The 56,901-nt window shown below is 56.1% G+C and carries 56 protein-coding genes and 1 tRNA gene (2 of these 57 cut by a window edge); 30 read left to right on the forward strand and 27 right to left on the reverse strand.

Going from position 1 to position 56,901, the window contains the following annotated elements; genetic code table 11:
* Positions 1 to 747 carry the end of a DNA polymerase III subunit alpha gene (dnaE, locus tag LB462_RS03485; RefSeq protein WP_224506041.1) on the forward strand. The gene continues 2,736 nt to the left of window position 1, outside the view, so only the last 747 of its 3,483 coding nucleotides appear in the window; its start codon lies off the left edge, out of view; its stop codon occupies positions 745 to 747.
* A gap of 84 nt (positions 748 to 831) precedes the next feature.
* Here the strand turns inward: dnaE and LB462_RS03490 are convergent, their stop codons facing one another.
* Complete coding sequence (locus LB462_RS03490) at positions 832 to 2,163, reverse strand: DNA polymerase IV (RefSeq protein WP_370637039.1); 1,332 nt, start codon at positions 2,161 to 2,163, stop codon at positions 832 to 834.
* A gap of 84 nt (positions 2,164 to 2,247) precedes the next feature.
* Positions 2,248 to 2,535 carry a DUF3572 domain-containing protein gene (locus LB462_RS03495; protein WP_224505958.1) on the reverse strand — a complete coding sequence of 96 codons (288 nt, stop codon included), beginning with the start codon at positions 2,533 to 2,535 and terminating at the stop codon, positions 2,248 to 2,250.
* A gap of 310 nt (positions 2,536 to 2,845) precedes the next feature.
* Here LB462_RS03495 and LB462_RS03500 point away from each other — a divergent pair, with 310 nt between their 5' ends.
* Positions 2,846 to 3,217, forward strand: coding sequence for a response regulator (locus LB462_RS03500; protein ID WP_008122893.1), 372 nt, complete (start codon positions 2,846 to 2,848; stop codon positions 3,215 to 3,217).
* 18 nt (positions 3,218 to 3,235) lie between these two features.
* Positions 3,236 to 4,615, forward strand: coding sequence for a PleD family two-component system response regulator (locus LB462_RS03505; RefSeq protein ID WP_224505959.1), 1,380 nt, complete (start codon positions 3,236 to 3,238; stop codon positions 4,613 to 4,615).
* Positions 4,616 to 4,710: 95 nt separating this feature from the next.
* Here LB462_RS03505 and rpmG read toward each other — a convergent pair whose 3' ends face one another.
* From rpmG to topA, 6 genes are all read right to left on the reverse strand, one after another.
* The gene (gene rpmG / locus LB462_RS03510) at positions 4,711 to 4,878 is read right to left on the reverse strand and encodes a 50S ribosomal protein L33 (RefSeq protein ID WP_008122896.1); all 168 of its coding nucleotides are present in this window, start codon (positions 4,876 to 4,878) and stop codon (positions 4,711 to 4,713) included.
* 552 nt (positions 4,879 to 5,430) lie between these two features.
* On the reverse strand, positions 5,431 to 6,606 hold the full coding sequence (locus tag LB462_RS03515; protein ID WP_224505960.1) for an MFS transporter: 1,176 nt from the start codon (positions 6,604 to 6,606) through the stop codon (positions 5,431 to 5,433).
* Between the two features lie 3 nt (positions 6,607 to 6,609).
* On the reverse strand, positions 6,610 to 7,347 hold the full coding sequence (locus tag LB462_RS03520) for an NUDIX hydrolase (protein ID WP_224505961.1): 738 nt from the start codon (positions 7,345 to 7,347) through the stop codon (positions 6,610 to 6,612).
* Positions 7,344 to 7,775: a DUF983 domain-containing protein gene (locus LB462_RS03525; RefSeq protein ID WP_224505962.1), complete on the reverse strand. Its 432-nt coding sequence runs from the start codon at positions 7,773 to 7,775 to the stop codon at positions 7,344 to 7,346. Before LB462_RS03525 ends, LB462_RS03520 begins: the two co-directional genes overlap by 4 nt.
* The gene (gene rnr / locus LB462_RS03530) at positions 7,775 to 10,096 is read right to left on the reverse strand and encodes a ribonuclease R (RefSeq protein ID WP_370637040.1); all 2,322 of its coding nucleotides are present in this window, start codon (positions 10,094 to 10,096) and stop codon (positions 7,775 to 7,777) included. Before rnr ends, LB462_RS03525 begins: the two co-directional genes overlap by 1 nt.
* Before the next feature lie 11 nt (positions 10,097 to 10,107).
* A complete protein-coding gene (gene topA, locus LB462_RS03535) occupies positions 10,108 to 12,720 on the reverse strand; it encodes a type I DNA topoisomerase (protein WP_224505963.1) in 2,613 nt (870 codons plus the stop codon).
* 327 nt (positions 12,721 to 13,047) lie between these two features.
* On the opposite strand from topA, the gene LB462_RS03540 reads away from it, so the two are divergent.
* Positions 13,048 to 13,248 (forward strand): hypothetical protein, encoded by a 201-nt coding sequence (locus tag LB462_RS03540; protein WP_224505964.1) that lies wholly within the window; start codon positions 13,048 to 13,050, stop codon positions 13,246 to 13,248.
* On the opposite strand, the gene dprA is transcribed toward LB462_RS03540, so the two are convergent.
* The 4 genes from dprA to LB462_RS03560 are packed head-to-tail and all read right to left on the reverse strand — an operon-like array spanning position 13,216 to position 17,229.
* Positions 13,216 to 14,349 carry a DNA-processing protein DprA gene (gene dprA / locus LB462_RS03545; protein ID WP_224505965.1) on the reverse strand — a complete coding sequence of 378 codons (1,134 nt, stop codon included), beginning with the start codon at positions 14,347 to 14,349 and terminating at the stop codon, positions 13,216 to 13,218. The genes LB462_RS03540 and dprA overlap by 33 nt on opposite strands.
* Entirely contained in the window at positions 14,346 to 14,960 is a 615-nt protein-coding gene (gene plsY, locus LB462_RS03550; protein ID WP_224505966.1) for a glycerol-3-phosphate 1-O-acyltransferase PlsY, read from the reverse strand. The genes dprA and plsY overlap by 4 nt, the downstream gene beginning before the upstream one ends.
* Positions 14,961 to 14,980: 20 nt before the next feature.
* A complete protein-coding gene (locus LB462_RS03555; protein ID WP_224505967.1) occupies positions 14,981 to 16,267 on the reverse strand; it encodes a dihydroorotase in 1,287 nt (428 codons plus the stop codon).
* Complete coding sequence (locus tag LB462_RS03560; protein ID WP_224505968.1) at positions 16,264 to 17,229, reverse strand: aspartate carbamoyltransferase catalytic subunit; 966 nt, start codon at positions 17,227 to 17,229, stop codon at positions 16,264 to 16,266. Before LB462_RS03560 ends, LB462_RS03555 begins: the two co-directional genes overlap by 4 nt.
* A 262-nt stretch (positions 17,230 to 17,491) precedes the next feature.
* Here LB462_RS03560 and LB462_RS03565 point away from each other — a divergent pair, with 262 nt between their 5' ends.
* Positions 17,492 to 19,123, forward strand: a complete 1,632-nt coding sequence (locus LB462_RS03565) for an acyl-CoA dehydrogenase family protein (RefSeq protein ID WP_224505969.1) — start codon at positions 17,492 to 17,494, stop codon at positions 19,121 to 19,123.
* A gap of 1 nt (position 19,124) precedes the next feature.
* Here the strand turns inward: LB462_RS03565 and LB462_RS03570 are convergent, their stop codons facing one another.
* Entirely contained in the window at positions 19,125 to 19,988 is an 864-nt protein-coding gene (locus LB462_RS03570) for an NmrA family NAD(P)-binding protein (protein ID WP_224505970.1), read from the reverse strand.
* A gap of 161 nt (positions 19,989 to 20,149) precedes the next feature.
* Between LB462_RS03570 and LB462_RS03575 the strand changes: the two genes are divergently transcribed.
* Together LB462_RS03575 and LB462_RS03580 are read left to right on the forward strand one after the other, a co-directional pair.
* On the forward strand, positions 20,150 to 21,058 hold the full coding sequence (locus LB462_RS03575) for a LysR family transcriptional regulator (RefSeq protein WP_224505971.1): 909 nt from the start codon (positions 20,150 to 20,152) through the stop codon (positions 21,056 to 21,058).
* Between the two features lie 249 nt (positions 21,059 to 21,307).
* Entirely contained in the window at positions 21,308 to 21,643 is a 336-nt protein-coding gene (locus tag LB462_RS03580) for a DUF6105 family protein (protein ID WP_112530923.1), read from the forward strand.
* Here the strand turns inward: LB462_RS03580 and ruvX are convergent.
* A complete protein-coding gene (ruvX, locus tag LB462_RS03585; RefSeq protein ID WP_224505972.1) occupies positions 21,607 to 22,107 on the reverse strand; it encodes a Holliday junction resolvase RuvX in 501 nt (166 codons plus the stop codon). The two genes, LB462_RS03580 and ruvX, sit on opposite strands and share 37 nt — an antisense overlap.
* Positions 22,108 to 22,204: 97 nt before the next feature.
* Between ruvX and LB462_RS03590 the strand changes: the two genes are divergently transcribed.
* From LB462_RS03590 to prfB, 12 genes are all read left to right on the forward strand, one after another.
* Entirely contained in the window at positions 22,205 to 22,909 is a 705-nt protein-coding gene (locus LB462_RS03590) for a metal-dependent hydrolase (RefSeq protein WP_224505973.1), read from the forward strand.
* A gap of 48 nt (positions 22,910 to 22,957) precedes the next feature.
* The gene (locus LB462_RS03595) at positions 22,958 to 24,550 is read left to right on the forward strand and encodes a hypothetical protein (RefSeq protein ID WP_224505974.1); all 1,593 of its coding nucleotides are present in this window, start codon (positions 22,958 to 22,960) and stop codon (positions 24,548 to 24,550) included.
* 90 nt (positions 24,551 to 24,640) lie between these two features.
* Positions 24,641 to 24,928 (forward strand): Asp-tRNA(Asn)/Glu-tRNA(Gln) amidotransferase subunit GatC, encoded by a 288-nt coding sequence (gene gatC / locus LB462_RS03600; RefSeq protein WP_224505975.1) that lies wholly within the window; start codon positions 24,641 to 24,643, stop codon positions 24,926 to 24,928.
* Positions 24,929 to 24,936: 8 nt separating this feature from the next.
* The gene (locus LB462_RS03605; RefSeq protein WP_224505976.1) at positions 24,937 to 25,419 is read left to right on the forward strand and encodes a GNAT family N-acetyltransferase; all 483 of its coding nucleotides are present in this window, start codon (positions 24,937 to 24,939) and stop codon (positions 25,417 to 25,419) included.
* A 15-nt stretch (positions 25,420 to 25,434) separates the two neighbouring features.
* Positions 25,435 to 26,916: an Asp-tRNA(Asn)/Glu-tRNA(Gln) amidotransferase subunit GatA gene (gene gatA, locus LB462_RS03610; RefSeq protein ID WP_224505977.1), complete on the forward strand. Its 1,482-nt coding sequence runs from the start codon at positions 25,435 to 25,437 to the stop codon at positions 26,914 to 26,916.
* Positions 26,907 to 27,386, forward strand: coding sequence for a GNAT family N-acetyltransferase (locus tag LB462_RS03615; RefSeq protein WP_224505978.1), 480 nt, complete (start codon positions 26,907 to 26,909; stop codon positions 27,384 to 27,386). Before gatA ends, LB462_RS03615 begins: the two co-directional genes overlap by 10 nt.
* Before the next feature lies 1 nt (position 27,387).
* Positions 27,388 to 28,182: a YdcF family protein gene (locus LB462_RS03620; protein ID WP_224505979.1), complete on the forward strand. Its 795-nt coding sequence runs from the start codon at positions 27,388 to 27,390 to the stop codon at positions 28,180 to 28,182.
* Positions 28,179 to 29,357, forward strand: a complete 1,179-nt coding sequence (locus tag LB462_RS03625; protein ID WP_224506043.1) for a BaiN/RdsA family NAD(P)/FAD-dependent oxidoreductase — start codon at positions 28,179 to 28,181, stop codon at positions 29,355 to 29,357. The genes LB462_RS03620 and LB462_RS03625 overlap by 4 nt, the downstream gene beginning before the upstream one ends.
* A gap of 76 nt (positions 29,358 to 29,433) precedes the next feature.
* Positions 29,434 to 29,799, forward strand: a complete 366-nt coding sequence (locus tag LB462_RS03630; protein ID WP_224505980.1) for a GFA family protein — start codon at positions 29,434 to 29,436, stop codon at positions 29,797 to 29,799.
* A 66-nt stretch (positions 29,800 to 29,865) separates the two neighbouring features.
* Positions 29,866 to 30,045, forward strand: a complete 180-nt coding sequence (locus LB462_RS03635) for a hypothetical protein (protein WP_112530935.1) — start codon at positions 29,866 to 29,868, stop codon at positions 30,043 to 30,045.
* 319 nt (positions 30,046 to 30,364) lie between these two features.
* Positions 30,365 to 32,824, forward strand: a complete 2,460-nt coding sequence (locus tag LB462_RS03640) for a penicillin-binding protein 1A (RefSeq protein WP_224505981.1) — start codon at positions 30,365 to 30,367, stop codon at positions 32,822 to 32,824.
* Positions 32,825 to 33,075: 251 nt separating this feature from the next.
* Positions 33,076 to 34,204 (forward strand): peptide chain release factor 2 gene (gene prfB / locus LB462_RS03645; protein WP_112530937.1). Its coding sequence is split into 2 segments (ribosomal slippage): positions 33,076 to 33,144 and positions 33,146 to 34,204, totalling 1,128 coding nucleotides; the frame shifts between segments, so codons are not numbered across the junction.
* Position 34,205: 1 nt separating this feature from the next.
* Here the strand turns inward: prfB and LB462_RS03650 are convergent.
* From LB462_RS03650 to LB462_RS03665, 4 genes are all read right to left on the reverse strand, one after another.
* The gene (locus tag LB462_RS03650) at positions 34,206 to 34,478 is read right to left on the reverse strand and encodes a helix-turn-helix domain-containing protein (RefSeq protein ID WP_224505982.1); all 273 of its coding nucleotides are present in this window, start codon (positions 34,476 to 34,478) and stop codon (positions 34,206 to 34,208) included.
* Entirely contained in the window at positions 34,465 to 34,875 is a 411-nt protein-coding gene (locus LB462_RS03655) for a type II toxin-antitoxin system RelE/ParE family toxin (RefSeq protein ID WP_370637041.1), read from the reverse strand. The genes LB462_RS03650 and LB462_RS03655 overlap by 14 nt, the downstream gene beginning before the upstream one ends.
* Before the next feature lie 46 nt (positions 34,876 to 34,921).
* A complete protein-coding gene (locus LB462_RS03660) occupies positions 34,922 to 36,205 on the reverse strand; it encodes a M23 family metallopeptidase (protein WP_224505983.1) in 1,284 nt (427 codons plus the stop codon).
* A gap of 117 nt (positions 36,206 to 36,322) precedes the next feature.
* Positions 36,323 to 36,796 carry a peroxiredoxin gene (locus LB462_RS03665; protein ID WP_224505984.1) on the reverse strand — a complete coding sequence of 158 codons (474 nt, stop codon included), beginning with the start codon at positions 36,794 to 36,796 and terminating at the stop codon, positions 36,323 to 36,325.
* Positions 36,797 to 37,066: 270 nt separating this feature from the next.
* On the opposite strand from LB462_RS03665, the gene LB462_RS03670 reads away from it, so the two are divergent.
* Positions 37,067 to 40,336, forward strand: coding sequence for a YhdP family protein (locus LB462_RS03670; protein ID WP_224505985.1), 3,270 nt, complete (start codon positions 37,067 to 37,069; stop codon positions 40,334 to 40,336).
* 209 nt (positions 40,337 to 40,545) lie between these two features.
* Here the strand turns inward: LB462_RS03670 and tyrS are convergent, their stop codons facing one another.
* Complete coding sequence (gene tyrS / locus LB462_RS03675; RefSeq protein WP_224505986.1) at positions 40,546 to 41,799, reverse strand: tyrosine--tRNA ligase; 1,254 nt, start codon at positions 41,797 to 41,799, stop codon at positions 40,546 to 40,548.
* 146 nt (positions 41,800 to 41,945) lie between these two features.
* Between tyrS and LB462_RS03680 the strand changes: the two genes are divergently transcribed.
* Complete coding sequence (locus LB462_RS03680; RefSeq protein ID WP_370637043.1) at positions 41,946 to 43,031, forward strand: anhydro-N-acetylmuramic acid kinase; 1,086 nt, start codon at positions 41,946 to 41,948, stop codon at positions 43,029 to 43,031.
* On the opposite strand, the gene LB462_RS03685 is transcribed toward LB462_RS03680, so the two are convergent.
* The gene (locus LB462_RS03685) at positions 43,028 to 43,702 is read right to left on the reverse strand and encodes an alpha/beta hydrolase (RefSeq protein WP_099999199.1); all 675 of its coding nucleotides are present in this window, start codon (positions 43,700 to 43,702) and stop codon (positions 43,028 to 43,030) included. The two genes, LB462_RS03680 and LB462_RS03685, sit on opposite strands and share 4 nt — an antisense overlap.
* 193 nt (positions 43,703 to 43,895) lie before the next feature.
* Here LB462_RS03685 and LB462_RS03690 point away from each other — a divergent pair, with 193 nt between their 5' ends.
* From LB462_RS03690 to LB462_RS03720, 7 genes are all read left to right on the forward strand, one after another.
* The gene (locus LB462_RS03690; RefSeq protein WP_224505988.1) at positions 43,896 to 45,071 is read left to right on the forward strand and encodes a cysteine desulfurase family protein; all 1,176 of its coding nucleotides are present in this window, start codon (positions 43,896 to 43,898) and stop codon (positions 45,069 to 45,071) included.
* 168 nt (positions 45,072 to 45,239) lie between these two features.
* Positions 45,240 to 46,766: a Fe-S cluster assembly protein SufB gene (sufB, locus tag LB462_RS03695; protein ID WP_224505989.1), complete on the forward strand. Its 1,527-nt coding sequence runs from the start codon at positions 45,240 to 45,242 to the stop codon at positions 46,764 to 46,766.
* Entirely contained in the window at positions 46,766 to 46,972 is a 207-nt protein-coding gene (locus LB462_RS03700) for a hypothetical protein (RefSeq protein ID WP_112530945.1), read from the forward strand. Before sufB ends, LB462_RS03700 begins: the two co-directional genes overlap by 1 nt.
* Before the next feature lie 89 nt (positions 46,973 to 47,061).
* Positions 47,062 to 47,817, forward strand: a complete 756-nt coding sequence (gene sufC, locus LB462_RS03705; protein WP_224505990.1) for a Fe-S cluster assembly ATPase SufC — start codon at positions 47,062 to 47,064, stop codon at positions 47,815 to 47,817.
* Between the two features lie 10 nt (positions 47,818 to 47,827).
* On the forward strand, positions 47,828 to 49,099 hold the full coding sequence (gene sufD / locus LB462_RS03710) for a Fe-S cluster assembly protein SufD (protein ID WP_224505991.1): 1,272 nt from the start codon (positions 47,828 to 47,830) through the stop codon (positions 49,097 to 49,099).
* Between the two features lie 32 nt (positions 49,100 to 49,131).
* A complete protein-coding gene (locus LB462_RS03715; RefSeq protein ID WP_224505992.1) occupies positions 49,132 to 50,373 on the forward strand; it encodes a cysteine desulfurase in 1,242 nt (413 codons plus the stop codon).
* Between the two features lie 5 nt (positions 50,374 to 50,378).
* Positions 50,379 to 50,795: an SUF system Fe-S cluster assembly protein gene (locus LB462_RS03720; protein ID WP_224505993.1), complete on the forward strand. Its 417-nt coding sequence runs from the start codon at positions 50,379 to 50,381 to the stop codon at positions 50,793 to 50,795.
* A gap of 151 nt (positions 50,796 to 50,946) precedes the next feature.
* Here the strand turns inward: LB462_RS03720 and LB462_RS03725 are convergent, their stop codons facing one another.
* Positions 50,947 to 51,519: a hypothetical protein gene (locus tag LB462_RS03725; protein WP_224505994.1), complete on the reverse strand. Its 573-nt coding sequence runs from the start codon at positions 51,517 to 51,519 to the stop codon at positions 50,947 to 50,949.
* A 127-nt stretch (positions 51,520 to 51,646) separates the two neighbouring features.
* Between LB462_RS03725 and sufA the strand changes: the two genes are divergently transcribed.
* Positions 51,647 to 52,021 carry a Fe-S cluster assembly scaffold SufA gene (gene sufA / locus LB462_RS03730; RefSeq protein WP_224505995.1) on the forward strand — a complete coding sequence of 125 codons (375 nt, stop codon included), beginning with the start codon at positions 51,647 to 51,649 and terminating at the stop codon, positions 52,019 to 52,021.
* Between the two features lie 10 nt (positions 52,022 to 52,031).
* On the forward strand, positions 52,032 to 52,352 hold the full coding sequence (locus LB462_RS03735) for a TfoX/Sxy family protein (protein WP_224505996.1): 321 nt from the start codon (positions 52,032 to 52,034) through the stop codon (positions 52,350 to 52,352).
* A gap of 14 nt (positions 52,353 to 52,366) precedes the next feature.
* On the opposite strand, the gene LB462_RS03740 is transcribed toward LB462_RS03735, so the two are convergent.
* The 6 genes from LB462_RS03740 to LB462_RS03765 all read right to left on the reverse strand — a co-directional run.
* The gene (locus LB462_RS03740; protein WP_224505997.1) at positions 52,367 to 53,878 is read right to left on the reverse strand and encodes a DEAD/DEAH box helicase; all 1,512 of its coding nucleotides are present in this window, start codon (positions 53,876 to 53,878) and stop codon (positions 52,367 to 52,369) included.
* A gap of 205 nt (positions 53,879 to 54,083) precedes the next feature.
* Positions 54,084 to 54,857, reverse strand: coding sequence for an NAD kinase (locus LB462_RS03745; protein ID WP_224505998.1), 774 nt, complete (start codon positions 54,855 to 54,857; stop codon positions 54,084 to 54,086).
* A 190-nt stretch (positions 54,858 to 55,047) separates the two neighbouring features.
* Positions 55,048 to 55,278 carry a hypothetical protein gene (locus LB462_RS03750; protein WP_112551342.1) on the reverse strand — a complete coding sequence of 77 codons (231 nt, stop codon included), beginning with the start codon at positions 55,276 to 55,278 and terminating at the stop codon, positions 55,048 to 55,050.
* A gap of 613 nt (positions 55,279 to 55,891) precedes the next feature.
* Positions 55,892 to 56,287, reverse strand: a complete 396-nt coding sequence (locus tag LB462_RS03755; RefSeq protein ID WP_224505999.1) for a hypothetical protein — start codon at positions 56,285 to 56,287, stop codon at positions 55,892 to 55,894.
* 166 nt (positions 56,288 to 56,453) lie between these two features.
* A tRNA-Thr gene (locus tag LB462_RS03760) sits at positions 56,454 to 56,529 on the reverse strand.
* 91 nt (positions 56,530 to 56,620) lie between these two features.
* Positions 56,621 to 56,901: the end of a YceI family protein gene (locus LB462_RS03765; protein ID WP_224506000.1), read on the reverse strand. It continues 313 nt past the right edge of the window; the window shows 281 of its 594 coding nt (coding positions 314-594); its start codon lies beyond the right edge, outside the window; the stop codon is at positions 56,621 to 56,623.

The following is a 56,901-nucleotide window of genomic DNA, read 5'->3' on the forward strand; positions in this document are numbered from 1 at the left end:
GACCGGATTATCGGTCATGCACAACGCACGCAGGAAGACAGCGTTAGCGGTCAGGCGGATATATTCGGGGGAATGGCCGCAAGTGCCCAAACCATCCAACTTCCCGCGGCTGCACCTTGGCTTTCGGCGGAGAAGTTGCGACGGGAATTCGAGGCGGCGGGGTTCTACCTCTCGGCGCATCCGCTCGACGAGTACCGGGCGGTGCTTGAAAAGATGCGCGTCCAGACTTGGTCGGAGTTTTCGGCGGCGGTCAAGCGCGGCGCCAATGCAGGGCGTCTAGCCGGGACAATTACGGCCAAACAAGAGCGCAAGACCAAAACCGGCAACAAGATGGGAATCATCCAATTCTCTGATTCTTCAGGACAATTCGAGGCGGTACTCTTTTCTGAAGCTCTGTCGCAGTACCGCGACCTGCTTGAGCCCGGTCGCTCGGTAGTGGTTACTGTTGGTGCCGAGGACCGCCCGGAGGGCATCAGTCTGCGCATCCAGACGGCCCAATCGCTCGAAGATGAGGCGACCCGCATGCAGAAGGCACTGCGCCTTTATATGCGTTCCAGCGAACCATTAAGCGCCATTACTCCCTATTTAACCCCGCAAAACGACGGCCAGGTGGTGAGCCTGATCCTGATCAAGGAAAATGGCGCAACCGAAGTGGAGATCGAACTGCCGAACCGCTATCGTGTCGGTCCGCAGGTCGCCAGTGCGATGAAAGCCATTCCGGGAATTGTGGAAGTCGAGATGGCCTGAGGGGCAAAGCCTCAACCGGCTGCAACTGAATTGCAATTCCGGGTGGAGGTTTTCGTTCCAGATTCGGAGAGTCTTGTCCCATATTTACCGATTTTCATTTGAATCCGTGTCATCTGGCAGAGCTTCGACTCGAGATTTGACCCTGCCGAACGTGTATCCGGTCTCGACAGCATGGTTGCCGAATTTCCCGCGAAGCTTGTCTATTGCCGTTTCGGCAACCGCACGTTTAGTGGCCTGAATATCGACAAGGTCGAGCGGGTCGGCGCGATCATCATTGCCAAGGTCGCTGACGCCGATCCCGAGCAGACGAAATCGCGTGCCGTCGATTTCTTTTTCAAGCAGCGAAAAGCCGGTGCGGAAAATCCGGTCGGCCAGTTGTGTCGGATCGGCCAACTGCCGGTTTCGGGTTCTGAGTTTGAAATCCCGGGACTTCAATTTGAGAATGACAGTCCTTCCAGCGATGTCAGCCGCTTTGAGGCGCCTCGACACCTTTTCCGATAAAGACCGCAAAATCGGTGTGAGCTCTTCAAGCGATGCGATATCTTCATTGAAGGTCGTTTCAGCGGATACACTTTTGCTCTCGCTGTCAGGTTCGACGCGGCGCGTATCAAGTCCCCGCGATAGACGGTAGAGGCGCTGTCCCATCGTTCCATAGGCGGCCATCAAGGGGCCGAGCTCCATTGTTTGAAGTTGGCCTATGGTGCGGATGCCGTCGCGCTCAAGCGTTGCATTGAACGCCTTGCCGACGCCCCATATCATGGTCACCGGTTTATCGGCGAGAAAAGCGGGGGCCTCTTGTTGTCCGATGATGGAAAAGCCGCGTGGCTTCTCGAAGTCCGAGGCGATCTTCGCCAGGAACTTGCAGTAGGAAATGCCGACCGAAACGGAAAGCCCCATTTCTCGTTCTACACGATTTGAAAAATGCGCCATCACCCGGGAAGGTGGATCGTGATGCAGACGCTCGGTCCCCGACAGATCCAAAAAAGCTTCATCGATCGACAACGGCTCGACCAAAGGAGTCAAATCGCGCATCATCTGCCGGATTTCGCGACCGACCCGCGCATATTTTTCCATGTTGGGACTGATGACGACAGCGTGCGGACAAGCCTCCAGGGCCTTGAACATCGGCATCGCCGACTTCACACCATGGATGCGGGCGACGTAGCAAGCTGTTGAAACGACGCCGCGTTTTCCGCCCCCAATAATGACGGGCTTGTTTCGCAATTCCGGATTGTCGCGCTTTTCAACCGAAGCGTAGAACGCATCGCAGTCCACATGAGCGATGCTGAGGCGATAAAGCTCTGGATGGCGCACGAGACGTGGGCTCCCGCAGACATGGCAGCGGCGTCCTTCCGACTTCTGGGCGGCCAGACAGTCACGGCAAAAACCAAATCTCGGATCGTTGAGGGTTGCCATCGGGGTCCGGAACATAAAAGGAACGAGCAGACCTTAGCGAAGGTGCCTTTACCTTGCAACGACCAGCCGAAGCCTATCAACCGTTCAATCGATATCTTGCCGGCCACCAGGAAGGAGCCGCAGTGCTTCCTGGAAAAGGGCAGGATCAGTTCCTGTTGCCTCGCAATAACGCATTAATGTCGGTTCGTGCCCAAGGTAGAACTGGAGAACGCCCGCCAGAAATCCCGGTTCTCCGGCTGCCGTCCGAATCTGATCGGCGGTGATCCCGGTCAACGCAAGGAACCTGGAAAGCAATTCACTGTCGTCGGCCAAAAATATCAAAGAATTGATTGCCAGGGATTCCGCATCGCCAACATTGATCTGCTTCCTCATTAATTCCGCCTGTTCATGGTTTTGCTGAGTTCTGTTGCCGAAGAATAGTTCAATTTGGCCACGTTAAACGTCATTTCATTGTCCCAAAATTCACTACCGCCGGTTGAATATGATCAAAAGAAGATGTTCAATAAATGCTTGGTTAAACATGATCAGCAGCATTTCGGGATTGGGCTGAAGAGTTTCCTTTTCATCAATCATCACAGGCTATCAAATGCATCCATACAGTTGGGGCTGTGATCTGATCTTTGTCCCATAGATCTTGACGGGCGGCATGCGTTCTTCAAGCATGATCAACAGGAAATTGCCAATGGTAAAGAAAGTGATGATCGTCGAGGACAATGAGCTTAATATGAAGCTCTTCCGCGATCTTATTGAAGCCAGCGGCTATGAAACCATCCGGACCCGCAATGGGCTGGAAGCGCTTGATCTGGCTCGCGAACATCGGCCGGATCTGATCCTCATGGATATTCAGCTGCCCGAGGTGTCGGGTCTGGAAGTTACGAAGTGGCTGAAGGCGGACGACGATCTGCATGTAATACCAATCATCGCCGTTACAGCTTTTGCCATGAAGGGTGATGAGGAACGTATCCGGCAAGGCGGCTGCGAGGCCTATATTTCAAAACCCATCTCGGTGCCGAAGTTCATCGAAACGATCAAATCTTATCTTGGCGACGCTTGACCGTCAGGGGAGTGAAATATGACGGCCCGCATACTAGTCGTTGACGATGTTCCCGCCAATGTGAAGCTGCTCGAAGCACGGCTGAGCGCGGAATATTATGAAGTCGTCACGGCATCGGACGGCTATCAGGCCTTGGAGATATGCGAGAACAGCAATGTTGACCTCATTCTGCTTGATATCATGATGCCAGGGTTGGACGGCTTCGAAGTTTGCCGCAGGCTGAAGTCGCAAGCCTCTACCGCACATATCCCTGTGGTGCTGGTCACAGCTCTGGATCAGGACACAGACCGCATTACCGGACTGAACTTTGGCGCTGATGATTTCCTGACCAAACCCGTAAACGACTTGCAACTTCTTGCACGCGTGAAGAGCTTGGTGCGGTTGAAGAACCTGACCGACGAGCTGCGGCTACGTGTTGCTACTACCCGCGATGTTGGATTGGAGTCGATCTTGCGGTTCCCGATTGGCAGCGAGGGCAGTGCCAAGAACGCCCGTGTTCTGCTAATCGATGAACGACCCGAAAGTGTCGAGCGGATTCAGCGCATATTGGCCGACGAAGGGGTCGTTGATGTTCAAATGGATCCGCAAACGGGATTCTTCGACGCTATCCAAGGCAACCATGATTGCCTGATCATCTCGTCAAGCTTCACAAATTTTGACCCGCTGCGCATCTGTGCGCAATTGCGGTCGCTCGACAACACGCGGTCGCTGCCTATCATCCTTGTGGCAGATCGGGGTGAAGAACCATTGATCCGACGCGCCCTGGAATTGGGTGTGAACGACTATCTGGTGCGACCGCTGAACCCGAATGAATTGTTGGCGCGGTTGCGCACACAGCTTCGACGAAAAGCCTATCATGATGGTTTGCGCGCCAGTGTCGTCAAGACCTACGAAATGGCGGTGACGGATAGCCTGACCGGTTTGCATAATCGTCTCTACCTTGAGACGCATCTGGCAACCTTGTTCAAGCGCGCTGTCGAACGCCGGCGGCCCTTGTCCATTCTCATGACCGATATCGACCGGTTCAAGCTTATAAACGATACGCATGGTCACGACGGCGGGGACGAAGTGTTGCGGGAATTCGCAAGACGCCTGCGGCGGAATGTGCGCGGGAGCGATCTCGCGAGCCGCTATGGCGGTGAGGAGTTTTTCATAGTGATGCCGGACACCGATTCGGCGCTCGCTGCCGTTGTGGCCGAGCGCATCAGGCGCGAGGTCGCAGCGACACCGTTTGTTGTCAACCAAAGCGGGACCGGCGCTCCCGTAACAATCAGCATCGGCATTGCCAGCGTTCTGCACAAGGAAGACACTGTGCAAAATCTGCTGAAGCGTGCTGATGACGCTCTGTATGGCGCCAAGGCTGCCGGACGCAATCGCGTTGTGTCGGCCGCGGCCTGACAAATAAAAATCAACAACTTATCGTTTTTACGTAATGGAAGTTGCAAACAAAAATGCCGCCCGGAGGCGGCATTTTTGTTTCCGGAAAAACAAGATTACTTGATCTTGGTTTCCTTGAATTCAACGTGCTTGCGTGCGACCGGGTCGTACTTGCGGAAAGACATCTTCTCCGTCTTGGTACGGCTGTTCTTGCTCGTAACGTAGAAGAAACCGGTGTCAGCGGTCGACAGAAGCTTGATCTTGATATTCGCAGCCTTGGCCATTTTCAGTTTACCTGTTCTGATTATTGAGGACCGCTATTCAAGTCCAGCAACGTGGCCATAAGCGGAAATTCGGCCGGACACTTAACCGAACGGCGCCAAAAGTCAAGCCTGCGTCGGTCACCGCGCCAATATAATCGATCAATCGGCGTGTCCTCACTGCAGGACAACCTTGTACCGCATTTCCCGAGATTCGATTCAACCCTGCGTTCGTTGCCGAGCACCTCAAAGCACGCGATGAGTCGACCTTCGAGTTTTGAAGGCAAAAGCAGCAACACCGAGCCAGCCGGTGCATTGGGGGGGGAGATAGGCTCCCCCGACTGCGGCAAGAGCCTTGCCTTCAACCTTGGAGTTGAATCTATGCGGTATTTGCCGTTTAGCATCAGCCTTACTATGAAAAGAACCCGGACGTGCTGGACAATAGCGATCCGGGTTCACTTTCAAAGATAAGGAAGAGAGAGGCGGGCGAAAGCTCGTCTCTCACTCCGGGGTCAATATAACACCGTGGCGAATAATTCCAAGCGCGCTGTAGTTGTACTCGCTTAGGGTCCCGACCTAACCCCTGCGGCTGATCAGGCGTGAGCCCACCAAAAGCGCGTAAGCAGCGAAAAATATCGCGAGGGCGACTGCAAAGCCCGCGGGGCCCATCAGATCCATGCCGATACCGACGGCTTGTGGACCGACGAGCATACCGACTGCGTAGCAGAAGACGAAGGCGGCATTGGCCGAGGCGAGCTCGCGCCCCGTAAGCTGCGAGCCCAGGTGGGCCAAGCCAACCGTATAAAGGCCGGCCACAACGCCGCCCCAGACGAACAGCAATCCCGCGACGAGATACCAGTTGGAATAGATGAATGGCAGGACGCACATGCCCGCCAAGCCGATCAATGCGCAGACAAGCAGGATCTTGCGGCGATCATTGACGTGATCGCTGAGGAGCCCAATTGGAATTTGCAGCAGCACGTTGCCTAGCCCGATGGTCGTGAGAAGGAGAGCCGCATTTGCTTCGCTATAGCCGATCCGGGAGCCGAAGACGGGAAACAGCGCGAAGCCACCGGTCTCGACGGCGCCAAAGACAAAGACGGCTGCCGTCGCAGTGGGCACAGCCCAAATGAACGGTGCGAAAGGAACATGCTCCTCCTCATGGAAATCCGGGCTTTCCTTCCACGCGAAAAGCACGGGCAACATGGCGAAGATGATGATGCAGAAGCCGACCGCAAACGGCATGATGCCAACGCTGCCGATGCGCGAGAACAGCCATGGTCCGAGCGCGAACCCCACGGAAAGGACGGTGGCATAAATACCAAGCACCAATCCGCGTTTTTCGGGAGGAGCGGCGGCATTGATCCAGTATTCGGAAAGGATGAACAGCATTGTCAGCGCGAAATGCAGGAAAACGCGCAATACGACCCACATCCAGAACTCGGTAAAGAAGTGAAACCCCACGAATGAGAAGCCGCCGATCAGCAACATTCCAAGCAGGGTCGGCACTACACCGAACCGAGCCGCGATTGGAGCAGCGAAAGGAGCGGCGACAATCGATGCGATGCCCGCGACCGCGGCGTTCAAGCCTATCATGGTGGCCGAATGGCCGCGGCTTTCCAGAATGACGCTCAGGAGTGGAATGCCAAGTCCGATGGCGACACCAACAGAGCTGATGGTGGCGATGGCCGCGACAAGCGCGCGCCAGGAAGACCGGACGGTTGTCTGGTCAGTGGTCGGCGTTGCATCCATAAATCAAAAAACCTCTCGGACGAATCGTCCATATTTCATGCGGTAACGAATGACAGCGTTGCCCGGGTCTAGGGTAGGATTTGCGGCAAGAATGGCCTCGGCCTCCATTATGATCGTCCGGGTGATCTCGGGAATATCCAGTTGGTTGGCCTCATGGAAGGAGAGCCAGCACAATTCTTCGAGTTCTTGTGACGGCCCGGTTGCTTCGGGAAGGGTATCGGCGACGGCATCGCGAAAAGCAAGGAAGAACCGTGTATCGAAACGGCGGGAGCGACCAGGCGGCGTGGTGGCTCTCGCAAAATAGCGCAGGACGGAAAGATCGGGAAGAATCTTGCGTTCGACAAAAGCGGCCCAGTCCGGGTGCGATATCGAAACGGTATCTGGATGCCGGCGTCCGAGAAGAAGCCCTGCCTCTTCATAGGTTTCGCGAACGGCGGAGAGTGCGATTGCCCGGCAGCGTTGAACGCTTGAGCGACTGCCCATGCCGGTCAGCAGTTTTGCTTGATCAACATCGGAGAGTTCAGCAATGGCGGATATGCGGCCGTCCGCTGGTTCCGTCCGCCCACCCGGAAAGACAAATTTCCCCGGCATAAACACGTGACGCATGTGCCGCTTGCCCATGAGGATGCGCAGATCCTTGCCGGAGCGGTCGATGAGCAACAAGGAAGCAGCATCGCGTGGCCGGATAGGAGCTATCGGCTTGTCTTTTTGGATCGGGATGGCATTGCCTTGATCATTCACTGTTCCCGTGGCTCCTGATCGTCAGTCTCGCCGCCAAAACCATGCATGTAATTTGCCCATTGCAACCCGATGATGGCGCCCTTGACCGGCTGCAGCAAACCTATCGACAGGAGGATCGTCAAGGGAACCCAGATGGCCAGATGCACCCAATTGGACAATATGAAGAGGGTTTCAACAGCCAGAAATCCGCCGAGGACGATGTGGCCAACGATCGTGATGGTGATATAGGCCGGAAAATCGTCGGCCCGCTGATGGGTGTAGTCCTCGCCGCATGCAGCGCAATGGTCGACAGGCTTGACGAAAGCGCGAAATAGCTTGCCTTCGCCGCAATGCGGGCAGCGACAGCGCAATCCGCGCCACATCGCCTGCCACACCGGCCGGCGCTCTCTCGCGGGCGCCGTATCGGCACCGAAAATCTGTTCTGCCATTACCTGCCTCTTCGTCCGCTCCGCGATACGGTAGACGGACGCTTCTGGTTTCCGCGTATAAAACGCTTTGCCTTGTGGTGCGAGCGCACGCCGCTCGGCACCGGGTGCGGTTCTGAAAGCATCTCGAACCGCAATGCGCCGGCAACCGGCAAGGCTTCGACCAAACGAACTTCGACGACGTCACCGAGGCGGAAACCCTTGCCACTGCGTTCGCCGGATAGAGCGTGGTTGGTTTCGTCGTAAAGATAGTAATCGTCACCCAAAGTTGAAATGGGGATAAACCCGTCCGCGCCATATGTCGCAAGCGAGACGAACAGGCCGGCTTTCGTAACGCCCTGGACGCGGCCTTCAAAACTGCTGCCCACCTTGTCCGCCAGATAGTGCGCGATCAGCCGGTCGACAGTGTCGCGCTCGGCGGCCATGGCGCGACGCTCGGACGTCGAGATCAGGGCGGCGATCTCCGGCAATGCCGCTTCCTCGTCCGGCGTCAGGCCATCGGGTCCAAGACCCAATGCCGAGATCAGCGCGCGGTGCACGATAAGGTCCGCATAGCGGCGGATGGGCGAAGTGAAATGCGCGTAGCGATGAAGATTGAGGCCGAAGTGCCCAATGTTTGCCGGGTTGTACTCCGCCTGCGATTGCGAGCGCAGCACGACCTGATTGACGAGATCCTGCTGCTCGCTGCCCTCGACGCGCTTCAGGATATGGTTGAACTGGTTCGGACGCAGTTCTGCGCCGCGGGCCAGCGATATATCCATTGTCCGCAAGAACTCACGCAGCGTTTCCTGCTTGGCCAGCGAAGGCGCGTCGTGGATGCGGAAGATCAGTGGCTGTTTCTTGCGCTCGAGTGTTTCGGCGGCAGCAACATTGGCCTGGATCATGAATTCTTCGATGAGCTTATGCGCATCGAGCCGCGGCGGGATCACGACCTTGTCGACCTTGCCTTCGGGTGTAAGCAAGATCTTCTTTTCGGGGAGGTCTAGTTCCAGTGGCTCTCGCGCATCGCGGCCGCGTTTCAGCACCACATAGGCAGCCCAGAGGGGCTTCAGGATCGTATCCAGCATCGGCGCTGTCTTCTCGTCCGTCGCGCCATCGATTGCTGCCTGCGCTTGCGGATAGGAGAGCCGGGCGTGCGAACGCATCATGACGCGGTGGAACGTGTGCGAGATCTTGCGGCCTTCGGCGTCAAAAATCATGCGGACTGCAAGGGCAGGGCGGTCGACCAACTCTTTCAGCGAACAAAGATCGTTGGAAATGCGCTCAGGCAGCATCGGCACGACGCGGTCGGGGAAATACACCGAATTGCCGCGCTTTAAAGCCTCGCGGTCGAGCTGAGAACGCGGGGTTACATAGGCTGCGACATCGGCGATGGCGACGGTCGCAATGAAGCCGCCCGGATTTTTCTCGTCCGGATCAGGTTCGGCATAGACCGCATCGTCGTGATCTTTTGCATCGGCTGGATCGATGGTCACCAATGGAACATGACGCCAGTCATCGCGATGCGCCATGGTTGCGGGTTTGGCCTTTTCGGCTTCCGCAGTGACGCTATCCGGAAAGACATGCGGGATCTCATGCTCGTGGATAGCGATCATCGACAGGGCTTTTTCACTCGCAACGGAACCCACGACCTGCGTGATCCGGCCCAGTGCAAGCCCGTAGCGGCTGACTTTTGAAACCTCGACTTCGACGAGGTCATTTGCCTTGGCATTGTTCAGTTGGGCAGGATCGATGGCGAGTTCGACTTGCCGCCGTTCGACGGGTTCAAGGCGCCACTCGCCATTGTCGAGTTTGCGCAACACGCCCAAAACAGCGTCCTTGCGATGCTCGATCTTCTTGATGACACGTCCCGTATAAGCGGGGCCGGTAGGGTCAGCACCATGAAAAATACGCGCCAGAACACGATCGCCCACGCCGGGAGTCGGGCCTTTCTGGTTGCGTGAGGCGCGAATGAATACGACAGGCGGCCGTTCCTGGTGATTGGCGTCCCATTCAGCAGGCTTGGCGATCAACCCGCCATCGCCGTCACGTCCGGTAATGTCGAGAACTGCCACGCTCGGTAGGCTGCCAGGTACGGCGAGCCGCTTGGCTCGCTTTTCGACCAAGCCGTCGCCAGCCAAATCCCTCAAGATATCCTTCAAGGCGATCCGTGCATCGCCTTTGATATTGAATGCCTTGGCGATGTCACGTTTGCCGGCAAGGTCAGGATTTTCCTTGATAAACTGGAGAATTGCGTCGCGGCCTGGCATATACTGTTCGCGACCGGAAGCCTCAGAATTGGCAGACCGCTTTTTTCCGTTGGGGGGAGAGATACGGCGTGCCAATCGATTTTTTCCTAACTTGCTTTTTTGGTGGCAGTCTTCTTCGCGGCCGGTTTTTTCGCGGTAGATTTTTTTGCTGCCGCTGCCTTTTTGGCCGGTGCTTTCTTGGTACCCTTGGAACCCGCCTTTTCAGCGATCATAGCAAGAGCTTCCTCAACGGTCACGCCCGCCGGGTCCTTGCCTTTGGGTAGCGTGGCATTGACCTTGCCCCAATTCACATAGGGGCCGTATTTGCCGTCGCGCACCGTGATGACGCCGCCATCGGGATGCTCGCCAAGGTCCTTGAGCGCTGCAGGCGTACCCCGACCGCGCCCCGGGCCCTTTGCCTGCTTGTCAGCAAGCACGGTAACCGCACGATTGAGGCCGATCGAGAACACGTCTTCCGCATTCTCCAGATTGGCATAGGTCCCATCATGCGTGATGTAGGGGCCGTAGCGTCCGATTCCGGCCGAGATCATCTTCGCCGTTTCGGGATGCTGGCCCACATCGCGAGGCAGGGAGAGCAGCGCCAGAGCCTTTTCGTGATCCAGCGCATCGAGCGTCCAGCCCTTTGGCAGGCTAGCGCGCTTGGCTTCCTTGCCATCGCCACGCTGCACATAGGGGCCAAACCGGCCATTGCGTGCGGTAATATCCTCGTCCGTATAGGGATCCTTGCCGAGCAGCTTTGGCTCGTCGCCGCCATTGCCGTTTTCGTTTGCCGCTTCGCTGCCGCCAAGCTGACGCGTGAATTTACATTCAGGATAGTTCGAACAGCCGATGAACGCACCATACTTGCCGAGCTTCAGCGACAGATTGCCCGTGCCGCAGACCTGACAGATACGCGGATCGCTGCCATCTTCACGCGGCGGAAACACGAGCGGGCCAAGCTGGTCATTCAATGCATCCAGCACATTGGTAACGCGGAGTTCCTTGATTCCATCGACAGACCCGAAGAAATCGGTCCAGAAAGCCCGCAGAACGTCCTTCCACTTCAGCTTTCCATCGGAAATCTCATCAAGTTTCTCTTCAAGATCAGCGGTGAAATCATATTCGACATAGCGCTTGAAGAAACTTTCCAGGAAGGCAATGACCAGCCGGCCCTTGGCTTCTGGAATGAGCTTGCGCTTGTCGATGGTTATATATTCGCGATCACGAAGGGTGGCGAGCGTCGATGCATAGGTGGAAGGACGACCGATGCCGAGTTCTTCCATCTTCTTGATGAGTGTTGCTTCCGAATAGCGCGGAGGCGGCTCAGTCGAGTGCTGTGTTGCGTTGATTTTCTCGCGGGCCAGAGCCTCTCCGGAGCGGATTTCCGGGAGACGTCCACCATCTTCATCGACGTCTTCTTCCTCGCGGTGATCCGTATAAGCACCGAGAAAGCCGTCAAACCTGATGACCGAGCCTGTCGCACGCAGTTGTGCGAAACGCGACCCGTTCTGCGCATCGATTTCGACCGTCGTTCGTTCGATATCCGCCGACTGCATCTGACTTGCGATCGCTCGCTTCCAGATCAGCTCGTACAACCGTGCCTGATCGGCATCAAGAAACTGGCGCATGTCCTTGGGATGCCGATTGAAATCGGTCGGGCGGATCGCTTCGTGCGCTTCCTGAGCATTTTTCGCCTTCGTGGCGTAAAAGCGCGGCTTCTCCGGCACATATTTTTCGCCGAAAACCTTACCGATCGTCTGGCGTGCCGCCTGAACGGCTTCGGGCGCCATCTGCACGCCATCAGTACGCATATAGGTGATCAAGCCAGCGGTTTCGGTACCAAGATCCATACCTTCGTACAGCTTCTGCGCAATCTGCATCGTGCGTGATGCGGAAAATCCGAGCTGACCGGAGGCCGCCTGCTGCAAACTCGATGTGGTGAAGGGCGGGCCAGGACTGCGCTTGATAGGCTTTGCTTCGACCGAGGCTGCCTTGAAGGACGCGCCTTCCAGCATGCCGCGGATCTCGCCGGCCTGTTCACCATTCTTGATATCGAGCTTGCCGAGTTTCTTGCCATCGACTGATACAAGCCGTGCTTCGAACCCGTCATTGCGCGGTGTTTTCAGGAGCGCGGCGATATTCCAGTATTCTTCGCGGATAAAGCGTTCGATTTCCGCTTCGCGATCCGCGACAAGCCGCAAGGCGACCGATTGGACACGGCCAGCGGAGCGTGCACCCGGAAGTTTGCGCCAAAGCACCGGGGAGAGGGTGAAGCCGAAAAGATAGTCCAAAGCCCGGCGTGCGAGATAGGCGTCAACGAGCGGCATATCGATGTCGCGCGGATTGGCCATGGCCTCCAGCACTGCACTCTTGGTGATCGCATTGAAGACGACGCGCTTGACGGCCTTTTTTCCAATAGCCTTTTTTTGCTGCAGTACTTCGAGCACATGCCAGGAAATCGCCTCGCCTTCACGATCCGGATCGGTTGCGAGAATGAGGCCGTCGCTCTCTTTCAAAGCTTTGACAATGTCGCTTAGTCTCTTGGCCGAGGCCGAGTCGACTTCCCACGACATCGAGAAATCATCGTCAGGGCGCACCGATCCATCCTTGGCCGGCAGATCGCGCACATGGCCGAACGAGGCCAGGACTGTATAACCCGAACCGAGATATTTGTTGATTGTTTTGGCCTTGGCAGGCGATTCGACGACGACAACATTCATTACAGATTTGAGCTTTCCTGCCCTTGTGAGATTGCAAAAGCACTAATTTAGCTTCGGAACAGGCCTGTGAAATGAACAGGCTTCGACACAACGTCAAGGTCTGTACATCAAAAATCGTGAATTACAACCTATGGTTGCTCGCACAACTTATGCAATTAATGGTATTTTCCCTATGGGTTCAAGCCTGTGGTGAATTCTCGTGTGAGTCATTTATGGTTTCGTATATAGAGTATAAAAAACAGCAGCTTATATAGGCATAAATTAAGATATTCTGAGTCAAAGTATAGCGCATATTTTCGATATAAATTTATATTTGAGGATCAAATTATGAGCGAAAGTCGAATTGATCAAATTGAAAACGCCAGATTTATTCAGCAAATGCTCGGTGAGTTACGAGCAATGGCCAAAACGAACCGGCTGGAGATGTTGGCGTATCTTATAGAAATTGCATATATCGAAAGCAGTGACCAGTTGCAGAAGGAACTGGGGGCAGCTTCACGCGTAAACAAGCGAAACATGTCCGCCTGAGTGACGCTGCAAACGTCCAGCTAGATCGAGTTCGAGCAGAATCAGCATTACCACCGACGGGTGTAGTTCGCTGGTACGGATCAGGTCGTCGATATCGACTGGAACGGGGCCGAGTAGATTGACGAACCGGTCCCGATCGGTTTCGTCGGGTGGATTGATTGGCGGGAAATCCATATCTGGTGCAAGAAACGCCGGATCGTCGAAAACAGGCCGTTCGACCAGTGGCGTCAATGCAGTTATTATGTCTTCGGTACTGGTTGTCACGATGGCTCCGTTTTTCAACAACCCGTTGGTGCCCTTGGCCCTCGGGTCGAGAGGAGAGCCAGGGACCGCGAAAACAAGCCTGCCAAGTTCTCCCGCCAGCCGGGCACTGATCAGTGAGCCGGAGCGTTCGGCGGCTTCAACCACGACCAGGCCCAGCGACAGGGCGGCGATAATACGGTTGCGCCTCGGAAAATCCCGGGCACGGGGATCCCAACCGAACGGCATTTCACTGATCGCGGCCCCATTGCGCGCGCTTATCGCCTTATAGAGATTGAGGTTTTCCGGGGGATAGGGGACGTCCAGCCCGCCTGCCATGACGGCCACTGTTCCGTAGTCCAGGCTGGCCTCATGAGCTGCCGTATCTATTCCACGTGCAAGACCGGAGATAATCGCGTAACCGGCTTCACCCAGCTCCCGTGCGATCATCCGCGCAAACTTGATCCCCACCAACGATGCGTTGCGTGCGCCCACGATGGCAACGGGCGGTAGCCTGAACACCTCGGGATTTCCTTTGATCGTGACCAATGGCGGGGGATTGTCGCATTGGCGAAGATAGCGGGGATAGTCGGGCTCACCGATGCCGACGAAAACGGCGCCCATCTTTGTCGCCGCCTGCATTTCGCGTTCAGCGTCCTGCAGACTGGCAATTCGAATTGGCCGGCCGCCGCCGCCGCGCCTGACAAGTTCGGGCAGCATTTCCAATGCATCGCTCGCAGAACCGCAATGAACGATCAGGTCGCGGAACGTCGCGGGACCGACATTTTCGCTGCGGATCAACCGAAGCCAGCTCAAGCGCTGGCTGTCAGAAAGGCGTATGCCCTTCTTTTCTTCATTCATCCTTTAGCGCCGATCTTGCCTTCGGTGCCTGAGACAAGACGCTGGATATTGGCCCTATGCTTGATGAAGACAATGATCGTCAGGACGAGGAAAAGCGCTGCGATCTGGTGCACCCCTAATATGTAGAGTGCAACCGGAACGATGACGGCTGCGACAAGGGCAGCGAGAGAAGAATAGCGAGACGTGTAGGCTACGATCAGCCAGACTGCGGCGAAGATCAGCGCACCCTGCCAGAACAGCCCGAGCAGAACGCCAAGATAGGTCGCGACACCTTTGCCCCCCTTGAATTTCAACCAGACCGGAAAGATATGGCCGAGGAAGGCACCGAAGCCTGCAATGATTGCGGCTTCAGGGCTGGCGATGCCGGCGATCAACACCGCCACGGTGCCTTTCAGCATGTCCAGCACCAATGTTGCGGCGGCGAGTTTCTTGTTGCCGGTGCGTAGCACATTGGTGGCGCCGATATTGCCGGAACCGATGCTGCGCACGTCGCCAAGCCCCGCCATGCGGGTCAGGATCAGACCAAAAGGGATGGATCCGAGCAGGTAGCCGAAAACGAGCGCAAAGAGGAGGAGCGGAACTCCTGCCTGCCCAGTGAAGAAATCCGACATGCATCGTCCCCTTAGGTGAATTAGATCGTGAAGACCGACTTCCCTGCAACAAATGTCTGTACAACCCGGCCTTGAAAACGTGCACCCTCGAAACAAGAGTTCTTGGAACGCGACCGTAAATCTTCTTCCTTCACTACCCACGGTTCGTCAAGATCGACTATGGTCATATCCGCCTTCGAACCCGGGCGCAGTGAACCGGCCTCCAGGCCGAAAATCCTGGCGGGGGCACTGGACATCGCTTCGACGATGCGCAGAAGCGGAACGTCGCCGTTGTGGTACAACCTCAGTGCTGCGCCAAGCAGCGTTTCAAGGCCGATCGCGCCAGCTGCCGCATCGGCAAATGGCAGTCGCTTGGTATCGACATCCTGAGGATCATGCGCGGAAACAATGATATCGATCGTGCCGTCGCGCAGGGCTTCCACCATGGCGAGGCGGTCTTCCTCCAGGCGCAACGGCGGCTGCAAGCGGAAGAACGTGCGGAATTCACCGATATCGTTTTCGTTCAGGGAGAGATGGTTGATCGATACGGCCGAGGTTACATTCAGGCCATTCTGCTTCGCACGGGAAATCACCTCTGCCGACATGGCAGTCGAAATCTGCGCGGCGTGGTAAGCGCCCTGCGTCAGCGCCGCCAAGCGCATGTCCCGCTCGAGCGGGATCACTTCGGCTTCGCGTGGCGTGCCGGAAAGCCCTAGCCAGCTCGCATAGAGACCTTCATTCATGACGCCGTTGCTACCAAGGTGCGGGTCCTGTGCTTCGTGCGCAAGGACCACACCGAAATCACGGGCATAGGTGAGGGCGCGGCGCATCAGCTGCGTATTGGCGATTGAATTGCGGCCTTCTGTGATAGCAACTGCGCCAGCTTCGCGCAGCAGGCCGATCTCGGTCATTTCCTCGCCATGCAAGCCCTTGGTGATTGCGGCTGCCGGATAGACATTGACGACCGCCGTATCGCGCGCCGTTCGCTTTATGAATTCGACCAGCGCGACATTATCGATGACCGGATCGGTATCCGGCATCATGATCATCGACGTGACACCGCCCGCTGCCGCGGCATGGCTGGCAGACGCAATGGTTTCACGATGTTCTGCGCCGGGTTCACCAATGAAGACGCGCGCATCGACTAAGCCGGGAAGCACCGCCTTGCCCTTGCAGTCAATGATTGTCGCGCCTTCTGGTGCGCCTTGATTGCGGGCATTGGCGCCGCTGGCGACGATCCTGTCATTCTCGATGATAATCGTGCCGGCTTCGTCGAGCCTGCGCGAGGGATCGATGATGCGGGCATTTTGCAGAACGGTGGCGCTCATCCGGCCACTCCTTCAGCATTCCGGCGCGGATCGAGCAGTGCTTCCATCACCGCCATGCGCACAGCAACACCCATCTCGACCTGTTCCTGAATGACGCTCTGCGAGCCATCGGCTACATCCGACGCGATTTCGACGCCGCGGTTCATCGGACCGGGGTGCATGACCAGCGCATCGGGCTTGGCGTATTTGAGTTTTTCGCGGTCGAGGCCGTGATAGCGGAAGTACTCGCGCACCGATGGTACGAATGAGCCTGTCATGCGCTCGCGCTGTAGGCGCAACATCATCACCACGTCGGCGTCTTTCAGGCCTTCTTCCATGGTGTGGAAGACTTCGGCGCCCATATGCGCAATGCCCGAAGGGAGCAGCGTTGAGGGAGCGACCACACGAACGCGCGCGCCGAGAGCATTGAGAAGGATCATGTTCGACCGCGCCACACGCGAGTGCAAAACGTCGCCGCAAATGGCAACGGTCAGCCGGGCGATCTTGCCCCTGGCGCGGCGGATCGTCAGCGCATCGAGCAGCGCCTGCGTCGGATGTTCATGCGCGCCGTCGCCAGCATTGACCACCGAACAGCCGACCTTTTGTGCGAGAAGCGCCGCAGCTCCGGCCGACCCATGGCGGATGATCAGGATATCGGGGCGCATGGCATTGAGCGTCATCGCCGTGTCGATCAGCGTTTCACCCTTCTTGACCGAGGAATTTCCGACCGCCATGTTCATGACGTCCGCGCCCAGCCGCTTTCCGGCAAGTTCGAACGATGACTGCGTGCGGGTCGACGCCTCGAAGAACAGATTGATCTGGGTGCGCCCGCGCAAGGTCGCCTTTTTTTTCTCGGACTGCCGTGAAACCGCGATCTCGCTCTCGGCAAGATCAAGCAGCTGGACGATGTCTTGAGGCGAAAGGCCCTTGATGCCAAGCAAGTGGCGGTGGGGAAACAGGAGAGGGGGCTCTTTTGATGTCATATCAAGTCCCCCCTATAGGCTCGATGCCCTGTTGTCGCAAGCGGTCTGGGCGCTAACATGCTTCGTTCCCCAATAATTTGATCGGAAAAGCTGAAAGTGCGAAAAGGTTTATGGCGATGAATATCGACTAAAGGCCGAGAGTCCATATATTGAGTGAGTTAACCGCTTGTCAGAGTCTTCATCCCATAAAGAGTTCGACGCGCAATCAAACGCATAGACAGAAACTTTGCGTGAACATTGAAATTTGAATCAGGACAGTTTCTTGAAAACCCACGACGTTCTCAACCAGACGCCACCGATGACCGGCCTCAACGCCTATCTCGGCGATCCACTGATGATGCAGATCACCAAGCGATTGCCGCAATCCGTGCGCACGGAGCTGGAACAGAACGGCAAATTCGTGCTCTCCGGCGACGCACAAGATCTGGCGAGGCTCGCCAATATCGAGGTGCCGAAGCTCAGGACGCATGACCGTCAGGGGCATCGAATCGATGTTGTCGACTATCATCCGGCATACCATGCGTTGATGCGCCGGTCGGTGAGCCAAGGGCTGCACTCATCCATATGGGAGGACGGCAAGCCGGAAGCCGGATCGCGACATCAGTCGCGCGCGGCGCGTTTTTACCTGACATCGCAGCTGGAATGCGGGCATCTGTGCCCCCTGACCATGACGAGTGCCTCGCTGGCGGCATTGATGGCGGCCCCGAATCTCTATCGCGAATGGTCGCCGCTGATCCTGCCGCGCAAATATGATTCCAGTAATAAATCGCCAGCAAAAAAGACGGGTCTCACCCTTGGCATGGGGATGACCGAGAAGCAGGGCGGCACCGACGTTCATACCAACACGACAAAGGCGGAACCGGCCGGAAGCGGGTTCTATCGCATCACCGGCCACAAATGGTTCATGTCGGCGCCGATGTCGGATGCGTTTCTGGTGCTGGCGCAGGCGCGTGAGGGGTTATCCTGCTTTCTCGTGCCACGTATTCTCCCGGACGGCTCTTCGAACGGCTTTCGTTTTCAACGTTTGAAGGACAAACTGGGCAATCGCTCCAATGCTTCTTCGGAAGTCGAATTCGACAACGCGCTTGGCCAGATGGTCGGGAACCCCGGCGACGGCGTCAAGACGATCATCGATATGGTAACGCTGACCCGGCTCGACTGCGCGATTGCTTCGGCCGGGCTGATGCGGGCGGGCTTGGCAGAGGCCGTACACCATGCGCGGCATCGCATCGTCTTCGAAGGGCCACTGATCGACAAGCCGCTAATGCTGCGGGTTCTGGCCGACATGGCACTCGACGTGGCTGGCGCGACTGCGCTTTCGCTGCGGCTGGCGCGGGCGTTCGACAATGCCGCAAAAGACCGCGGCGAAGCTGCATTTGCGCGCGTGATGACTCCGGTCGTCAAATACTGGGTGGCGAAGATCGCGCCTGCGATGCTCTACGAGGCGATGGAGTGTCTCGGCGGCAATGGCTATATCGAGGAAGGCAATCTTGCGCGCTATTACCGCGAGGCTCCGGTCAACGCGATCTGGGAAGGGTCCGGTAACGTCATGGCACTCGATGTGCTGCGTGTGCTGAAACGCGGTCCGCAGCTTTTCGACGAAGTGCTCAACTGGATCGGCGCACAACTCGGGCGTGGCGGGCAGGGGACGGTTGAAGTCCTGCGCGCAGCAATGCGCGTTGCCGAGAACGATGAAGGTGCAGCGCGCATATTGACCGAGCAACTGGCGCTCGCGGCCGCTGGTGCGGAGCTGCGGCATCTGCAGTCCGAAGATATCGCCGACGCCTTCATCGAAACCCGTCTGGGTGGACAGTGGCGCACGACCTACGGCATGCTCGATGCGCGGCACAACGCCAAGGATATTATCAGCTCGCTTTATCCGGCGGCGGGCTGAATTATGCGGCTTCGATCAACCCCTTGAGTACGGTTTCCAGGGTAACCTTGCCTTTCAGCGAGTTTTGCTCGCCGCCTTCGAAGTCGATCCAGCTTTCGTTGAAGCCGTCGAGCATTTGAATACGTGGCATAGGGTCCTTCATTCCCTGTGATTTGAACAGACTGGCCCATGCCTCGCGTGGGACAGCTTCGACCCGAACCGGCCGGTCAAAAATCTTGGAGAATGTGGCCGCGGCTTCGCCTGGGCTGATACGATGGTCAGCTTCGAGTTCGACAACCCGCCGTCCCTGCCATTCCTGCTGCAAAAGTTCAGCTGCCACGCGACCGACATCCGCCGTAGCGATCATTGGAAATGTTTTGTCTATTGGCTGCAGAAATGTCGAAATAACGCCGTTGTCGCGCGCAGACGGGATGTCCCAAGCGAAGTTTTCCATAAACCATCCCGGACGAAGGAAAGTCACGGGAATTTCCAGTGTACTAAGCTTTTGCTCCATCAGCGTTCTTTGTGTCAGCAGGTTCGGTTGCGTTGCCTGTGCTCCCACGGTCGAAAGAACGACTACCTTTCCCGGACGAGCTGCCTTGATCGCTGTGTAAACCGCATCGATGACAGCACGTGCTTCGGGAAAGCCGGGTGCCGGATCGAATTCCGAAGGTGGCAAGACGAATACGCCGCGAGCGTCCTTGAAGGCAGCGGTGAGGGCGGACGGATCTTCCATTTCCGCGACGGCAACTTCGCAGCCCTTCTGTGCCCACGACCGACCTTTCTCAGAATTCCGCACAACGGCCCGGACCAATCGGCCTGCGTCCAAGAGTGTCTGTGCCAGCGCTCCGCCGACCTGGCCGGTTATTCCTGTAATGGCGTACATCGAGATCTCCTGACATTGCTCAGCTTCCAGATACATCGAGACAAACGTTGCCTCATGAATATCTGCTACCAGATTTATAAGGGCTCTATCATTATTGCCGGAAGTGCGATTATGTCATATCATTCATGATGTTGGATCATGAATAGAGGACAGGCAGTGAGATGGCTTTCGACGGACGCTTGGTGGCCAATGTTGGTGTGTTGGCGGCAATCGTTGAAGCTGGCAGCTTTGCCCGCGCAGCTGATGCGCTGGGGTTGTCTCCGTCGGGCGTGAGCAGGGCCGTCACGCGGCTTGAACGGAGCGTTGGCGTCCGGTTACTCGATAGGACGACGCGATCCGTCACGCTGACCGACGAGGGACGGCGGCTCTATAGCGAGATTGGCCCTCTTCTGTCGGGCATTGAGGACGCCTTCACCCATACCGCGGGGTCTTCGGCTGTCGTGCGGGGCCGCCTGCGAGTCAACGTGGATGCGTTCTTTTCAAGGATGATGCTGGCTTCCCATATCGGGCGCTTTCTCGATCGCTATCCGGAAATTTCGTTGGAACTGATCACCCGAGAACAGCTAGGTGATCTAGTCGGTGAAGGCTTCGATATAGCGGTGCGCTTTGGCCAGCCGCCTGCATCCTCTCTCATCGTCCGCAAGCTGCTGGAAACGCGCACGATCACCGTGGCTTCGCCAGCATATCTGGCAAAATTCGGACGACCGATTCATCCGCTGGAACTCGCAAGTCATGAATGCATCCAAGTCCGCGATTCTCTGACCGGCGAAGCGCTCGGGGATTGGGACTACCGGCGAGCAGGAAAAATTGTGTCTGTCAAAACGGCGGGCCGATTGGTGGTCACCGAATTTGGAACAATGTTGGGTGCCTGCCTCGGCGGCGTCGGCATTGCTCGCGTCAAGTCGACAGGTGTTGAGGGTTTGCTCGACGAGGGAGTTCTTATCGAACTCTTTCCTGATTGGCAGGGCGAAACGTTTCCTCTGCACGCTTTATATCCCTCGCGTCATCTGCCGGCGGCGAAGGTTCGCGCATTTATCGACTTCGTCGCCGAGACAATCGCAACGAACTAAGTGCACGCGCTGCGTGTGCTGCCTCGTATTGTCAAAAAATCTGATGACTTACCAAAAAAATCGCATCGGCGGCGCACAAGGGGGCTCGCTAATGCCTTCAATTTGAATTAAATTTTTATAAATTAACCTTAACAAAAGGTTTACGTTGCGGTGTGTTTCTTAAACGATATCACTACAACCTGAAAATGCACTGCAAAAACGCAGGGTTAAGACAAAATGATTAGACCAGCCCACTCGAGGAGAAACTGAATGCGCAGCTTCCTGATTTTTTGGGCTGGGCCTCTGGGCTTCCTGTGGGGTTGGTATTTTCTCTCGCTCTATGACCTCAGCATGGGCATGTTTTTCTTCAGCCGCGAGATGCACGATCAGGTTTTCACAATTTACGGAAATATCCTGGGAATCCCGCCGGAAACGATTCCACCACTGGTTGCACGCGCCTGCATCGTTGATACCGGCCTCGTTCTGTGTCTGATAGCGTTCCGCCGCCGTCGTCAGATCATTGCCTGGGTGCAGGCCTGGCGTGCTGCACGTGCAGCAACCGCAGCAACCTATGTCGAGGAATTGCCATCCACGTCGGCTTCCTGACGCAGGGTTTGCAGACGGTCCAACGCGCCTTGGAGGATGAAGGCTGCTGCCGCTGAATCGATCCGCTCGGCGCGCTTCTGTCTCGATACATCCATTCCGATCAAGGCCCGTTCGGCCGCAACGGTCGACAGCCGCTCGTCCCAATAAACAAATGGCAACCCGGTCAGCCTTTCCATATTGCGGACAAAAGCGCGGGTAGCTTGCACCCGGGGACCTTCACTGCCGTCCATATTCACCGGCAGTCCAATGACGATTGCGCCGACATTGTCAGCACTCAAAGCCTTCAATAGATACTGTGCGTCGTGGGTGAATTTGCTGCGCCTCAGCACGGGACGGGGGTTGGCGAAGGAGAATCCGCGATCGGAAATGGCGATACCGATTGTCTTCGTACCAAGGTCAAGGCCGGCTACAGTCTTGCCATCCGCGACGTGCTCTTCGAGCTGTTCAATTGTCAGTACCGTCAATTTGATAGGTTCCGCACTTTCATGGATCGCTTTATTGTCACATACCGGCAATAGAAGCCTATGGCGAGGGTTCACTTGCAGTTGAAGGAATATGGATATGAAGATTACCTGGCTTGGCCATTCGGCCTTTCGGATTGAAACAGCAAAAAATACCATTCTTATCGACCCGTTCCTGACCGGGAACCCGAGCGCCAAGGGCGTGGACGTGAAAGAGGCTGCGAAGGGCGTCAAACACATCATCCTGACCCACGGCCACGGCGATCATGTGGGCGATACGATTGATCTGTCGAAGGAGACAGGCGCGCTGGTGACCGGCAATGCCGATCTGGTAACGTGGCTCGGCTCGCGCGGTGTCAATCGCGTTGATCCGACCAATACAGGCGGCACGGTGTCCTATGACGGTTTCACCGTAACCTATGTCAATGCGTTGCATTCTTCCGCGCAAATGACCGAGGACGGCGTTTCCCATTCGTTGGGTTCAGCCAACGGCGTTGTGCTGCATTTCGACGATGAACCGACACTTTATCACATGGGCGATACGGACATCTTCTCCGATATGGCGCTGATCAATGAATTGCATCAGCCGGAAATCGGTATTGTTCCAATCGGTGACCGCTTCACCATGGGCGGTGCAGTTGCTGCGCTCGCGAGCAGGCGCTATTTCAAATTCAGCAAAGTCATACCTTGCCATTACGGGTCGTTTCCGATCATCGATCAGACGGCTGATAAGTTCGTCGCCGGTATGGAAGGCGGTACGAGCGAAGTTATCGTTGCCAGTGCGAATGCGCTTTTTACGGTTTGATGCATAGTGCTACAGCACGTTCGTCAATTCACAATCCTTGGAGCGCAAGTGCGTAAACTGTTTCTGATCTCGTGTTTGCTGGTTGCCACGACGCCGGTGCATGCACAGGCTGTCGATGTCTCCGGTGCAAAAGCGCTTACCGAACTTCTGTCCAACTATCTTGGAAAGAAAGCGATCGAGAAGAATATCGTCTCGGTTGTCCCCGATGGAGACAGTTACCGCATTACCTTCAGCACAGCGAGGTTGATCGAAACACTTCCCAAGCAGGATTATTTCAAGGGCGATTTTGGTGAATACAGCCTGCTGATAAAGCCAGTTGCCGACGGGTCCTGGAATGTCTCATCGACAGCGATTCCCGGTGGGTCAGTCGAGGTAACAACCCCGGAGGGGCGAGAGGCGGTTCAGTGGTCCGTTGACAATGCGAATATCAACGGAACGTTCGATCCCAAAATCGGCGCTTTCTCGAAGGCGTCGTTTTCCTATGGCACCGTGAAAATGAAAACGACAAGCCCTACCCAGGACGTCGAAGCGAGTGTCAATTCGGCCAAAGGTGAAATGCTTGGCATGGCTGCGCCATCTGGCGGTATTGATTTCAGCAGCAACCATTCTGCGACAAACTTTCTGGAAACTGTGACTGTCAAATCGCCGCCTTCAGGAGATGTCGCGACTGCCGCGCAGCCGATGAAGATCGTTCTGAGCGGCGGCCAGATCGGCGCCAATGCGGAAGGCAAGGGCCTTCGCAATCTGGAGTTTCTGGAGCTCTGGAAATTTTTCATCGCGCATGTAGACGAGACAACGCTGAAGGATCAGGAGCAGGCCGATCTGAAGGCAAAGTTCCTCGCCGCTCTGCCATTTTGGGACAAGCTTTCGGGCGCGTACCAGTTTTCCGATCTCAACGTCGAGACTCCTATTGGACCATTTGCTGCCAAGACCATGTCTCAGCAAATCGACTTCGATGGCATCAGCAAGAGCGGCGGCTATCACTATGCCCTGCGGACCAACGGTCTCGGATATCCCGCGTTGCCGATACCTGCGTGGAGCGTACCATTTTTGCCGACTGATGTAGAATTCGCGTTTGGTACGGAAGGTCTTGATCTCGACACGGTTGTCCGGGCAGCAGTCGCCGACATGGATTTGAGCCGTGCAAAGCCGTTTTCCGACGAGTTTGAAGCAAACACCGCTGCCGCATTCATGGCCAACCCGCCGAAGATGGTCATCAACAGGAGCTTTATCCGAACAACTGATACCGAGCTTTCGGTTGAAGGCGAGGTCTCGTTCACCGCTCTGAAACCGGAGAGCCACACCACCTGGGAGATGAGCAATTTCGATGCGGTTGTAGCCCGGTTGACCACGGCCTCCGAACAGGAGCCCGAAATCAAGAACTACATCGTGTTCGCCAAACTCGCCAAGGACTTCGGCACGCAGCTGCCAAACGGGCACATACAATGGATCGTCGATCAGAAATCCGACGGGTCGGTGAGCGTCAACGGGAATCCGGTAAAGGGCCCGGATCCCGTCGTCGATCCGGCAACTGACGACGACACGACGACGATGCCCGACGACCCGACGCAGGATGACAATGTGATCGTGCCTGACGACGAGGAGGACAATTCGGATCCTGCCCCGCCAGCCCCGCAATAGCACCATTTTCAAATCGTCTTGTCCGTTGCGCTCGGCCGCAACGGACACTATAGCTGCGTAATCCAAGATCCGAATTTTCAGGAATCCCGAATGTCTGTCGATATTTCCACCGTCAAACGCGTTGCGCATCTTGCCCGTATTGCCGTGAGCGAAGACGATGCGGCCCGTATGACAGGGCAGCTGAACACTATTCTAGGCTTTGTCGAACAGTTGAACGAAGTGAATGTTGATGGTGTCGAGCCGATGACATCCGTCACGCCCATGGCGATGAAGAAGCGCGCGGACGTTGTCGACGATGGCGAAAAGGCAGCTGATATTGTCGCCAACGCACCGATCCATGAAGAGAATTTCTTCGTTGTGCCGAAAGTGGTGGAGTAAGCGAAGCGATGGCTATTTCTGTTGCCATTGAAACGCCACTGCAGGATGACGTAAGGGCGCTGGTTAGCGACCTTAATGATCATCTTTTGCCGCTGTCGCCCATCGAGTTCCAGTTCAAGATGACTGTGGAACAGATGGCGGGCGCAGATACGACGGTTTTCGTGGCGCGCGACGAGAATGGTGTGGCAGTCGGTTGCGGCGCTCTGAAAGACCATGGAAATCACGTTGGCGAGGTGAAGCGCATGTTCACGCGGCCGACGGTGCGGGGCCAGCGCGTCGGGTCGGCCTTGCTCGAGGCCATAACCGAACTCGCCAAGGAAAAGGGTGTCACGCGGCTCGTTCTCGAAACGGGCGTTGGAGCGGGTTTCGCCGACGCATACCGGCTTTACGAGCGCTCGGGGTTCACGCGTTGCGGCGTCCTCCTCGATTATCCGGACTCGGAACACAGTGCATTTTACGAAAAGTGGCTGGCCCTCGCGCCAGCTCAATAAGGACCAGAAAAGACTATGACCGATCTGACCGCTCTCACCATTGCCGAGGCGCGCGAGCAGCTGAAAGCCAAGGCGATCACCGCCACTGAGCTGACTGGCGCTTATATCCAGGCGATCGAGAACGCTAACGAGGTACTGAACGCCTATATCGTCACCACGCCGGAAAAGGCGCTGAAGATGGCGAAAGCTTCGGATGCGCGCCTTGCTTCGGGCAATGCCGGAGCGCTCGAAGGCATTCCGCTTGGCATCAAGGACCTGTTCGGTACCGAAGGCATCCACACCCAGGCCGCATCGCATATCCTCGACGGATTCAAGCCGCATTACGAGTCGACCGTCACCGCCAATCTCTGGGCGGATGGCGCGGTCATGCTCGGCAAGCTCAACATGGATGAGTTTGCCATGGGATCGTCGAACGAAACTTCCTACTATGGTCCCGTGAAGAACCCGTGGCGCGCCAAAGGTTCCAACACCGATCTTGTACCCGGCGGTTCCTCTGGCGGCTCGGCGGCTGCCGTTGCTGCACGGCTTTGCGCCGGTGCCACCGCCACCGATACGGGCGGTTCGATCCGCCAGCCAGCCGCATTTACCGGCACTGTCGGCATCAAACCGACCTATGGCCGCTGCTCGCGCTGGGGCATCGTCGCCTTTGCCTCTTCGCTGGATCAGGCCGGGCCGATTGCCCGCGACGTGCGTGATGCGGCCATCCTGCTCAAATCCATGGCATCGGTCGACGCGAAGGACACGACGTCGGTCGATATAGCCGTGCCGGACTACGAGTCGGCCATCGGCAAGCCGCTTGCCGGCCTCAAGATTGGTATTCCCAAGGAGTACCGCGTCGATGGTATGCCGGAAGAAATCGAAAAGCTGTGGCAGCAGGGCATTGCATGGCTGAAAGACGCCGGCGCTTCGATCGTCGATATCTCGCTGCCGCATACGAAATATGCACTGCCCGCCTATTATATCGTGGCGCCTGCCGAGGCTTCATCGAACCTTGCCCGCTATGATGGCGTACGCTACGGCCTGCGCGTTCCCGGCAAGGACATCGTGGACATGTACGAAAGGACCCGCGCCACCGGCTTCGGCGAAGAGGTCAAGCGCCGCATCATGATCGGCACATATGTGCTGTCTGCCGGGTATTACGACGCCTACTACCTTCAGGCGCAGAAGGTGCGGAACCTGATCAAGAAGGACTTCGAAGACGTCTTCCACGCGGGTGTCGATGCGATCCTGACGCCAGCCACGCCTTCGGCTGCATTCGGCATTGCGGATCAGGATATGGCGGCAGACCCGGTCAAAATGTATCTCAATGACATCTTCACCGTCACCGTGAACATGGCGGGTCTTCCGGGCATCGCTGTCCCCGCTGGCCTCGATGCACGCGGACTGCCGCTCGGATTGCAGCTGATCGGGCGGCCGTTCGACGAGGAAACGCTTTTTCAGACCGCCTATGTCATCGAACAGGCAGCAGGCAAGTTCAACGCTCCGAAATGGTGGTAGTCAGGCGTGCAATAGAAGCCGACATTGCAGTCATCGCTGCGGTCGGCGCCCGCGCCTGGGCGTCAAACGTTTTTTCGTTCGAACCCGAATTGCCCGGCATGCGAATGCACGTCGAAAAGGCATTCCGCGCCTTCGCAGATTCGTCCTACACAAATGTTCTGGTGGGTGAACTGGACAACGTCGTGCTTGGTTGGGGCGCCCGGGAAGAGGACAACGATTATATCTCCGATCTGTGGGTCGATCCCGTCGTTCAGGGCCAAGGGATCGGTTCGGCAATTCTCCGCACCTTGATGTCCAATATTCGCGACGCGGGGTATTTGCGTGCGCGGATCAGCACCCATGCGCGCAATGTGAAGGCCATCCGTCTCTACGAGCGCGAAGGCTTCACTGTCATCGAACAGGGGCCGGAATGGTCGACGAGCCTCGAGCGTGAGATGGACAAGGTAAAAATGCTGGCGGAGCTGAGATAGGATGTTCTTCACTCTGTCCAAAATCCTCTGGTTCTTTGCCGAGCCGCTGAATTTCTCCATATTGCTGATCGGTCTGACGTTTTTTCTGCTGCTGCTGACTTGGCGGCGTTTCGCTTTGGTGACAGCGGCGGGGGCTTTTCTGATCCTCGGCCTTGGTGCTTGGACGTCGTTGGGCGCGTTGATGATGCATCCGCTTGAGGACCGCTTTCAGCGCCCGGTCTCGTTGCCGGAAAAGATCGACGGGATCATTGTGCTAGGCGGCGGTTTCGAGGGTGGCGTGAATCTTGTCCGCGGTGGTTATGAGATGAACTCCAGCGGCGACCGGTTTGTCGAGGCGGCTATTCTCGCAGCGCGTCATCCGCAAGCCAAGGTCGTCGTGACTGGTGGATCGGGTAATTTGTTGCTCAAGGGCGAGGGCGATGGTGTGACGGCACCCCGCTTGTTGACAGCACTCGGCATCGCCCCGGATCGGCTCATCATGGAAAGCCAGTCGCGCAACACTTATGAAAATGCGGTTTTCACGAAGGATATGGTGAAGCCGAAACCCGGCGAAACCTGGGTACTGATTACGTCGGCCTTTCATATGCCGCGCTCCATGGGGATCTTTCGCACGGTCGGGTTCAATGTCGTGCCTTGGCCCTCCGACTACCGGACTTCAGGTGATGAAGGCATAGGTGTGACGCATGACAATCCGCAGGATTCGCTGCAGAACGTGTCGATAGCACTGAGAGAATGGATTGGACTCGTCGCCTACCGGCTGACGGGGCGGACGGGCGAGCTTTTGCCATCGCCATGAAACAGGTGGACGTCCTCATCATAGGTGCTGGCGCTGCAGGCATGATGTGCGCCATTGAGGCAGGTAAGCGCGGCCGCTCGGTACTCATTGTCGACCATGCCGCCGCGCCCGGCGAAAAGATCCGCATATCGGGCGGTGGCCGCTGCAATTTCACCAATCTCCATGCTGCACCTCAGAACTTTATCAGCAAGAATCCGCATTTTTGCATTTCGGCCCTGCGGCGCTACACCCAGCGCGATTTTGTCGGTCTCGTTGATCGCCATGGCATTGCCTGGCATGAAAAGACGCTCGGCCAACTCTTTTGCGATGGCTCGGCAAAGCAGATCATAGATATGCTGGTTGCGGAAATGAAGCGGGCCGGGGTTGAGCTCCGTTTGCGTACGACGGTCGATGCTGTCGCGAAATCAGGCGACGCATTTGAACTCGATCTGTCGGGCGAACGCGTACGGTGTTCGTCCTTCGTCGTTGCTTGCGGCGGAAAATCCATACCGAAAATGGGCGCGACTGGTTTCGGTTACGATATTGCCCGACAATTTGGGCTTTCGCTCACCGAAACACGCCCGGCGCTGGTGCCACTGACTTTCGACGAGAACACGCTTGTTCCGCTCAAGCCCCTGTCCGGCATTTCCGTCGATGCCGTTGTGAGTCACGGCAAAACCAGGTTCAGCGAGGCCATGCTGTTTACTCATCGCGGTCTGAGTGGTCCGTCTATCCTGCAGATTTCATCCTATTGGCGGGAAGGCGATGTGATTTCTGTTGCCATGCTGCCGGGCGTCAAGGTCTTCGAGGCACTGCGCGCCGCACGCACCCGCAACGGCCGGCAAGCGCTGCAGACGGCGCTTGGTGAATTATTACCGAAACGCCTGGCACAACTGATCGCGGAGAACAGCGGGATAGAAGCGCATCTGGCGGATATTTCGGACAAGCAGCTTCTTGCCGTGGAAAGATCGGTCAATGAATGGCAAGTCAGACCAGCAGGGTCCGAAGGCTACCGTACAGCGGAGGTGACGCTCGGCGGCGTCGATACGGATATGCTTGACCAGAAAACGATGGAAGCCAGATCCACAAAAGGTCTTTATTTTGTCGGTGAAGTCGTCGATGTAACCGGTTGGCTCGGCGGCTATAATTTTCAATGGGCATGGTCATCTGGCTGGGTTGCAGGGCAGGCGGTATAGCAACGCGATTATTGGTTTCAATCGTGAACTCTATCGCTATCATTACCGGATAAAAAATTGATCTCGGGAGAAGCGCATGACAATTCTGGGAAGTTGCCATTGTGGCGCGATCAAATTCGAAATCAGTGAGGCGCCGACCATTGTAACGGCGTGCACCTGTACGTTTTGCACAAAACGCGGTGCGATATGGGCGTATTTTACTCCCGATCAGGTGAAGCTTTCGGCAACGCCCGAGGCCGATACAGTCTATTCGCGCAATGGCATGAACAAGCACCATCACTGCAACGTTTGCGGTTGCGGGACATTTTCACGAGTTCCGACATGGACTGATTACAAGCCGGATTTCGACAAGCCACGAATTAGCATTAACGTCCGCCTCTTCGACAATTTCGATATAGGTTCGTTACCGCTGGAAACGCTGGACGGGAGAAATCTCTGGTAAGTCATTGCCTCAGCGAGGGAATCCTGCTTCCCTGAGCATGTTCGTTGCAAGCAGGGAGGTACGGCCATGTGGATCAATCTGACTGACGTCAATGGCGATCACATTACACTTAACTTCGCTCATGTCGTCTCTTTCAACCCGTATGGAACAGGGACCCACATTGTGACAACCACGGCGGGGCTGACGTTCTTCGTGAAGGAAACCACCGAAGAAATTCAGCGCAAAGTCGGAATTACGACCAGTTAGGCAATACGTACTGTTTCGGCGAAGAGAGGGGCAGTGGAGGTCCTTGCGACCGCTCATTGCCTTAAGATTGTAAAGAAAATCACTCTTCCGTGCGTTGCCCAAACCCCACAATTGGTATTTATATTGTGAACACGCGCGGGTTGTCCTTGCCTTTGTCACATTTGTCGCTCAATTGCGTCAACGAGTTACCGGCATTGCACTATTCGATTGCCGGACCGGGAAGACCTTCGGAATTGGTGTCTTCCACGATGCAATCTGCATGATCTGCTCATGCATTGGTAACGCACATGCCAACAGGTGAAATGGGTTCCGGATACAAATGATACGCTTGATCGGATATTTTTTCGGAATCGGCACTGTCATGGCGCTTCTGGGAGCGGGTGCCGTCGCGCTCTACGTTGTCAACATGTCGAAGGATTTGCCCGACTACGAAGTGCTGGCGAAGTATGAGCCGCCGGTCATGACACGCATTCACTCGTCCGACGGTTCGTTGATGGCAGAATTCGCGCGCCAGCGCCGGCTCTATTTGCCAATCCAGGCAGTTCCCGATCGCGTCAAGGCAGCGTTCATCTCGGCAGAAGACAAGAATTTCTATCAACATCCCGGTGTAGATATTGCTGGTCTTACCCGTGCAGTCATCACCAATGTCCAGAATTGGGGCTCACGCCGCCCGGTTGGTGCATCGACGATTACACAGCAGGTTGCAAAGAACTTCCTCCTGAGCAACGACCAGACGATCGGGCGCAAGGTCAAGGAGGCGATTCTTTCCTTTCGCATCGAGCAGGCCTATTCCAAGGATCGTATTCTCGAACTCTATCTGAACGAAATTTTCTTTGGCTTGAACTCCTACGGTATCGCCGGGGCTGCGCTGACCTACTACAACAAATCGGTCAATGAACTGACCGTAGCCGAAGCAGCTTACCTCGCAGCGCTGCCCAAGGGCCCATCGAATTACCACCCGTTCCGACAGCCGGACCGGGCCGTCGAGCGCCGTAACTGGGTAATCGACCGCATGGCTGAAAATGGCTATGTGACCGCCGAGGAAGCAAAAGTGGCCAAGACGGAACCGCTCGGCGTCACGCCGCGTCACACTGGCAATTATCTCTTTGCTTCCGAATATTTTACGGAAGAAGTCCGGCGTCAAATCATCGCCCGCTATGGCGAAAATGCCCTCTACGAGGGCGGCCTGTCGGTTCGCACAACGCTCGATCCGAAAATGCAGGTGCAGGCGCGCGCAGCGTTGCAGCATGGCTTGTTCAAATATGATGAAGCGCGAGGCTATCGCGGCGCCTACAAAACCATTTCGATGAACGGCGACTGGGGCATTCCTCTATCAGAAATAAAGGCGTTTTCCGATGTCCCTGATTGGCAGTTGGCCGTCGTTCTCGAGGTCACGCCGGAGCAAGCCACCATCGGGCTTCAGCCTGAGCGGGACGCATCGGACAAGCTCGTCGCCGAACGCAAGCAGGGCACCATCGCAGCGGCGGATGTCAAATGGGCATTCCGCCTGCTCAATGATGAAAAGCGCACCACTGCGAAATCGCTGGAGAGCGTGTTCAACGTCGGTGATGTGATCTTCGTTCAGAGGAAGGATGGCAGCGACACCGAATTCGATCTGCATCAGGTGCCGAAAATCGAAGGGGGTGCGGTGGCGATGGATCCGCATACGGGGCGCGTGCTTGCGATGGTCGGCGGCTTCTCCTTTGCCGAATCCGAATTCAACCGGGCAACGCAGGCAATGCGTCAGCCGGGCTCGTCTTTCAAACCTTTCGTCTACTCCGCTGCGCTCGACAACGGCTACACACCGGCGTCGGTTGTGCTCGATGGACCCATCTCCGTCGATCAGGGCGGCAGTCTTGGAATCTGGGCGCCGAAGAACTACGGCGGCAAATTCGCTGGGCCGTCGACATTGCGCTACGGTATCGAGCAGTCGCGCAATCTGATGACTGTGCGACTGGCCCAGGACATGGGCATGAAACTTGTGGCCGAATATGCCGAACGGTTCGGTATTTACGACAAGATGCTGCCGGTTCTCGCCATGGCACTCGGCTCCGGCGAAACGACGGTTCTGCGCATGGTCACGGGTTACTCGATCATTGCAAATGGTGGTCGCAAGATAACACCGTCGATGATCGACCGGATACAGGACCGCTACGGCAAGACGATTTTCAAGCATGACGAGCGCAAGTGCGATAATTGTTCGGCGGACGAGTGGAAAAATCAGCCGGAACCCGAGCTGATCGACGATCGCGATCAGGTGCTCGACCCGATGACCGCCTATCAAATCACCTCCATGATGGAGGGCGTGGTTCAGCGCGGCACTGCGACGATCCTGAAAAGCCTCAACCGACCAATAGCCGGCAAGACCGGAACCACGAACGATGAAAAAGACGCCTGGTTCATCGGTTTCACGCCGGATCTGGTCTTCGGTGTCTACCTTGGGTATGACAATCCTTCGCCCATGGGTCACGGTTTTACCGGTAGTGGTCTTGCGGCACCCGTGTTCAAGGATTTTGCTGAAGCTGCGCTCCAGGGGCAGCGCTCCGTCGATTTCCGCGTGCCGGAAGGCATGAGCATTCTTCCGATCGATCGCAAGACAGGCATGCGAGCATCGCCTGGTGGTCCAAATGTGATCATGGAAGCTTTCAAGCCGGGTACAGGACCTGCCGACAGCTATTCCGTCATCGGCATGGATACGTTCTCTGAAGGCTCGCCTGTGGGCGTGCAGTCGCCGAACGTCAATCGGGCGATACAGGGCGGCGGCGGCGGCCTCTTCTGACGGGCTTTTCGATAACTTCAGCCTGATGGATATCTGATGCGATTTTCTCCGCTTCCGATGCTCGTGGACGAAAATGTCCACTGCGCTTCGGGTCTCGAAAATCACACCAGCTACCTCATCAGGCTGAATTCTCAAAAAGCCCCAGCTGGGTCCTGCCGCGATCATTTGCATCGAACCCGAACACTTTACATCGCGCGGACCAGTCAATATGGTCCGCCGAAATTTGAGCATAGAGAAGGAACGGATTGCCGATGCGCGCCGAAATCGAGACCCTCGTCGATGAGATCAAGCAGGCCATAAGCCTGCTGAGGAGGCATCTTTGACTGGGATACGTCAATCAAGCGCCTTGGCTATCTGAATCAGCTCGCCGAAGATCCAACCCTCTGGAACGACGCGCAGGAAGCGCAGAAGCTGATGCGCGAGCGCCAGCAGCTGGAAGACGGCATCAATTCGATTCGCACGCTGACGCAGTCGCTCGATGATAATGTCGAACTCATCGCCATGGGCGAGGAGGAGGACGACAAGTCGATCGTGACCGAGGCGGAAGAGAATATCCGCGCCATCAAACAGGAAGTCGATCGTCGCCAAATCGATACGTTGCTCTCTGGCGAAGCCGACGCAAACGACACGTATCTGGAAGTACATTCCGGTGCCGGCGGTACGGAAAGCCAGGACTGGGCGAATATGCTCCTGCGCATGTACACGCGCTGGGCAGAGCGCAAGGGCATGAAAGTCGAGCTGCTCGAAGTCCACAATGGCGAAGAAGCTGGCATCAAATCTGCCACCATCCTGGTCAAGGGGCATAATGCTTACGGTCTTTTGAAGACGGAATCCGGTGTACATCGGCTCGTGCGCATCTCGCCTTATGATTCAAATGCCCGCAGGCACACGTCGTTTTCGAGCATCTGGGTCTACCCGGTCGTCGATGACAATATCGACATTGCGGTCACCGAAGCAGACGTCCGCATCGATACGTATCGCGCATCCGGTGCCGGTGGTCAGCACGTCAACACGACGGACTCGGCGGTTCGTATCACGCATATCGCCACGGGTATTGTCGTGCAGTGTCAGGCAGAGCGTTCGCAGCACAAGAACCGCGCGACCGCCTGGTCGATGTTGCGCGCTCGTCTTTATGAGGCGGAACTGGAAAAGCGAGAACAGGCCGCAGATGCTATTTCAGCCTCCAAGACGGATATCGGCTGGGGACATCAGATCCGCTCCTACGTGTTGCAACCCTATCAGTTGGTGAAGGATTTGCGCACCGGCGTTGAAAGCACGAGCCCGCAGGATGTACTCGACGGCGATGTCGATATGTTCATGGAGGCCGCTTTGGCCCACCGCGTGCACGGATCGGATGTCGAAGTCGAAGACATAGCTTGATTCAGGCCGCTTCGAGTTCAATGTGGACGCGGCGGCCAAGAGCTGTAGCTATATTGACCAACGCGTCTAGTGAGAACCGCGAAACGCGACCGCGCAACAAGTCATTTATGCGCGGTTGCGTCACATCGCAATGGACGGCTGCCTCGGTCTGTTTCCAACCATTTTCTTCGATGATCTTGGCGATCTGCCTCATCAGCTCTGCTCTAGTCCGCAGGTTCGCGGCCTCGGCAGGTGTGTCGGCGATCGCATCCCAAACACTATCAAACTTTTCCATCTCCAGCATGCAATAGCCTTTTGAGTTCTTTGTACCGCACCCTTGCAAGCTTGATCTCTTGTGCTCGCGTGGTCTGCGTTTTCTTCTGAAATGCGCTTAGAACATAGACGGCATCTAACAGCCGTGCAGTGTAGATCAACCGATAAGTCCCGCTATCGTCCCATATCCTGAGTTCTTCCACACCCTGGCCGATTGTTGGCATTGGCTTGTAGTCGTCAGGCCGTTCGCCTCGTTGCACCTTGTCCAGTTGATAGCCCGCGTCCTGCCTTGCCATTGCAGGAAAATCACGTAGCCGTTTGATCGAGTCTCCCAGAAATCTCAATTGCTTCATAAAAATATACTGCTTTGGATATAAACACAAATTTATTGAAAAAAATAAATCAAACCTACCAGCCATTGTTTCATGGCTGACTCACACAGCAAATGACACCTTAAGCTTAAGACTAAAGTTCGGCTGCCAGCTTTCGGCCGATCGCCAGGTACCCGACAGGATTAACCGCGCTGCCGTTTCTGCGAACTTCATAATGCAGATGAGGGCCGGTTGAGCGGCCGGTGCTGCCGACCTTGCCGATCGTATCGCCAAGTTTCACGCGCTGGCCGACGCTTACGAGAATCTGACTCAAATGGCCATAACGCGTCGAGAGTCCATTGCCGTGGTCGACCTCGACCATATTGCCATAGCCGCCATTATAGTCGGCTGCGGTCACCGTTCCGTTGGCGGTGGCATGCACCGAGCTTCCCGATATGGCGCGAAAATCCATGCCGGAATGAAATGCGATCATTCCAAGAAGCGGGTCCGCGCGTGATCCAAACGGGCTCGAAACCGGCATTCCGGGGACCGGATTGGCGATAGGAATGGATTTCGCAAGGCTCTTGGCGCTCTCAAGCCGCTGTACCGCCTCATCGAGATCGGCAAATTGTGTGTCGAAACCGGACGTCGGATTTGTGCTTGCCAGCAGCAATGGTCCACCCGTACCCGCAGTTTCATCGTCAGAGACCTGTTTGACGCCGGCCGCAGCCAGGGCTTCCATAATCCTGTCGGCGCTCTCATAGGCACTGTTGGAGAGCTTCTGCATTTGCTGAGTCTGCCGGGATTCTATCCCGGTCAAGGAATGATCAACGGATTTGAGCAGAAGCTCGGCCTTGTCTACGCTGGGTTTGGCCTTGTCATCGCGCGGCACGGGCTTGCGTGTTGAAGTCGTTGGTCCCGTAATGATCGGATCAATGCCGTAAAAACCTTCTGCATCGTCGGAATTCACCACGTCCTGACCGTTACCCTCCTTCGAAAGAGCATTGGCAGCGTCTCCCGGCAATACGGCCCCGGCTTTTTCAGCGCGCTGCAGCACGGGTGCAAGCTTGTCATGTCGCTCGCTCAGTGCCCTTTGCCGTTGAATGAGCTCACTGACTTTGCCGTCCATCAATTTCTGGTCGAGCAATTGCCGGCTTGTGATGCGATCGAGTTGAATGCGCAGCGCAGCTATCCGGTCCTCATAGGCCTGCTGCAAGCGTGCCTGACGGGCGACGCTGCCGGTTATAAGGTCATCGCGGAAGACCAGATAGGATGTCGCGAGAAGATAGCTGCCGGCGAAGCCAAGGGCGAGGGTGCCACCCAGAAATGCCATCCACGGCTTGATGGTAAAATGCCGGATGGTTTCGCCCCGCGCGATGATAATCGTGTGGGGCTCTTTCGTGCTGCCGAAGATGCTGGTATTTTGAGGCTTCTTCATTGCGGCTACGCCCGTTGATTTGCAGCTTCAATTTATACAGCGATTACACTCTGTTAGGGTTAACAAATCCTGACAACTGCACTGCATTTCAATCAAATTGCAACCAAAACGGGCAAATCACGTCCCAAGAGCCTTGGTTGCTTCGAGCACTTCGGCTGCATGTCCCGGAACTTTCACCTTGTTCCAGATTTTGGCGATCTTGCCAGCCGAATCAATGAGGTACGTTGTCCGCTCTACTCCCATATATTTCCGGCCATACATGCTCTTCTCGACCCAAAGACCGTAGGCTTCGGTGATAGCCTTGTCTTCGTCGGCAACGAGATCGACCATCAAATCATGTTTGGTCTTGAACTTGTCGTGTTTCTTGACAGGGTCCGGGGACATGCCGATGACCGTCGCCCCAAGCTTCTGAAACTGCGGTCTGAGACCGGAAAATTCGATCGCTTCCTGGGTACAGCCGCTCGTGTCGTCCTTTGGATAGAAGTAAAGAATAACAGGCTTTCCGCGAAGGCCCGACAAGGTAATCGTACCGCCACCATCGCGCGGCAAGGTGAAGTCCGGCGGGGTGCTGCCGATATCCAAAATAGTCATAGGAATGCCTTTCTTTGATGATTGAACGCGATCGCTACTTACGCAACTATAGAGAGGTGCGGGAATCGTCTACGGTTTCCCAATTGATTCCTCAATTGGCTTTGGAATTTGACAGAGAAACCGAAAAGAGTCCGCTTTACAAAGCGGGACTTCACGAAACTGCACCAGTATCCTTCTGCTTGCGAGCAAGACGAGGTTCCCGTAGCGACGCCTCGAAGGCGATCGCGGCTGCATTTCGCCGCCGGTGCCACATGTTCCTTTGCCATCCTTATGGCGGTGTTGGCCGGCATCGCTTTCGTCATATTACGCGTCGGCATTGGGGGAGAGGCGCTGACACAGCGCGCGCAAACCGCATTGCAAACGGTTCTCGGGCCGGACGCAGATGCCACGATCAATTCCGCGCAGATTTCTCTAGACCAGCGCCACCACGTTGCACTTGAGGCGCGGGATGTAAATATCACCGATGCAAAGCGCGGTATCCAGATAAACAATGTGCGGTCAGTGCGTATCGGCCTCGCAACCTTACCCCTGCTACATGGGAATATCCGGGTCGAGCGGCTGGAACTCGACGGCGCGCAGATCAAGGTCACCTCGGTTGTGCCGTTCGATTTCATGTCTTTGGTGCCCAAGGACGATCGCGGCCTTGTCGATCTCGACGGTGCATCGGCGGCGATTTTTTCGGGTCTCGAAAGTGCGGTATCGCTACTTGATCAGCGCGAGACGCGCGATATCTCAATTGCAGATACAACATTTGATTTTACGCTCGCCGGAGCGCCGGAACGTTTGCGCATCGTCAATCTCGATCTATCGGACACCGGTGGGCCGGTTGCCATCAATGGCACGGTGGAGTGGCGCGGAAAGCAAGTCGATATCAATGCCCAGGCCAAGCGCTCGGCGATCGGAGCGAAGATCGAAGCGTTTTCGTTGGCTGTCAGCAAGATTCCGCTCGCAGGTAAATTCGGTACGCCTCCTGTCCCCGACATCGATGGCATCAAGCCCGATGGCGCCTATCTGACCTACGACAATCTGGCCGAGATCAAACTGGATGGCCTGGCGGCGAGCGCTTCCGAGCCAGCGCGTGTCTGGGGGGCGCTCAATATCGGCAATGGCCCGGTTACGATCGGCAATGTCGAAGATATGGCCGTGGAATCCCAGATCAATTTCGAGCACGTATCCGGGGTCGACCAGATTGCGATCAAACCGTCGAACATTCATTTCGGTGGATTCACGGGTATTGTCGAAGGAGCAATCGGACCGGAGACGCTATCGCCGGGTCCTGCATCAGCGGCCAATCCGGGTTACCAGTTCGAACTTACCACCAAAGACGCCAAATCAGCTCCTGCCGATTCTCCGGTCCCGGCACTTCCCTTCGATGCGCGCCTTGCGGGCCGGTATGATTTGACGTTGAAGCGCCTCGATGTCTCGCAGATAGAAGTGCTGGCAAATAAGGAAAGTTCATTGACCGGCAACGCCAGCGTTACTTTCGGTGGCGGTTCCCCTGCGATGAACCTTGACCTGCAGATACCTGAAATGCCGGTCGCGGATGTGAAGCAGCTATGGCCCATCTGGGTCGCTACGGGTGCTCGACGCTGGCTTATCGACAAGATGCACGACGGGGAGGCGAAGGACAGCACAATCAAAGTGACGTTTCCGGCCGGACGATTCAACGGACCAGGCAAGCCGCCACCCCTCGAGGATAATGAAGTTCAAGTCGATTTCAATGTCGCGGACGCGGGATTTGATATTATCGGAGAACTACCGGCTGTTCGGAACGCCGCCGGGAAAATCAGCGTTCGAGGCGCCTATACGACGATCAGTCTAGAGAAGGGATCGTCAATCACGCCCGCCAATCGCGAGGTGAAGATCGTCGATGGAAAGCTTGTCATTCCGTGGGGCCCGCAACGCCCAGTCCTCTCCGACCTTGATTTGAATGTTGTTGGCGACGCTTCCGCCGTGTCGGAGTTCATCGGCTTCAAACCGATCAATGGGTTGAAAAATCTTCCATTTGCTCCGGAGGACATAAAAGGCGATGTGAAGGCACACGTGCTCGTGACGTTTCCGGTGACGCGGCACGCACCGGACGGCAGCCTGAAATGGTCCGCTGACATGCAATTATCCAATGTTTCGATCGCAAAAAAGATCGATGGGCAGACGATAACCGATGCTGACGGAACACTCTCCGTCAATCAGGATGAGGCGCGCATCGAGGCCACCGCGCAGGTGAACGGTATACCGGCCGAAGTGACAATGTTTGAACCCTTGGGAAAAAACACTGCGAAGCGCGAACAGAGTGTAACTTTACAACTCGATGACAAGACCCGGAACGCGCTTTTCCCGGCGCTCGACCCGTTGCTTTCCGGCCCGATTTCCGTGGAAATCGACAAGGCTGCCGATGGGTCGCGGGTCGCTACCGCCGACCTGACGAAGGCCGAAATCAAACTTGCACAGCTCGGTTGGACCAAGGGAGCGGGCGTAAAAGCGACCGCGAAATTCTCGCTCCAGCAAGATGGGGATAACGCCAGTATCCGGAACCTCGACATTTCCGGCGATACGTTCCGTTTGCAGGGCGATGTGAATGTTGTGGATGGCGACATGACCTCGGCTGATTTCGGTACTGTCAGGTTAAATCGCGGTGATGACATTGCGGTAAAGGTCGACCGCACCAAATATGGATACCGGGTCGGCGTGCAGGGCAGTTCATTCGACGCCCGCCCCTTGCTCAATCAGATAACAGACAAGAAAAAGAATGGAGGCGATGGCAGCAACAGCAAGCAGCGCGTGCTGGTCAATGCCGACATCGATAACGTGACCGGTTTTTACTCCGAAAATTTTGGCAATGTCTCCTTGTCCTTTGAGGGCGTCGGCTCAAATGTTTCGGGTCTTGCCTTCAACGCCGTAACCAAAACCGGACAGAAAGTAGTGGCAGCCGATAGTTCAGAAAGTGGTGCGCGTTCTATCAGCCTGCAGTCGAAGGACGCCGGTGCGGTGCTGCGCTTCTTCGGTTTTTACGACAAAATGTCCGGAGGCAGCATCAATGTTGCGCTCGATTCCAAGGGTGACGGTCCTTTGCGGGGACAGATCGATGCGCGCGATTTTACACTGGTCAACGAACCGCGTCTGGCCAAACTTGTATCTACAGCACCCAATGGTACGAGCCTCAACGATGCGGTGAAGAAGAATATCGACGTGTCAAAAGTGACATTCGACCGCGGTTTCTCGCAAATCGAAAAGGGCGCGAATTACATCAACCTTGCCAATGGTGTTATCCGCGGTTCGACGATCGGCACGACGTTCCAGGGCGTGCTCAGCGATCCGCAGGGCAACATGTCACTGACAGGTACATTCATGCCCGCCTACGGCATCAACCGTATCTTCGGCGATGTCCCGATCCTTGGCCTTTTCCTTGGCAATGGCCGCGATGGCGGGTTGATCGGCATCACCTACAAGTTGATCGGGCCATTGAAACAGCCGCAGATTATCGTCAATCCGATTTCAGTGATCGCGCCGGGTATTTTCCGTTCCATTTTTGAGTTTCAGTAGAGAGCTTTGCTTATCTCCCCCCTTGTGGGGGAGAAAGCGATTTCAGCATCTTGGCCCTTGCCAAGTGCTAGAAATCGCAAGAGAGGGGATCAAGCGCTTTAGAGGCAAATCCCCTCTCTTGGGTTTTCCAAGGATTTAGCAAAGAGGCTAAATCCAGGAAAATCCTTTCTCTCCCACAAGGGGAGAGATAATCGGCATCGACTGGCGAACTAAACCGGCTTCACCAGAATATGCTTCTTCTTGCCGAGGGAGAGTTTGATCACGCCCTCGGCCGTTACTTCAGACGTCCCAACTTGGGACTTCTCATCGGAAACGCTGGCATCATTCACCCGCACAGCACCGCCCTGGATGTGGCGGCGTGCTTCACCATTCGATCCGGCAAGACCAGCCTTGACGAGAAGCGTCAGAATGCCAATTCCAGCGTCGAGGTCGCTGCCTGCAATTTCCACGGTCGGCAGATTGGTTGCCAAACCGCCTTCCTCGAAAGTCTTGCGGGCCGTTTCCGCAGCTTCCTCCGCGGCCTGACGGCCATGAAGCAATGCAGTGATTTCTGTGGCGAGGATCTTCTTGGTCTCGTTGATTTCCGCTCCACCCAGCGCGGCCAGACGGCTGATCTCATCCAACGGCAACGTCGTGTAGAGTTTCAGGAACCGCTCGACATCGGCATCTTCGGTGTTGCGCCAATATTGCCAGAAATCGTAGGGGCTCAGCAGATCGGCATTAAGCCAGACCGCACCATTCATCGACTTACCCATCTTCGCGCCTGACGAGGTGGTCAAAAGCGGCGAGGTGAGGGCGTAGAGCTGCGGCGTGCCAAGACGATGACCGAGGTCGATACCGTTGACGATGTTCCCCCACTGATCCGAGCCGCCCATCTGCAGGCGCAGGCCATAGCGCTTGTTCAGTTCGACGAAATCGTAGGCCTGCAGGATCATGTAGTTGAATTCGAGGAAAGACAGTGACTGCTCGCGATCAAGCCGCTGCTTCACAGAATCGAAGGACAGCATGCGGTTGACAGAAAAATGCTGGCCGACATCGCGCAGAAACTCGAGGTAATTGAGCGGCAACAACCATTCGGCATTATTGACCATCAGCGCGTCTTTCGGACCTTCGCCGAAGGATAAATAGTTGGCGAAGACCTTCTTGAGGCTATCGATATTGCTCTGGATGATCTCCGGCGTCATCAGCTTGCGCGCCTCATCCTTGAAGGATGGGTCGCCGACCATACCGGTGCCACCGCCCATCAGTGCCACCGCACGATGACCGGTCTTCTGCATCCAGTGCAGCATCATGATCTGCAACAGGCTGCCGGCGTGGAGGCTGGAGGCTGTGGGATCAAAGCCGATATATGCCGACACGGTTTCCTTGGCGAAGAGCGCATCCAGACCAGCATCGTCGGAGGTCTGATGGATGAAGCCGCGCGTCGAAAGCGTGTGCAGAAATTCGGATTTGAAGGCAGACATTGATATTTTCCTGAGATTGAATCGGCGTGCACGAAATGCGTGCCGTGAGAGACGGAGCCGTTTAACATCATTCTCTATCGAATCACAAGAAAGGCAGTGTCTTGGCAGCGATACGGCGCGCAATCGGCCTAATGAGCGGGACGTCCATGGACGGAATCGACATCGCGCTCCTCGAAACTGATGGCAGAAGCGAAGTGCGGCGTGGGCCATCGGACTTCATGCCTTACGAACGGGCGTTTCAGCGCCGGATCGAAGCCAGTCTCGACGATGCGAAATCCATCGCGTCGAGAATCGAGAGGCCAGGTGAGCTTGGCGTAATCGAAGGAGAGCTGACAAAACGTCACAGCGATGCGGTCTCGGTTTTTCTTTCGAGCCATGGCCTGAGTAAGGCCGATGTCGACGTGATCGGTTTTCATGGTCAGACAGTCCTGCACAGACCGCTTCATGCGCTGACGGTACAGCTCGGCGATGGAAAAATGCTGGCTGACAGGACAGGTATTCCCGTCGTTTATGACATGCGAGCCAATGACATGAGGCATGGCGGGCAGGGCGCGCCGTTGGTGCCTGCCTATCATCAGGCACTGGCTGCGCGGGTGCCGCCGGAACTGAGCCAAGGGAAGCCGGTTGTCTTCGTCAACATCGGCGGCATATCCAACGTCACCATTGTTTCCGGCAATTCCGATCCGGTCGCCTTCGATACCGGACCTGGCAACACGCTGATCGATCAGTGGGTCTCCGAAAAGGCGGGCATCGCTTACGATGCAGGCGGTACGATCGCCAGCGAAGGGCTGGTGATAGGCCATGCGGTCACGCGCTATCTGGCGAAACCTTTTTTCGATCTCGCTCCTCCGAAATCACTTGATCGCAATGATTTTACGCTTGCCGACCTCGGCGATATGGAACTTTCAGACGGAGCGCGGACCTTGGCCAAAGTGACGGCTGAAGCAATCCTCAAGGCCAGCGCCTATTCGCCAGAAACACCATCGCTCTGGGTCATTTGCGGCGGTGGGCGCAAGAATGCGACGATCATGGCCGATCTCACACAAGGCGCCGCAATTGCCGGGGCAAAGGTTATCGTTGCTGAGGATCTGGGGTTCAACGGCGATTCGATGGAAGCCGAAGCCTGGGCCTATCTTGCCGTGCGGTCGCTGGACGGGTTGCCGTTGACCTGGCCAACGACAACCGGTTGCAGCACCCCCGTGTCCGGGGGCGTGCTCGTCAAACCTGCTTAGCGCAGGCGCTTCGGCTTGGCCTCGACCAATTCGCCATTCAAACGACGATCGAGATAATCGGAGCATTCTGCGATGACCTCATCAGTCATGCCCGAGAAGAAGTGGTTGGCACCGACCATCGTCCTCTGCGTGATGGTGATACCCTTCTGCGTCTTCAACTTATCAACCAGGCCCTGTACATCCTTGGGCGGTGCAACCTTGTCCTGATCGCCGTGAAGGATCAGCCCGGAAGAAGGGCAAGGCGCGAGGAATGAGAAATCATAGGTGTTGGGCTGCGGCGCGACCGAGATAAATCCTTCGATTTCCGGGCGGCGCATCAAGAGTTGCATGCCGATCCAGGCGCCGAAGGAATAACCGGCGACCCAGCAGGTCTTGGAATCCGGATGGAGCGACTGCACCCAGTCGAGCGCGCCGGCGGCGTCCGACAATTCGCCTGAACCATGGTCAAACTCACCCTGGCTGCGGCCGATGCCACGGAAGTTGAAACGCAACGTCGTGAACCCGCGCTGCTGGAACATGTAGAACAGATCGTAGACGATCTTGTTGTTCATGGTCCCGCCAAACTGCGGATGCGGATGCAGGACAATCGCGATCGGGGCATTTTTTTCCGTCGAAGGCTGATATCGGCCCTCAAGACGTCCCGCTGGTCCATTGAAAATCACTTCAGGCATGTATACTCCAGTTTTCGCCGTGGCCACTTATTGATCTGCCGGGCTTGACGGCAATCAACAGCGACCATAAAACCAGTTTAGAACCGTTCAAAACTGGTGTAGAACTTATCTCGAACCGGCTTAATAGGCTGGTACGAGGCTGAATTTCAAGAAAATTGCGCTTTTTGCCAAAAGAACAGGAATCAGGAGAAGCATGGCCCGCAATCGCGCCTATCTAGACTACAATGCAAGTGCGCCGCTGATTGCGGCAGCGCGCGATGCTGTGGTCAATGCGCTGATGCAAACCGGCAATCCGTCATCCGTTCATCTGGAAGGCCGTGCGACCAAGGCAATTCTTGAAGCTGCGCGCCGCGATGTCGCCGCGCTGGTCAGCTCCAAGCCTGATCATGTGGTCTTTACATCGGGTGCGACCGAGGCAGCTTCAACCCTCCTAACGCCACATTATACGATGGGACGGGCGGCGATGCGCCTTTCGCGGCTTTATGTCAGCGCAAGCGAGCATCCTTGCATCCTTGCAGGTGGACAGTTTCCGGCAGATCAGGTTGATGTAATTGGTGTTAACGACAGCGGCCTGCTTGATCTGGAGCAGCTGCGTGCGCTTCTTGTTGCCCATGATCGCAGCCAGGGGCTGCCGCTTGTTGCCGTACAGGCGGCCAATAACGAAACTGGCGTCTTGCAGCCGATCGAAACGATTGGTGCGCTGGTGAAGGAATTTGGCGGGCTCTTAATTGTTGACGCGGTGCAGGCTGCAGGACGAATTCCGCTAGATATTACAACATCTTCTGCGGATTATCTCATCTTGTCGTCGCACAAGATCGGCGGTCCAAAAGGCGTTGGCGCGATTGTGGCCGTATCTGATCTTGTGATGCCGAAGCCCATCATCCGCGGTGGCGGACAGGAAAAGGGCCATCGCGGCGGTACCGAAGCGTTGCCACTTATTGCCGGATTCGGTGCTGCGGCACGCGTGGCCAAGGAACGCCTGGATTCTGGCGGCTGGCCGACACAAAAACGCGAAATGATAGAACAGAGCGTTCGAGCGATAGCGCCTGACGCCATTATCTATGGTGAGGCCGTCGACCGCCTGCCGAACACCACCATGTTTTCGCTGGCTGAGATGAAAGCGGAAACGGTACAGATCGCTTTTGATCTTGCAGGAATCGCGCTATCGGCCGGGTCTGCCTGTTCATCCGGAAAAGTCGGGCCAAGCCAGGTGCTTGCGGCGATGGGATATGGCGATGGAACAGGCGGTCTTCGGGTCTCCACGGCGCCGGATACGAGTGACGAAGAGATCGCGCTTTTTCTGGAAGCGCTGAAGATTATGGTCGCGCGACGCGACCGCTCGAAACCAGCCGCGGCCGATGCCGCGTAAAGAAATTCGATTATCGGCAGATTATCGCCGTTAATTGAAAAAAATCCGGTGAATACCGGTGTTAAATCGTGCGATTGCGCACTACATAGAGGCAGATATTCAAGACGACATACTGCCTTGACGTTTGCAACTGCGGGACCTTGAACCCCGCGTGGATGGAGAACGCCAATGCCTGCAGTGCAGGAAACCATTGACCGGGTCCGTACGCTTGACGTGGACCAGTACAAATACGGCTTTGAAACCCTTATCGAAATGGATAAGGCACCGAAGGGCCTTAATGCAGATATCATTCGCTTTATCTCTGCCAAGAAGAATGAGCCGGAATGGATGCTTGAATGGCGTCTGAAGGCTTATGAACGCTGGCTGACGATGGAAGAGCCCACTTGGGCGCGCGTGAATTATCCGAAGATCGACTTCCAGGATATGGTTTATTACGCCGGTCCGAAGAACCAGACCGGCCCGACGTCGCTTGCCGATGTCGATCCGGAGCTGCTGCGCACCTATGAGAAGCTGGGAATTCCGCTGAAAGAGCAGGAAATCCTCGCGGGTGTGCGCAAGGTCGGCGAAGCCAGCCCATTGGATGAAGAAGAGGCCAGCGACAATGTCTACAAGTCCGGCCGCGTTGCTGTTGACGCTGTGTTCGACAGCGTCTCGGTGGTCACGACATTCAAGGCCGAACTGGCAAAAGCCGGGGTCATCTTCTGCTCGATCTCCGAAGCGATCCGCGAACATCCGGATCTGGTGAAGAAGTATCTCGCAACGGTCGTCCCGGTTTCGGATAATTTCTACGCGACGCTCAATTCGGCTGTCTTCACTGACGGTTCGTTTGTCTATGTGCCGAAGGGTGTGCGCTGCCCGATGGAACTTTCCACCTATTTCCGCATCAACGAGCGGGATACCGGCCAGTTCGAGCGGACGCTGATCATCGCCGAGGAAGGCGCCTATGTCTCTTACCTCGAAGGCTGCACGGCACCGCAACGCGACGAGAACCAGCTGCATGCGGCTGTCGTAGAGCTGATTGCGCTTGACGATGCAGAGATCAAATATTCCACGGTGCAGAACTGGTTCCCTGGCGACGCGGAAGGCAAGGGCGGTATCTACAACTTCGTCACCAAGCGTGGCGATTGCCGCGGCGTCAACTCGAAGATCTCGTGGACGCAGGTCGAGACCGGTTCCGCGATCACCTGGAAATACCCATCCGTCATTCTGCGCGGCGACAATTCACGCGGCGAGTTCTACTCGATCGCCGTTTCCAATGGTCACCAGCAGATCGACAGCGGCACCAAGATGCTGCATCTCGGTAAAAACACGTCGAGCCGCATCATCTCCAAGGGCATTTCAGCGGGTAAGTCCAACAACACCTATCGCGGTCAGGTTTCAGCCCACCGCAAGGCCGAGAACGCCCGCAACTTCACCCAGTGCGACTCGCTGCTGATCGGTAATGATTGCGGCGCGCATACGGTGCCTTACATCGAAGCGAAGAATGCCACTGCGCAATTCGAACACGAGGCGACGACCTCGAAGATCTCGGAAGATGCGCTGTTCTATGTAATGCAGCGCGGCATTCCGGAAGAAGAGGCGATTGCACTCATCGTCAATGGCTTCGTCAAGGAAGTCATCCAGGAACTGCCGATGGAATTTGCCGTTGAAGCGCAGAAGCTTATCGGCATCAGCCTCGAGGGGAGCGTCGGATAATGGCACCAATCACTACTGACGCACTCGACAGGCTTCGCCGGCGTTATGAAGAACTGGGTGAAGTGATCGACGAGTTGACTGACACGATTGCGCGTTCGTCTACCGCGACCGAGAGCGTTCTTGAGCCGGAACTGATCAGAGCGCGCAAGGAACTCGCATCTGTGGTTGAGCGCCTTAAGACCCTCAGCGGCGAGAGCTCATCATAGTCGGCACGGCATGTGTCATTGGCCGATAGAACCAAGATTAAAAGTTAGGGATCGCCAAGGCTGATTCCCGAAATCTAAAAGGTAGTACAATGCTGGAAATCAGAAACCTTCATGCGAAGATCGCAGACACGGACACCGAGATCATTCGCGGCCTGAATCTCACGGTCAAGGCTGGTGAAGTCGCTGCGATCATGGGGCCGAACGGTTCCGGGAAATCGACGCTGTCCTATATTCTCGCGGGCCGTGATGACTACGAGGTCACCGAAGGCGACATTCTTTACAACGGCGAATCCATTCTGGAGCTCGACCCGTCCGAGCGTGCAGCAAAGGGCATTTTCCTGGCGTTCCAGTATCCGATGGAGATACCGGGTGTTGCGACGATGGAATTCCTGAAGGTAGCTATGAATTCGCAGCGCAAGGCGCGCGGTGAAGAGCCGCTGAAGATTCCCGAGTTCATCGGGCGCGTGAAGACAGCAGCCACATCGCTCGACATGGATATCGCCATGCTCAAGCGTCCACTCAATGTCGGTTTCTCCGGCGGCGAGAAGAAACGTGCGGAAATTCTGCAGATGAAGCTGCTCGAGCCGAAGCTCTGCGTTCTCGACGAGACCGATTCCGGTCTTGACATCGATGCGCTCAAGATCGTTGCCGATGGCGTCAATGCGTTGCGGTCGCCCGATCGCGCTGTGATCGTCATCACCCACTACCAGCGTCTGCTCGACTATATCGTGCCGGACACCGTCCATGTTCTCTACAAGGGGCAGGTGATCAAGTCGGGCGACAAGAATCTTGCGCTCGAGCTGGAAGAGAATGGCTATGCCGATATTATCGGTGAGGCAGCCTGAGGAATACGTCATGAATGTTCATACAGGACGCCAACCCACACCTGCTGAATCGGCACTGGTCGACGCTTTCGTCGACCGGATGGGCGAGCTGCCGGGCGACGGCGAGATCGCCAGCGCCCGCGACAACGCGATTGAAGCGTTGAAGACGCAAGGCCTTCCGTCGCGTCGCGTCGAGGCTTGGCACTACACTGATCTGCGCACACTGCTGCGCAACATTCCCGTCTATGACGGGACCGCGGGAACCAACGCCTTGCCGGCGATTATCGCAGGATCTGCGGTGGCGACCGTTTCCAATGGCGTTGCGTTGACCGCTCCGCGTCTCGAAGGTGTCGAATTCACCAAGTTCGGTGATAAACTGTCCGATGGCTCGGTGATCCGCGAGCTTGCCATTCGTGACGGTGACGACGCGATCGGCCAGATCAATGCGGCCTATGTCACTGATGGCTGGGCGATTGCCTTTGCCGATGGTGTGGAACTGGAAACGCCGCTCGAATTGCAGAACGCTCAGCTTCGCGGCCAGGGGCATGTGCGTTTTCCGGTCAAGTTCGGCAAGGGTGTCAAGGCAACAATCATTGAGCGCCAGACCGGCGGCGAAGGTGAGGGGTTTTCAACCAGCGTCAGTAATGTAACCGTCGCTGATGATGCGGAAATCACCTGGATCATCCTGCGCGAGCAGGGCGTCGAGGCAACGCAGCTGGCGCAGTTCATTGCCAAGATTGGCTCGAATGCCAAATTGACGGTTTATGTCGTCAATGCCGGCGGCAAGCTCGTCCGTCAGGAAGTGCATGTGCTGGTGAAGGGTGAAGGTTCCGATTTCCAGTTGCGCGGCGTCAACTTGCTCGGCGGCGACAGCCATACGGACGTCACCATGACACTCGGTCATCTGGTCGAAAACACAACATCGGTGCAGATCATCCGAAATGTCGTCACTGATCGCGCGCGCGGCGTGTTCCAGGGTCAGATCAAGGTCAACAAGTTGGCCCAGAAGACCGATGCCCGCATGGCATGCAATACGCTGCTGCTTTCAGATGATGGCGAATTCGATGCCAAGCCGGAGCTGGAGATTTTTGCGGATGATGTTGCCTGCGGCCATGGCGCAACGGTTACAGAGATCGATGGCAATCATCTGTTCTACCTGCGTGCCCGCGGCATTCCGGAAAATGAAGCGCGGGGTCTTCTGATCAAAGCTTTCGTTGCCGAAATCGTCGAAGAGCTGGAAAACGAACCGCTTGTCGAGGCGCTTGAAGCCATTCTCGACAAATGGCTCGCGGCACACGTTTGATCGACTGAACCTATATGGAAAGCGCGGCTATCATGGATACAAGGATCATTCAAAGCGGCTATGACGTAGAGGCTATTCGTCAGGATTTCCCCATCCTGTCGCGCGAAGTCTATGGCAAGCCGCTGGTGTATCTCGATAATGGCGCTTCGGCCCAGAAACCGCGTGCAGTGATCGATATGATCACGCGTACGTATTCCAACGAATACGCCAATGTGCATCGCGGGCTACATTTCCTGTCGAACGCTGCGACCGATGCCTATGAAAAAGCACGGGAAAACGTTCGCCGGTTTCTGAATGCAGCATCGGTCGACGAAATCGTTTTCACCAAATCTGCGACAGAGTCGATCAATACCGTCGCCTATGGCTATGGCATGCCGAATATCGGCGAGGGTGACGAGATCGTGCTTTCCATCATGGAGCACCACTCGAACATCGTGCCTTGGCATTTCATCCGTGAGCGCCAAGGCGCCAAGCTCGTCTGGGTGCCTGTCGATGAACAGGGTGCACTCCACATCGAAGAATTCGAGAAGCGACTGACCGACCGCACCAAGCTGGTCGCGATCACCCATATGTCGAACGTGCTTGGAACTGTGACGCCAATCAAGGAGATCGTCCGCATCGCCCATGCTCACGGTATTCCGGTGCTGGTCGATGGCAGTCAGGGTGCAGTGCACCTGCCGGTCGATGTGCAGGATCTCGGTTGCGACTGGTATATCTTCACCGGCCACAAGATCTACGGACCGTCGGGTATCGGTGTGCTTTATGGGCGCAAGGAAATGCTCGAAGCGATGCGACCATTCCAGGGCGGCGGCGAAATGATCGAGGAGGTGACGGAGGATTTCGTCACTTACAACCACCCGCCACACAGGTTTGAAGCCGGCACCCCGCCGATCGCCCAGGCTATCGGGCTTGGCGCAGCGATCGAATATGTCGAGAAGATCGGCCGCGCCGCTATTCTCGCCCACGAAGAAGATTTGCGCGATTATGCACACCAACGTCTGCGCGAAATCAATTCGCTGCGTATCTTTGGCGATGCAAAGGGCAAGGGTGCGATAATTTCGTTCGAACTGCAGGGCATCCATGCCCATGACGTATCAATGGTGATCGACCGTGCAGGCGTCGCCGTGCGGGCAGGTACCCATTGCGCCCAGCCGCTATTGAAACGTTTCGGTGTAACATCCACATGCCGTGCATCGTTTGCGATGTATAATACAAGAGACGAGATTGATGTTCTCGCCGATGCGCTGGAAAAGGCGCGGAAATTCTTTGGGTGATGACGATGACCGACAAAGTCGAGACACTGGAAAAAGCTGAGACACCGGTCGTTGAAACCGGTTCTGCAAAGGCTGAGGTCGAGACCGCGCCTGTGTCGGCTATTCCTGCCGACGAACTGGCGCGGATGACCGATGATGTCATTGGCGCCTTGAAAACCGTATATGACCCGGAAATTCCCGCCGACATCTACGAACTCGGTCTGGTCTACAAGATCGATATCGAGGACGACCGCTCGGTGAAGATCGAAATGACACTGACGGCACCCGGTTGTCCGGTTGCCGGTGAAATGCCTGGCTGGGTGCAGGATGCAGTCAGCGCCGTAGAAGGCGTGAGCTTCGTCGATGTCACCATGACATTCGATCCACCCTGGACGCCCGATCGCATGTCGGAAGAGGCGCAGGTCGCGGTCGGCTGGTATTAGGGTGGGTTGATATTCACGCCCTGACGATCTGCAAACGGCATTTTTCTGCGATCCGGTGCTCACGTACTTCAAGTACGCTCCGCTCCGGTTCTCGAAAACCACCGTTTTCGCCGCGTCATGATCGCGAATCTCAACGCACCCTAAGCAGGCTCTAAGGCGCTTCGCAGCCTTCAGGCACACTTTCTTCGAATGGTTGATCCGATTTCTGCAATGTTCCGTCCAATATGGAGAGTGGTACGTAGGGGACGCCCTGGATCGCCGGGTTTGCGAGCCGCAAGCGATAGCAGCCATTGAACACTGTGACGCTGCCATCCTTGCCCTCGGATTTGATCGCCATTGGCTGGCTCCAATAGGCTGAACCGGCCGCGCCTTCGCCGACGGCCTTGCCGAACAGCACGCTGACCGTTGCGGTGGTTTCATACCCCGCCTGAAATTGCGGGAATGGTTGCGGGGGGCTATCCGAAGCATAATAGCTGTACGCGCGAGCATATTCTTGCCGGTTGATGGCATTGTAGTACGACTTGATCAGGGCTTCGGGGTTGCTCCGGTCATCAAGATATTCCGGGGGTGTCTGCGTTGCGGTTGCCGCTTGTTCTTTCGGTACCGGCGTTTCGGCAGGTGCAGGTGTAGTGGCTTCAGGCTGTTTCGCTTCCTGCGCGAGCCCTGGTACAATATGCAGCGATAACACTGCTGCGCTGCAAAGAACGAGATGGCGATAATTCATGCTTTCAGCCCTCTGCGGATCGTGTTTATAGGCCTTGAACAGTTTGAACACTTGCAGTGACGGTTGTGTAACACTAACTATGTTATTCGAGTGATCGTTCCACCGATCTCGAACAAGAGGATGAGAAATGGGTCGTTTTTCTGTCATGACGTTGACTGACGCCGCCGCACAGCGCGTGAGCGAGATTGTGGCGACGCGCGAAAATGCGCTCGGCATTCGCGTCGGCATTAAGAAGGGCGGCTGCGCAGGTATGGAATATATGATCGATCTCGTGACCGAAGCAAAAGCCGGTGACGACGTGGTCGAAAAAGACGGCTCGAAGGTGTTCGTCGCGCCGGAAGCTGTGCTCTACCTCCTGGGCACGCAGATGGATTTTGAAGTGACCAAGCTGCGCACAGGCTTTGTCTTCAACAATCCCAACCAGACTTCAGCCTGCGGTTGTGGAGAGTCGGTTGAATTGACGCCGGCCAAGCCGGAAGCGCTGGCATCAGCCCCTTCCTGACCTTTTCGTCATGGACAATGACGCAATTCAAGATTTGTTTTCAGGACTTGGGCCGGTCACGATCAAACGCATGTTTGGCGGCAAGGGCATTTATTTCGAGGGCACGATTATCGCGCTCGAAGTCAGTGACGAAATTCTCTTGAAAGCAGATAAGGTCTCAGCGCCCGAATTTGAGGCAGCCAATTGCCGCCAATGGACCTATGAGCGCGAGGGCAGGAAGCCCGTCGGCATGCCCTATTGGTCTGTCCCGGCAGAGGCTTTCGATGACCCCGACATCATGACGGAATGGGCAAGGCGGGCGTACGAGGCCTCATTGCGCGTGGCCAAGTAACAGCCTGAAATTTCTCAGACCTTGGTGTCAATCAGCATGAAAGCCGGGATTTCATCACCGAAGCCAATCGGTGCCGAACCCATATCATCGCGGTCACGACGGTGATCACGGCGCGGCTCGGCATGCGGGACGCGAGCACGCCGCTGCTCGTTTTCCGCTTTGATCGCCGCCTTTTGCGGCTTCTCAGCGGTACGAACGATCGGCTGATCATCGACTATCGGCTGCGCATCAACCTCTTTGGCCTTTTCGGCCGCTGCGATGATGTCGATTTCGGACTGCGGGCGTTCACGTTCACGGCCCTCATTGCGAGGCCTGCGCTTCGGCGCGCTCTTGTCGCGGCTATTGCGGCCACGGCGCGGTGCGTCGTCCTGTTCGGTCGAGACGGGCAGGGTGGACAGATCACCATCATACCAGTTGATATCCTCGCCGATCAGCTTTTCGATCGACGCAAGATATTTGACATCGGCTGGCGTTACGAGTGTGAAGGCTTTGCCGGAACGGCCGGCACGGCCCGTACGGCCGATGCGATGAACGTAGTCTTCGGAATGGATCGGGACGTCGAAGTTGAACACGTGGCTGACATCGGGAATGTCCAGCCCACGCGCGGCGACGTCGGACGCAACGAGGATCTTCAACTTGTTGTCCTTGAAGTTCGCCAGCATTGTCGTGCGCGCACGCTGATCCATATCGCCGTGCAAGGCGCCGGCATCGAATTCGTGCTTCACCAGCGAGCGGAAAAGCTCGGAGACATCTTTCTTGCGATTGCAGAAGATGATCGCGTTCTTCAGTCCGTCGGCTTCGGCTCGGATGAGATCGCGCAGCACCGCGCGCTTTTCCCAATCCTTCTTACCTGACTTGACCAGTTGCTGCTCTACGGTTTTCGCCGTCGTCGCAGCCTTAGCAACTTCGATGCGGACGGGAGAATGCAGGAATTGTTCCGTCAGTTTCGTGATTTCCGGCGGCATGGTTGCCGAGAAGAACAGCGTCTGGCGTGTGAAGGGGATCAACTTGCAGATACGTTCGATATCGGGAATGAAGCCCATGTCGAGCATGCGGTCGGCTTCGTCGATGACGAGAATATCGACGGCGCTCAAAAGCAGCTTGCCGCGTTCGAAATGGTCGAGCAGCCGTCCGGGCGTTGCGATCAACACATCAGCGCCGCGTTCAAGCTTGCGCAACTGGTCGTCGAAGGAAACGCCGCCGATGAGCAGTGCGACGTTCAAGCGATGGTTCTTGCCATACTTGACGAAGTTTTCTTCAACCTGCGCCGCGAGTTCGCGCGTCGGTTCAAGGATGAGTGTGCGTGGCATGCGAGCGCGTGCGCGGCCCTGTTCAAGCAGCGTCAGCATCGGCAGAACGAAAGAGGCGGTCTTGCCGGTTCCGGTCTGGGCGATGCCAAGAACGTCCTTGCGCTGCAGCGCATGCGGGATCGCGCCAAGCTGGATCGGTGTTGGTATTGTATATCCTGCTGCTTCTACAGCATCGAGCACTTTCGGCGAAAGGCCCAGGTCAGCAAAGGTGGTCAATGGAGATTTAACTTTCTATCTGCAGTCGGTGCTGCGCATGCCTGTTGTCGGCTAGGGCGTCATCTGCATCAAAGCATCAGGCACTCTCGATTTGCACAGCGTTTGCTGACAATGGCGTTACGGCGCATGCCAGCAAAAGTCAACTCTTGGATCAGCTCAGATTTAAGAGTTCGTTACAATTGTGCATCATTTTATTCTGATGTTGTCAATAAAGGAACTGTTCCTTGAGAATTCGTTCGTTCCAGGAATGGTTCTTGTCAAACAGAATGGTCGCCCTGAGTTGAGATGCTTCTTCAACTGTGACCGATAGAACGGATTTTACTTCCATATGATCGGCGACGGCATTTACCGGCCGTTTCTCTGGCTCGAGGATATCGAACCGCACTGTCACTTTGTTCGGCAGCAATGCACCGCGCCAGCGCCGGGGGCGAAAGGCGGAAACCGGGGTGAGGGCGAGGAGCCGTGCATCAAGTGGCAGGATCGGTCCTTGCGCTGAAAGATTATATGCGGTCGAGCCGGCAGGGGTTGCGACCATGACGCCATCGCAGATCAGTTCTTCCAGCCGCACCTTGTCATCGACGCTGATCCTGATCTTGGCGGCCTGGTATGACTGACGCAGCAGGGAAACTTCATTCAAAGCGAACGCCGTGAATATACCGTCTTCGGCGGACTCCGTTACCATCTTCAATGGCCGGATTGTCTCCGACTGCGCGGCTTCTACCCGTTCCTTCAGCGCGGTGTCGCTAAACTCGTTCATCAAGAAGCCGACCGATCCACGGTTCATACCATAGATCATCTTGCCCTGGTTCATGTAGTTCTGCAGCGTTTGCAACATGAAGCCATCGCCGCCAAGCGCGATGATGACATCGGCATCCTTGGCCTCGGCTTGCCCATAAATATTAGTGAGATCATGCAATGCTGCGTCTGAATCCGGCGTGCCGGAGGAAAGAAAAGCAAATGTTTCGATTTTCCGGTTCATGGCTGCCTGCATATCCGAACGACTGGCAACGTGCCTAACACGCCGGAAGCGATCTGGCAAAAAGACCATAAAACATTCTGGAAAATGGCAGCGCTACGGGAAGATAGCGAAGGAATGCTGTTGCAAGTCAATCAGGCGACAGGTGGCCGCCGCCAATGAATGAATCTCCAATGTGCTGCGAGCGTGGTGTCTAAGCCGCGGCAGCCAGATAAAATCGCTGATACAGCTCCCGCTCAAGTTCGGCGAGATCGGCATTCACCAGTGTCCGGCCATCGCTGTGCAGCAAGTACACGGCGCCGCTCTTTTCGATGCAACAAAGTCCATCGGCGTAGACGAAACCTTCGCCTTCACACAAACCTTCCGCATGGAGATCATCACTGTAGTCACGCGAACCTTGAAACTCCTCGAAGCTCATGGTCATCTCTTCAATCCTTCCAGCCGCAGTTGCCGCGTCATTTCAGGATTTGACCTGATTCGGCCTTCTAAAATCAACCCATAGTGGGTAGGGGAGGCTGATAACCACTATATTTTTGCAAGCGTCGGACATTTTTGTGCGCGCGCAGCATCACTTTCGTCCAAACGACTTATGGCGATCGTCCGGCAAGTTGTAGCGTTAGGATTGATGCAACTTGCGATAGGGAGTTCCTTTGTCACACATACGTTCTCAATGCAGCATTGTATTATTGCCTCGGTCGATCAGAAGGACTCCCAAGTCCCGCCACTGATCGGCCTGTACTGGGAGGAGATAGAGATCTACGAACGCACAGCATCCCCCCGCCATGCGTTTGTCTCTCTCCTCCCTTTTTTCTCTATGAAGGCCATGCAAGGAAGCGAGATACGCCTTTCGGTGGATAGCCATATGGCTATCCATACCACGACCCGCAACGGGTGTATTCTCGCCGCACTGACCGACTTTCGACCTTGATTGCACCCCGATTTAACGGTCAGCCTAGCTGGGAGGAGAAGAGACGCAAACGTTACGTCTTTTTCCTCCCCATTTTTGCAGAAGCCCCCTATGGCGGGTCTCGCTGGCCCTAGTGGTTCCTGCCCACGTTCAGAAAGATTGTCGCGATGTTCGCCAGATGGCCGTCGCCGCCTTCCCGGTACGCCTGACCGCCCGCTGCTGCTATCGCATCGAACAACCGGTTTCCTTCTTGCGCAGCTTTGGAGATTTCGTCGAAGAGCTGTTCGCTGCTCTTTCCGTCGGTATATCTGTTGTTGACATAAGCAACCAGCAGCCGTCTCCGCCGCTCGATGTCATCGGTCATCGCGCCGTAAAAACCCCAAACAAACCACGTTTCTCCAGTTTGCATATCGGAATCGCTGATTTGATTGCGCTGCCAGTCGGGAAGCTTGGCTCGTTGTGCATCGGCTGTTCTGCTTGCCAACTCGTAGGCTTCACTGTCGGTCTTGCTGCTTCCGGATGTCATGGCAACCTCCAATAAGCCAATCGGCTGGTCCGATACATCATAGCAACATGCACAGGTTGACGACAACCTTGCCGCTTGAAGGCATCGATGATTAGTCGTGGAGGTAGCACGACAGTGGCAGAGGCGGATAACGCCGCCACTGTTCACTTGTCATTTCAAGAGAAAATGGTGCCCCCGGAGAGACTCGAACTCCCGACCCTCTGATTACAAATCAGATGCTCTACCAACTGAGCTACAAGGGCAGCGGCGTCCGCTTAGCACAAACCTTCTATCTGTAAAATGGAAAATGTCGTTTACGCCAAATAAATGCGTCTTCTGTTCGACAAGATCGCCTCACGAGCGCTGGCCATCTATCTGCATATCGAACTGGACGACGTTGGAGTAGATTGGCGTGCCAACATCCATGCCGTAGCGCGAGCGAAGTATCTTGCCTTCTACTTGAAAGGTTATCGAGTTTTTGCCGTGGTTCGCCAGACTCGCCTGAAAGCTTGCAGGGCTGGTCTTGCCGCGCGCCGTCAGCATCCCGGCGATCTCGGCGGTATTCGGGCTGGTTTGGGTAACCTGGGTTGATTTGAACGTGATCGTCGGGAAATTGGCGGAGTCGAAAACCGCGT

Origin of the sequence: Phyllobacterium chamaecytisi (assembly GCF_020164455.1) — a bacterium.
Lineage (GTDB): Bacteria > Pseudomonadota > Alphaproteobacteria > Rhizobiales > Rhizobiaceae > Phyllobacterium > Phyllobacterium chamaecytisi.

What these genes read in the sequence shown, in the direction of transcription:
- LB462_RS03490 (WP_370637039.1), bottom strand. Translation starts at nt 2,163, where the DNA reads ATGGCAACCCTCAACGATCCGAGATTTGGTTTTTGCCGTGACTGTCTG.
- LB462_RS03495 (WP_224505958.1), bottom strand. Translation starts at nt 2,535, where the DNA reads ATGAGGAAGCAGATCAATGTTGGCGATGCGGAATCCCTGGCAATCAAT.
- LB462_RS03500 (WP_008122893.1), top strand. Translation starts at nt 2,846, where the DNA reads ATGGTAAAGAAAGTGATGATCGTCGAGGACAATGAGCTTAATATGAAG.
- LB462_RS03505 (WP_224505959.1), top strand. Translation starts at nt 3,236, where the DNA reads ATGACGGCCCGCATACTAGTCGTTGACGATGTTCCCGCCAATGTGAAG.
- rpmG (WP_008122896.1), bottom strand. Translation starts at nt 4,878, where the DNA reads ATGGCCAAGGCTGCGAATATCAAGATCAAGCTTCTGTCGACCGCTGAC.
- LB462_RS03515 (WP_224505960.1), bottom strand. Translation starts at nt 6,606, where the DNA reads ATGGATGCAACGCCGACCACTGACCAGACAACCGTCCGGTCTTCCTGG.
- LB462_RS03525 (WP_224505962.1), bottom strand. Translation starts at nt 7,775, where the DNA reads ATGGCAGAACAGATTTTCGGTGCCGATACGGCGCCCGCGAGAGAGCGC.
- topA (WP_224505963.1), bottom strand. Translation starts at nt 12,720, where the DNA reads ATGAATGTTGTCGTCGTCGAATCGCCTGCCAAGGCCAAAACAATCAAC.
- LB462_RS03540 (WP_224505964.1), top strand. Translation starts at nt 13,048, where the DNA reads ATGAGCGAAAGTCGAATTGATCAAATTGAAAACGCCAGATTTATTCAG.
- dprA (WP_224505965.1), bottom strand. Translation starts at nt 14,349, where the DNA reads ATGAATGAAGAAAAGAAGGGCATACGCCTTTCTGACAGCCAGCGCTTG.
- plsY (WP_224505966.1), bottom strand. Translation starts at nt 14,960, where the DNA reads ATGTCGGATTTCTTCACTGGGCAGGCAGGAGTTCCGCTCCTCCTCTTT.
- LB462_RS03555 (WP_224505967.1), bottom strand. Translation starts at nt 16,267, where the DNA reads ATGAGCGCCACCGTTCTGCAAAATGCCCGCATCATCGATCCCTCGCGC.
- LB462_RS03560 (WP_224505968.1), bottom strand. Translation starts at nt 17,229, where the DNA reads ATGACATCAAAAGAGCCCCCTCTCCTGTTTCCCCACCGCCACTTGCTT.
- LB462_RS03570 (WP_224505970.1), bottom strand. Translation starts at nt 19,988, where the DNA reads ATGTACGCCATTACAGGAATAACCGGCCAGGTCGGCGGAGCGCTGGCA.
- LB462_RS03575 (WP_224505971.1), top strand. Translation starts at nt 20,150, where the DNA reads ATGGCTTTCGACGGACGCTTGGTGGCCAATGTTGGTGTGTTGGCGGCA.
- LB462_RS03580 (WP_112530923.1), top strand. Translation starts at nt 21,308, where the DNA reads ATGCGCAGCTTCCTGATTTTTTGGGCTGGGCCTCTGGGCTTCCTGTGG.
- LB462_RS03590 (WP_224505973.1), top strand. Translation starts at nt 22,205, where the DNA reads ATGAAGATTACCTGGCTTGGCCATTCGGCCTTTCGGATTGAAACAGCA.
- gatC (WP_224505975.1), top strand. Translation starts at nt 24,641, where the DNA reads ATGTCTGTCGATATTTCCACCGTCAAACGCGTTGCGCATCTTGCCCGT.
- LB462_RS03605 (WP_224505976.1), top strand. Translation starts at nt 24,937, where the DNA reads ATGGCTATTTCTGTTGCCATTGAAACGCCACTGCAGGATGACGTAAGG.
- gatA (WP_224505977.1), top strand. Translation starts at nt 25,435, where the DNA reads ATGACCGATCTGACCGCTCTCACCATTGCCGAGGCGCGCGAGCAGCTG.
- LB462_RS03615 (WP_224505978.1), top strand. Translation starts at nt 26,907, where the DNA reads ATGGTGGTAGTCAGGCGTGCAATAGAAGCCGACATTGCAGTCATCGCT.
- LB462_RS03620 (WP_224505979.1), top strand. Translation starts at nt 27,388, where the DNA reads ATGTTCTTCACTCTGTCCAAAATCCTCTGGTTCTTTGCCGAGCCGCTG.
- LB462_RS03625 (WP_224506043.1), top strand. Translation starts at nt 28,179, where the DNA reads ATGAAACAGGTGGACGTCCTCATCATAGGTGCTGGCGCTGCAGGCATG.
- LB462_RS03630 (WP_224505980.1), top strand. Translation starts at nt 29,434, where the DNA reads ATGACAATTCTGGGAAGTTGCCATTGTGGCGCGATCAAATTCGAAATC.
- LB462_RS03635 (WP_112530935.1), top strand. Translation starts at nt 29,866, where the DNA reads ATGTGGATCAATCTGACTGACGTCAATGGCGATCACATTACACTTAAC.
- LB462_RS03640 (WP_224505981.1), top strand. Translation starts at nt 30,365, where the DNA reads ATGATACGCTTGATCGGATATTTTTTCGGAATCGGCACTGTCATGGCG.
- LB462_RS03650 (WP_224505982.1), bottom strand. Translation starts at nt 34,478, where the DNA reads ATGGAAAAGTTTGATAGTGTTTGGGATGCGATCGCCGACACACCTGCC.
- LB462_RS03655 (WP_370637041.1), bottom strand. Translation starts at nt 34,875, where the DNA reads ATGGCTGGTAGGTTTGATTTATTTTTTTCAATAAATTTGTGTTTATAT.
- LB462_RS03660 (WP_224505983.1), bottom strand. Translation starts at nt 36,205, where the DNA reads ATGAAGAAGCCTCAAAATACCAGCATCTTCGGCAGCACGAAAGAGCCC.
- LB462_RS03665 (WP_224505984.1), bottom strand. Translation starts at nt 36,796, where the DNA reads ATGACTATTTTGGATATCGGCAGCACCCCGCCGGACTTCACCTTGCCG.
- LB462_RS03670 (WP_224505985.1), top strand. Translation starts at nt 37,067, where the DNA reads ATGGCGGTGTTGGCCGGCATCGCTTTCGTCATATTACGCGTCGGCATT.
- tyrS (WP_224505986.1), bottom strand. Translation starts at nt 41,799, where the DNA reads ATGTCTGCCTTCAAATCCGAATTTCTGCACACGCTTTCGACGCGCGGC.
- LB462_RS03680 (WP_370637043.1), top strand. Translation starts at nt 41,946, where the DNA reads ATGGACGGAATCGACATCGCGCTCCTCGAAACTGATGGCAGAAGCGAA.
- LB462_RS03685 (WP_099999199.1), bottom strand. Translation starts at nt 43,702, where the DNA reads ATGCCTGAAGTGATTTTCAATGGACCAGCGGGACGTCTTGAGGGCCGA.
- LB462_RS03690 (WP_224505988.1), top strand. Translation starts at nt 43,896, where the DNA reads ATGGCCCGCAATCGCGCCTATCTAGACTACAATGCAAGTGCGCCGCTG.
- sufB (WP_224505989.1), top strand. Translation starts at nt 45,240, where the DNA reads ATGCCTGCAGTGCAGGAAACCATTGACCGGGTCCGTACGCTTGACGTG.
- LB462_RS03700 (WP_112530945.1), top strand. Translation starts at nt 46,766, where the DNA reads ATGGCACCAATCACTACTGACGCACTCGACAGGCTTCGCCGGCGTTAT.
- sufC (WP_224505990.1), top strand. Translation starts at nt 47,062, where the DNA reads ATGCTGGAAATCAGAAACCTTCATGCGAAGATCGCAGACACGGACACC.
- sufD (WP_224505991.1), top strand. Translation starts at nt 47,828, where the DNA reads ATGAATGTTCATACAGGACGCCAACCCACACCTGCTGAATCGGCACTG.
- LB462_RS03715 (WP_224505992.1), top strand. Translation starts at nt 49,132, where the DNA reads ATGGATACAAGGATCATTCAAAGCGGCTATGACGTAGAGGCTATTCGT.
- LB462_RS03720 (WP_224505993.1), top strand. Translation starts at nt 50,379, where the DNA reads ATGACCGACAAAGTCGAGACACTGGAAAAAGCTGAGACACCGGTCGTT.
- LB462_RS03725 (WP_224505994.1), bottom strand. Translation starts at nt 51,519, where the DNA reads ATGAATTATCGCCATCTCGTTCTTTGCAGCGCAGCAGTGTTATCGCTG.
- sufA (WP_224505995.1), top strand. Translation starts at nt 51,647, where the DNA reads ATGGGTCGTTTTTCTGTCATGACGTTGACTGACGCCGCCGCACAGCGC.
- LB462_RS03735 (WP_224505996.1), top strand. Translation starts at nt 52,032, where the DNA reads ATGGACAATGACGCAATTCAAGATTTGTTTTCAGGACTTGGGCCGGTC.
- LB462_RS03745 (WP_224505998.1), bottom strand. Translation starts at nt 54,857, where the DNA reads ATGAACCGGAAAATCGAAACATTTGCTTTTCTTTCCTCCGGCACGCCG.
- LB462_RS03750 (WP_112551342.1), bottom strand. Translation starts at nt 55,278, where the DNA reads ATGACCATGAGCTTCGAGGAGTTTCAAGGTTCGCGTGACTACAGTGAT.
- LB462_RS03755 (WP_224505999.1), bottom strand. Translation starts at nt 56,287, where the DNA reads ATGACATCCGGAAGCAGCAAGACCGACAGTGAAGCCTACGAGTTGGCA.